At 39.0% G+C, this 54,483-nt stretch carries 59 protein-coding genes; 23 read left to right on the top strand and 36 right to left on the bottom strand.

The annotated features are described in order from the left end of the window. Positions 1-43: 43 nt before the first annotated feature. Positions 44-211 (bottom strand): hypothetical protein, encoded by a 168-nt coding sequence (locus tag LLF28_07875; protein ID MCE5195345.1) that lies wholly within the window; start codon positions 209-211, stop codon positions 44-46. A 262-nt stretch (positions 212-473) separates the two neighbouring features. Between LLF28_07875 and LLF28_07880 the strand changes: the two genes are divergently transcribed. From LLF28_07880 to LLF28_07890, 3 genes are all read left to right on the top strand, one after another. Further along, positions 474-824 carry a hypothetical protein gene (locus LLF28_07880; GenBank protein ID MCE5195346.1) on the top strand — a complete coding sequence of 117 codons (351 nt, stop codon included), beginning with the start codon at positions 474-476 and terminating at the stop codon, positions 822-824. 59 nt (positions 825-883) lie between these two features. Further along, a complete protein-coding gene (locus LLF28_07885; protein MCE5195347.1) occupies positions 884-1,237 on the top strand; it encodes a hypothetical protein in 354 nt (117 codons plus the stop codon). Between the two features lie 171 nt (positions 1,238-1,408). Next, positions 1,409-2,296 carry a deoxyribonuclease IV gene (locus tag LLF28_07890; GenBank protein MCE5195348.1) on the top strand — a complete coding sequence of 296 codons (888 nt, stop codon included), beginning with the start codon at positions 1,409-1,411 and terminating at the stop codon, positions 2,294-2,296. A 3-nt stretch (positions 2,297-2,299) separates the two neighbouring features. Here LLF28_07890 and LLF28_07895 read toward each other — a convergent pair whose 3' ends face one another. Beyond that, positions 2,300-2,635: a pyrimidine dimer DNA glycosylase/endonuclease V gene (locus LLF28_07895; protein MCE5195349.1), complete on the bottom strand. Its 336-nt coding sequence runs from the start codon at positions 2,633-2,635 to the stop codon at positions 2,300-2,302. Between the two features lie 85 nt (positions 2,636-2,720). On the opposite strand from LLF28_07895, the gene LLF28_07900 reads away from it, so the two are divergent. Continuing rightward, complete coding sequence (locus tag LLF28_07900) at positions 2,721-3,992, top strand: endonuclease Q family protein (protein MCE5195350.1); 1,272 nt, start codon at positions 2,721-2,723, stop codon at positions 3,990-3,992. 6 nt (positions 3,993-3,998) lie between these two features. On the opposite strand, the gene LLF28_07905 is transcribed toward LLF28_07900, so the two are convergent. From LLF28_07905 to LLF28_07925, 5 genes are all read right to left on the bottom strand, one after another. Beyond that, a complete protein-coding gene (locus LLF28_07905; protein MCE5195351.1) occupies positions 3,999-4,394 on the bottom strand; it encodes a hypothetical protein in 396 nt (131 codons plus the stop codon). Between the two features lie 72 nt (positions 4,395-4,466). Further along, complete coding sequence (gene dinB / locus LLF28_07910) at positions 4,467-5,687, bottom strand: DNA polymerase IV (GenBank protein ID MCE5195352.1); 1,221 nt, start codon at positions 5,685-5,687, stop codon at positions 4,467-4,469. A gap of 14 nt (positions 5,688-5,701) precedes the next feature. Beyond that, entirely contained in the window at positions 5,702-5,950 is a 249-nt protein-coding gene (locus LLF28_07915) for a hypothetical protein (GenBank protein MCE5195353.1), read from the bottom strand. Between the two features lie 28 nt (positions 5,951-5,978). Then, the gene (locus tag LLF28_07920) at positions 5,979-6,590 is read right to left on the bottom strand and encodes a hypothetical protein (protein ID MCE5195354.1); all 612 of its coding nucleotides are present in this window, start codon (positions 6,588-6,590) and stop codon (positions 5,979-5,981) included. Positions 6,591-6,635: 45 nt separating this feature from the next. Continuing rightward, positions 6,636-6,887 (bottom strand): hypothetical protein, encoded by a 252-nt coding sequence (locus tag LLF28_07925; protein MCE5195355.1) that lies wholly within the window; start codon positions 6,885-6,887, stop codon positions 6,636-6,638. 194 nt (positions 6,888-7,081) lie between these two features. Here LLF28_07925 and LLF28_07930 point away from each other — a divergent pair, with 194 nt between their 5' ends. The 4 genes from LLF28_07930 to LLF28_07945 are packed head-to-tail and all read left to right on the top strand — an operon-like array spanning position 7,082 to position 9,865. Continuing rightward, positions 7,082-7,948 carry a M28 family peptidase gene (locus LLF28_07930; GenBank protein ID MCE5195356.1) on the top strand — a complete coding sequence of 289 codons (867 nt, stop codon included), beginning with the start codon at positions 7,082-7,084 and terminating at the stop codon, positions 7,946-7,948. Further along, complete coding sequence (locus LLF28_07935) at positions 7,948-8,238, top strand: hypothetical protein (GenBank protein ID MCE5195357.1); 291 nt, start codon at positions 7,948-7,950, stop codon at positions 8,236-8,238. The genes LLF28_07930 and LLF28_07935 overlap by 1 nt, the downstream gene beginning before the upstream one ends. A 15-nt stretch (positions 8,239-8,253) precedes the next feature. Then, positions 8,254-9,492, top strand: coding sequence for a replication-associated recombination protein A (locus tag LLF28_07940; GenBank protein MCE5195358.1), 1,239 nt, complete (start codon positions 8,254-8,256; stop codon positions 9,490-9,492). A 37-nt stretch (positions 9,493-9,529) separates the two neighbouring features. Continuing rightward, positions 9,530-9,865, top strand: a complete 336-nt coding sequence (locus LLF28_07945) for a hypothetical protein (protein MCE5195359.1) — start codon at positions 9,530-9,532, stop codon at positions 9,863-9,865. A gap of 51 nt (positions 9,866-9,916) precedes the next feature. Here LLF28_07945 and LLF28_07950 read toward each other — a convergent pair whose 3' ends face one another. Further along, positions 9,917-10,258, bottom strand: a complete 342-nt coding sequence (locus LLF28_07950) for a histidine triad nucleotide-binding protein (GenBank protein MCE5195360.1) — start codon at positions 10,256-10,258, stop codon at positions 9,917-9,919. Between the two features lie 75 nt (positions 10,259-10,333). On the opposite strand from LLF28_07950, the gene LLF28_07955 reads away from it, so the two are divergent. Together LLF28_07955 and cysS are read left to right on the top strand one after the other, a co-directional pair. Beyond that, entirely contained in the window at positions 10,334-10,738 is a 405-nt protein-coding gene (locus LLF28_07955; GenBank protein ID MCE5195361.1) for a PaaI family thioesterase, read from the top strand. Positions 10,739-10,825: 87 nt separating this feature from the next. Beyond that, complete coding sequence (gene cysS, locus LLF28_07960; protein MCE5195362.1) at positions 10,826-12,280, top strand: cysteine--tRNA ligase; 1,455 nt, start codon at positions 10,826-10,828, stop codon at positions 12,278-12,280. Between the two features lie 90 nt (positions 12,281-12,370). Here cysS and LLF28_07965 read toward each other — a convergent pair whose 3' ends face one another. The 5 genes from LLF28_07965 to LLF28_07985 form a co-directional block, all read right to left on the bottom strand. Then, the gene (locus LLF28_07965) at positions 12,371-12,709 is read right to left on the bottom strand and encodes a hypothetical protein (GenBank protein ID MCE5195363.1); all 339 of its coding nucleotides are present in this window, start codon (positions 12,707-12,709) and stop codon (positions 12,371-12,373) included. After that, a complete protein-coding gene (locus tag LLF28_07970; GenBank protein ID MCE5195364.1) occupies positions 12,706-12,975 on the bottom strand; it encodes a hypothetical protein in 270 nt (89 codons plus the stop codon). The genes LLF28_07965 and LLF28_07970 overlap by 4 nt, the downstream gene beginning before the upstream one ends. A 196-nt stretch (positions 12,976-13,171) precedes the next feature. Next, entirely contained in the window at positions 13,172-13,828 is a 657-nt protein-coding gene (locus LLF28_07975; protein MCE5195365.1) for a PIN domain-containing protein, read from the bottom strand. 2 nt (positions 13,829-13,830) lie between these two features. Next, a complete protein-coding gene (locus LLF28_07980; GenBank protein MCE5195366.1) occupies positions 13,831-14,334 on the bottom strand; it encodes a hypothetical protein in 504 nt (167 codons plus the stop codon). After that, positions 14,318-14,608 (bottom strand): hypothetical protein, encoded by a 291-nt coding sequence (locus LLF28_07985; protein MCE5195367.1) that lies wholly within the window; start codon positions 14,606-14,608, stop codon positions 14,318-14,320. Before LLF28_07985 ends, LLF28_07980 begins: the two co-directional genes overlap by 17 nt. A gap of 517 nt (positions 14,609-15,125) precedes the next feature. Here LLF28_07985 and mnmA point away from each other — a divergent pair. From mnmA to clpB, 5 genes are all read left to right on the top strand, one after another. Further along, positions 15,126-16,196: a tRNA 2-thiouridine(34) synthase MnmA gene (mnmA, locus tag LLF28_07990; protein ID MCE5195368.1), complete on the top strand. Its 1,071-nt coding sequence runs from the start codon at positions 15,126-15,128 to the stop codon at positions 16,194-16,196. Between the two features lie 82 nt (positions 16,197-16,278). Next, positions 16,279-17,013 carry a hypothetical protein gene (locus LLF28_07995; protein MCE5195369.1) on the top strand — a complete coding sequence of 245 codons (735 nt, stop codon included), beginning with the start codon at positions 16,279-16,281 and terminating at the stop codon, positions 17,011-17,013. 224 nt (positions 17,014-17,237) lie between these two features. Next, positions 17,238-18,332: a molecular chaperone DnaJ gene (dnaJ, locus tag LLF28_08000; GenBank protein ID MCE5195370.1), complete on the top strand. Its 1,095-nt coding sequence runs from the start codon at positions 17,238-17,240 to the stop codon at positions 18,330-18,332. Further along, positions 18,329-18,700, top strand: a complete 372-nt coding sequence (locus LLF28_08005; GenBank protein ID MCE5195371.1) for a MerR family transcriptional regulator — start codon at positions 18,329-18,331, stop codon at positions 18,698-18,700. Before dnaJ ends, LLF28_08005 begins: the two co-directional genes overlap by 4 nt. Beyond that, entirely contained in the window at positions 18,697-21,354 is a 2,658-nt protein-coding gene (gene clpB / locus LLF28_08010; protein ID MCE5195372.1) for an ATP-dependent chaperone ClpB, read from the top strand. Before LLF28_08005 ends, clpB begins: the two co-directional genes overlap by 4 nt. 101 nt (positions 21,355-21,455) lie before the next feature. Here clpB and LLF28_08015 read toward each other — a convergent pair whose 3' ends face one another. From LLF28_08015 to LLF28_08025, 3 genes are all read right to left on the bottom strand, one after another. Further along, complete coding sequence (locus LLF28_08015; protein ID MCE5195373.1) at positions 21,456-22,169, bottom strand: hypothetical protein; 714 nt, start codon at positions 22,167-22,169, stop codon at positions 21,456-21,458. 96 nt (positions 22,170-22,265) lie between these two features. After that, positions 22,266-22,616 (bottom strand): hypothetical protein, encoded by a 351-nt coding sequence (locus tag LLF28_08020; GenBank protein ID MCE5195374.1) that lies wholly within the window; start codon positions 22,614-22,616, stop codon positions 22,266-22,268. A 27-nt stretch (positions 22,617-22,643) separates the two neighbouring features. Next, the gene (locus LLF28_08025) at positions 22,644-23,426 is read right to left on the bottom strand and encodes a hypothetical protein (GenBank protein ID MCE5195375.1); all 783 of its coding nucleotides are present in this window, start codon (positions 23,424-23,426) and stop codon (positions 22,644-22,646) included. An 87-nt stretch (positions 23,427-23,513) separates the two neighbouring features. Here LLF28_08025 and LLF28_08030 point away from each other — a divergent pair, with 87 nt between their 5' ends. Then, positions 23,514-24,704 carry an MFS transporter gene (locus LLF28_08030; GenBank protein ID MCE5195376.1) on the top strand — a complete coding sequence of 397 codons (1,191 nt, stop codon included), beginning with the start codon at positions 23,514-23,516 and terminating at the stop codon, positions 24,702-24,704. Here the strand turns inward: LLF28_08030 and LLF28_08035 are convergent. Then, complete coding sequence (locus LLF28_08035) at positions 24,685-26,352, bottom strand: proline--tRNA ligase (protein MCE5195377.1); 1,668 nt, start codon at positions 26,350-26,352, stop codon at positions 24,685-24,687. The two genes, LLF28_08030 and LLF28_08035, sit on opposite strands and share 20 nt — an antisense overlap. 170 nt (positions 26,353-26,522) lie before the next feature. On the opposite strand from LLF28_08035, the gene LLF28_08040 reads away from it, so the two are divergent. The 4 genes from LLF28_08040 (at position 26,523) to LLF28_08055 (ending at position 31,416) form a co-directional block, all read left to right on the top strand. Next, entirely contained in the window at positions 26,523-27,239 is a 717-nt protein-coding gene (locus LLF28_08040) for a tetratricopeptide repeat protein (protein MCE5195378.1), read from the top strand. Positions 27,240-27,246: 7 nt separating this feature from the next. Beyond that, a complete protein-coding gene (locus tag LLF28_08045; GenBank protein MCE5195379.1) occupies positions 27,247-28,230 on the top strand; it encodes an ABC transporter ATP-binding protein in 984 nt (327 codons plus the stop codon). A 4-nt stretch (positions 28,231-28,234) separates the two neighbouring features. After that, positions 28,235-29,188, top strand: coding sequence for an ATP-binding cassette domain-containing protein (locus LLF28_08050; protein ID MCE5195380.1), 954 nt, complete (start codon positions 28,235-28,237; stop codon positions 29,186-29,188). Between the two features lie 287 nt (positions 29,189-29,475). After that, positions 29,476-31,416 carry a DUF3365 domain-containing protein gene (locus tag LLF28_08055; GenBank protein ID MCE5195381.1) on the top strand — a complete coding sequence of 647 codons (1,941 nt, stop codon included), beginning with the start codon at positions 29,476-29,478 and terminating at the stop codon, positions 31,414-31,416. A gap of 132 nt (positions 31,417-31,548) precedes the next feature. On the opposite strand, the gene LLF28_08060 is transcribed toward LLF28_08055, so the two are convergent. Genes LLF28_08060 through LLF28_08075 form a run of 4 tightly spaced genes read right to left on the bottom strand, consistent with a single transcriptional unit; the run spans position 31,549 to position 35,983 of the window. Continuing rightward, positions 31,549-33,879, bottom strand: a complete 2,331-nt coding sequence (locus tag LLF28_08060) for a response regulator (GenBank protein ID MCE5195382.1) — start codon at positions 33,877-33,879, stop codon at positions 31,549-31,551. Between the two features lies 1 nt (position 33,880). Next, entirely contained in the window at positions 33,881-34,303 is a 423-nt protein-coding gene (locus LLF28_08065) for a chemotaxis protein CheW (GenBank protein MCE5195383.1), read from the bottom strand. Beyond that, positions 34,303-34,665, bottom strand: a complete 363-nt coding sequence (locus LLF28_08070; protein MCE5195384.1) for a response regulator — start codon at positions 34,663-34,665, stop codon at positions 34,303-34,305. The genes LLF28_08065 and LLF28_08070 overlap by 1 nt, the downstream gene beginning before the upstream one ends. Before the next feature lie 25 nt (positions 34,666-34,690). Next, a complete protein-coding gene (locus LLF28_08075; protein ID MCE5195385.1) occupies positions 34,691-35,983 on the bottom strand; it encodes a response regulator in 1,293 nt (430 codons plus the stop codon). Between the two features lie 371 nt (positions 35,984-36,354). Between LLF28_08075 and LLF28_08080 the strand changes: the two genes are divergently transcribed. Beyond that, entirely contained in the window at positions 36,355-36,660 is a 306-nt protein-coding gene (locus LLF28_08080) for an RNA-binding protein (GenBank protein ID MCE5195386.1), read from the top strand. 11 nt (positions 36,661-36,671) lie between these two features. Here LLF28_08080 and LLF28_08085 read toward each other — a convergent pair whose 3' ends face one another. Genes LLF28_08085 through LLF28_08150 form a run of 14 tightly spaced genes read right to left on the bottom strand, consistent with a single transcriptional unit; the run spans position 36,672 to position 51,731 of the window. Beyond that, a complete protein-coding gene (locus LLF28_08085; protein ID MCE5195387.1) occupies positions 36,672-37,517 on the bottom strand; it encodes an ARMT1-like domain-containing protein in 846 nt (281 codons plus the stop codon). Next, positions 37,514-38,011: a 5-(carboxyamino)imidazole ribonucleotide mutase gene (gene purE / locus LLF28_08090; GenBank protein MCE5195388.1), complete on the bottom strand. Its 498-nt coding sequence runs from the start codon at positions 38,009-38,011 to the stop codon at positions 37,514-37,516. The genes LLF28_08085 and purE overlap by 4 nt, the downstream gene beginning before the upstream one ends. Before the next feature lie 33 nt (positions 38,012-38,044). After that, positions 38,045-39,316, bottom strand: a complete 1,272-nt coding sequence (purD, locus tag LLF28_08095) for a phosphoribosylamine--glycine ligase (GenBank protein ID MCE5195389.1) — start codon at positions 39,314-39,316, stop codon at positions 38,045-38,047. A gap of 25 nt (positions 39,317-39,341) precedes the next feature. Further along, positions 39,342-39,941, bottom strand: coding sequence for a hypothetical protein (locus LLF28_08100; GenBank protein MCE5195390.1), 600 nt, complete (start codon positions 39,939-39,941; stop codon positions 39,342-39,344). Positions 39,942-39,978: 37 nt separating this feature from the next. Then, complete coding sequence (radC, locus tag LLF28_08105) at positions 39,979-40,665, bottom strand: DNA repair protein RadC (GenBank protein MCE5195391.1); 687 nt, start codon at positions 40,663-40,665, stop codon at positions 39,979-39,981. Between the two features lie 33 nt (positions 40,666-40,698). Next, positions 40,699-43,953: a PEGA domain-containing protein gene (locus tag LLF28_08110; protein ID MCE5195392.1), complete on the bottom strand. Its 3,255-nt coding sequence runs from the start codon at positions 43,951-43,953 to the stop codon at positions 40,699-40,701. After that, positions 43,953-45,668, bottom strand: a complete 1,716-nt coding sequence (locus tag LLF28_08115; GenBank protein ID MCE5195393.1) for a protein kinase — start codon at positions 45,666-45,668, stop codon at positions 43,953-43,955. The genes LLF28_08110 and LLF28_08115 overlap by 1 nt, the downstream gene beginning before the upstream one ends. 2 nt (positions 45,669-45,670) lie before the next feature. Next, positions 45,671-46,411, bottom strand: a complete 741-nt coding sequence (locus LLF28_08120) for a Stp1/IreP family PP2C-type Ser/Thr phosphatase (GenBank protein MCE5195394.1) — start codon at positions 46,409-46,411, stop codon at positions 45,671-45,673. Then, entirely contained in the window at positions 46,408-47,952 is a 1,545-nt protein-coding gene (locus tag LLF28_08125) for an FHA domain-containing protein (GenBank protein ID MCE5195395.1), read from the bottom strand. The genes LLF28_08120 and LLF28_08125 overlap by 4 nt, the downstream gene beginning before the upstream one ends. Positions 47,953-47,954: 2 nt before the next feature. Beyond that, entirely contained in the window at positions 47,955-49,166 is a 1,212-nt protein-coding gene (locus LLF28_08130; GenBank protein ID MCE5195396.1) for a bifunctional 3,4-dihydroxy-2-butanone-4-phosphate synthase/GTP cyclohydrolase II, read from the bottom strand. 4 nt (positions 49,167-49,170) lie between these two features. Beyond that, positions 49,171-49,815 carry a riboflavin synthase gene (locus LLF28_08135; GenBank protein MCE5195397.1) on the bottom strand — a complete coding sequence of 215 codons (645 nt, stop codon included), beginning with the start codon at positions 49,813-49,815 and terminating at the stop codon, positions 49,171-49,173. A gap of 1 nt (position 49,816) precedes the next feature. Further along, positions 49,817-50,167 carry a hypothetical protein gene (locus tag LLF28_08140; protein MCE5195398.1) on the bottom strand — a complete coding sequence of 117 codons (351 nt, stop codon included), beginning with the start codon at positions 50,165-50,167 and terminating at the stop codon, positions 49,817-49,819. Beyond that, positions 50,164-50,775 carry a signal peptidase I gene (lepB, locus tag LLF28_08145; protein MCE5195399.1) on the bottom strand — a complete coding sequence of 204 codons (612 nt, stop codon included), beginning with the start codon at positions 50,773-50,775 and terminating at the stop codon, positions 50,164-50,166. Before lepB ends, LLF28_08140 begins: the two co-directional genes overlap by 4 nt. A 14-nt stretch (positions 50,776-50,789) precedes the next feature. Next, a complete protein-coding gene (locus tag LLF28_08150) occupies positions 50,790-51,731 on the bottom strand; it encodes an ROK family protein (GenBank protein ID MCE5195400.1) in 942 nt (313 codons plus the stop codon). Positions 51,732-51,906: 175 nt separating this feature from the next. Between LLF28_08150 and rpsU the strand changes: the two genes are divergently transcribed. Beyond that, a complete protein-coding gene (gene rpsU, locus LLF28_08155; GenBank protein ID MCE5195401.1) occupies positions 51,907-52,107 on the top strand; it encodes a 30S ribosomal protein S21 in 201 nt (66 codons plus the stop codon). A gap of 17 nt (positions 52,108-52,124) precedes the next feature. Here rpsU and murA read toward each other — a convergent pair whose 3' ends face one another. Continuing rightward, positions 52,125-53,375, bottom strand: coding sequence for a UDP-N-acetylglucosamine 1-carboxyvinyltransferase (murA, locus tag LLF28_08160; GenBank protein MCE5195402.1), 1,251 nt, complete (start codon positions 53,373-53,375; stop codon positions 52,125-52,127). A gap of 102 nt (positions 53,376-53,477) precedes the next feature. On the opposite strand from murA, the gene LLF28_08165 reads away from it, so the two are divergent. Next, positions 53,478-54,314 carry a DsbC family protein gene (locus LLF28_08165; protein ID MCE5195403.1) on the top strand — a complete coding sequence of 279 codons (837 nt, stop codon included), beginning with the start codon at positions 53,478-53,480 and terminating at the stop codon, positions 54,312-54,314. Positions 54,315-54,483: the final 169 nt, after the last annotated feature.

Below are 54,483 nucleotides of genomic sequence, written 5' to 3' on the forward strand. Positions count from 1 at the left end.
TGCGGGTTCAAATCCCGCCTTCGGCACCATTAACTCATTGCCACTATTGGTTTTTACCCCTTTTCCCCTCGTTGTTCCTCGTTGTCCCACGAATATTAATGATGTCATATATTCTTTCTTCCGTTGGGTGGAAATATTTTAGCGTGCTTTGAAGGTCTGCATGACGCATAAGTTTCTTTGCTGTGAAAGTATCCGCCCCACTCTCTACTATCTGTGTGCAAAAACTGTGTCTGGAAGCTTCGTAGTATGCTGTGCGTGTCCCTTAAAGAATCAAAAATTTAAAATTAAAGCCAAAAAAATCGGGAGGTATTATAATTTGAATACTTATCATTTCGTGGCATGCAGTAAAAAGAAGGTTTTGCATGAACTAGAAATAGTAGAAAAAGGGGTTATTTATTATAATAAAAATAATAGTTGTTGTAATTACATTGATTGGCATGATATATCTGTAAAAAAAGGGGGGAAATAGTGGGATGGTTAAAAAAGATGAAAAGTTTACTAAAGGAATTGCCTTTGTAAGAGAAAAGATAAACCCAGATTTTGCTATAGGTCAACTTTTAACTTTTCTCTTGATAGGTGAGAACGAGGGAATTTTAACTCAAGACATAATTAAAGAGTTAAAACAACCTGCGGGAACAATAAGCAGAAACTTAAAGCATCTAGGGCAATATCTTGTCAGGGGTGGCGACCACTCTTTATTAGGTTATGGCTTGGTGACAACTAGACCTGATATGTTAGAGAGGCGTTGTTCTACTTGCCACCTTACTGATAAAGGTAGGCAGCTCTTTAATCAGTTGATAGAATTGACTAATAATGGTCGATAAAAAGGGGTATCTGTCTAAAGATTTATCTCTGTGCTGTAGAGGAAGCCGACCGAGCAATCATGCAAAAAGAAAAAAGAATCATAGACACCTTAGAACCAGTTATGAACAGACACAGATTGATAGTTGATGTCTCTGTAGTAAAGAACGATTTAAAACATCTGGACTCAGAGCCAATACAATATTCATTATTTCACCAGCTAACCAGACTCACAAAGGATCGTGGCTCAATCAAATATGATGATAGACTAGATGCTCTGTGTGGTGCGGTAGCGTATTGGCTGGATGCTATGGCAAGAGACGAAGCCCTTTCCGTTAAAAAATATAACGAGGATCAGTTAGACACACAACTACAAGCCTTTATAGAAGATAGTTTTGGTACAAGAAGAAGTGGTGAAAACTGGCTCGATAATTAATAAAAAAATAGGACAAACTCATAGGTTAATTAGCCTAAAGGTCTGTCCTATCTTTTATCTTTCGTTGTTCTCTCGTTGTTCTTTTCACTATAACTCCTTGATTTTAAAGGCACAACATAGGGTTCAAATCCCGCCTTCGGCACCATTCAAAACAAAACCACAAAAATAAAAATGGCTGATAATATTCAAAAAAAATCCCCTCAGAAGAAAAGAAACAGCCGAAGATTGGGGGTTCACACTTCAATAGCAGGCGGAATTCACATCAGCCTTGAGAGAGCATATGAATTAGGCTGCAATACAATGCAAATATTTTCGCACAACCCAAGAGGCTGGCTTGTCAGAGAAATACCAGATGAAGAAAAAATTCAGTTTAAAAAACTAAGGGTAGAGATGGACATCTCGCCTGTTTATATTCACACTTCATATCTGATAAACATGGCTTCAAATTCAGAAACCTTAAGAAAAAAATCCATAATGCTTCTGAAAGAGGAGATGCACAGAGCGGACATGATAGGAGCTGATTTTGTGATACTCCATACAGGAAGTGCATCGAATGATGACGAGAGGATTGCACGAAGCCGTGCAGTAGAGAGCTTGAAAGAGACGTTCAATGATGAAAAATGGGATGCAGGTCTTTTGCTGGAGAACACAGCTGGCGAGCGAGGGGACATTACATCGAAGATAAGCGAACTTGCAGAAATTATGGACAAGCTTGACGGACTTATATCAGGAGTGTGTATAGACACATGCCATGCCTTTACGGCTGGATATGACATCAGAAAAGACGAGGGAATAAAAAAAATCTCGGATGAGATAGAAAAATACATTGGCATTGATAAATTCAAGCTTATACATCTTAATGATTCAAAAGCAGAATATGGTTTTCACAGAGACAGACACGAACACATAGGTGCAGGGAAAATAGGGATGAACGGCCTGAAGAAATTCATCAATCATAAGCCATTCTCAAATATCCCAATAATACTTGAGACACCAAAAGAAAAAGATTCTGATGACAAGGAAAACATAGAGAAAGTTTTAGGAATGCTTAAGGACTAAAAATTATTTACTGAGCCTGCATCCGCATTTTTTATTTTTCAGTATTTCTATCTGCTGTTTTTTTGTATGCACAAACTTATCCTGTTTTGCCTTTCCACTTGCGAGTTTTTTGTCGAGATCACTTTGATGAATATATCCTCTTTTATACATCTCTTTTACAAGGAGATCGTGCCTTTTAAAAAGCGCCTTAAGCCTTCCTTTCCATCTCAGAGTTTCAGGGTGTCTGGAATATCCTTTTTTGTTTTTTGTAATGACTGTCCAAAGTGCATGAAGCTCCCTGTGCTCACCAAGAAGATGTTCTCTGCATAATCTCTGAGGCTGTATATCCCATATGCGCATAATGAATATAATAATTTAAACAAAAATAAAAATAATCTTAATTTTTCAGACTGTCTGCTGATAAAACAGTGTGTTATAATCTCTAATGAGTTTTATTGCAGACCTTCATATCCATTCAAAATACTCACGCGCAACCAGCAAAAACATGTCGCCAGAAAGCATTTGGCGGTGGGGACAGCTCAAAGGCATTTCTGTAATCGGAACAGGAGATTTTACACATCCGGGCTGGGTTAAAGAACTCGAGGAAAAATTGGAACCAGCCGGCAACGGCCTTTTCAGGTTGAAAAAAAAATTCATCACAAATGATGTACCCGAATCATGCAAATCAGACGTTTTCTTCATGCTAACCGCAGAAATAAGCTGTATCTACAGTAAAAACAATAAAACGAGGAAAGTTCATTCAATCCTGCTTGCGCCTGATTTGACTACAGTGATCAAGATAAACAATTCATTATCAAAAATAGGAAATCTCGCCGCAGACGGAAGACCAATTCTCGGGTTGGACGCGAAAAAACTGCTTAAGATAGTTCTGGACATATCGCCTGATATTATGCTGATTCCTGCGCATGCATGGACTCCGCATTTTGCAGTCTTTGGTTCTGTATCTGGCTTTGATTCTCTGGAAGAATGTTTTGAGGAACTTACCCCTAATATTCACGCCATAGAAACAGGGCTTTCATCAAATCCCTTAATGAACTGGAGGCTTTCAAATCTTGACAGAATAACAATGACTTCACACTCTGATGCGCATTCACCTGCAAAGATAGGCAGGGAGGCAAATATCCTTGATACTGAAATTTCTTATTCTTGTATTGTTGAGGCTATTAAAACAAAAAAAGGATTTACAGGCACGATAGAGTTTTTCCCTGAAGAAGGCAAATATCATTATGACGGACACAGGCTTTGCGGAGTAAGCCTCACGCCTAAAGAGACAATAAAGAATAATTTCATCTGCCCTTCATGCGGTAAGAAAGTTACAGTTGGAGTAATGCACAGGGTAGAAAAACTGGCTGACAGGGATGAAGGCTACAGGCCAAAAGGCGCGCCGTTTTTTAAATCCATAATTCCTCTGCCTGAGATAATCTCAGAAACCATAAAGGTCGGTGTAAGCAGCAAGGCAGTGGCTAATGCGTATTTCAATCTCCTTGATAAATTGGGAAACGAGTTTAAGATACTTATGGATTCAACTCTGGATGATATTGAACAAGCAGGAACGCCGCTCTTAAAAGAAGCCGTATCGCGCATGCGCTTGGGAGATGTTCATATCACTCCGGGATTTGACGGCGAATACGGCAAGATAAAGATATTTGAATCTGTTGAGAGAAAGACTATAAAAAACAGCCCAACGCTTTTTTAAAAAATTTTATTTCAATGACATAAGTACAAGGTCTGCGATTACAGCAATAAGCGATAGAGTAAATATAAGCATATAATTCCAATCTTCAGGAGAAGCCTTGATCGATCTCAAAAGATAAAGCACAACGTCTCTGTCTTCGTCTGTCAGACAGGCATTTGCCTTCACTTTTTCTATCAGGTTAAAATTTCGGATCGCATTTTTCCTCTTCTTTGTTATCTTGAATCTATAAAAGAAAAAAAGCATATATCCGAATATCCCTATATACCATATTGGTCTGATCAATGAAGGCTCTATATGCTGGGCTATGATCACAGCCCTGAACGCTATCGCAGACAACAGACCTAGTATAAAAAATAAATATGTTACATATCTGGGCACTACATGAGGTTTGTGCTTTTCCATTTTCGTCTGTCTCCTAAATACAATCAAACAAACTGCTTGTCTGAATTTTAACAGTAAAATACATGTTTAAGGCTATTTTTTAACGTTTATATTTCTTATTCCTGACGGCCGCCATGCCGGAGATATCACTCTAGAACGCTCAAGCTTTTTAAGGTATGATGCCCAAATTATTGTGCAGTCGCCGTATTTGTCATTTATTTTGTCCATTGCATTAAGCAGGGATTTTTCTCTTTTTTTGTTCTCGAAAAGCAGCATCTGGTTGTCATCTTTTCTGAGTTTTGAGAGGCAGACGCCTAGAAGCCTTACCTTGTCTTTTAAATCGATTTTGTCAAACAGCGAGACAGTGTTCGAAAATATCTCTCGCGTATTATTTGTGTAATCAGGAAGAGTCATCTGTTTTGAAAATGTATCAAAATCAGGATATCTGATTGTAAGGCTGATCTTTCTTCCTTCAAAGCCATATCTCCTTGCCCTTCTGCCCACCATCTCGCTGAGATTAAGGATATGGGATTTTATTACAGCTGCATCAGAAATATTCTGAGGGAGCGTTGTGCTGTGCCCGATTGATTTCGGATCTTCTTCTTTAGCAATGACCGTTCTTTCACATTCTCCCAGTCCCATTGACTTCAGAGCTTCGCCTATTATCCCGAATTTGTTTCTTAAAAGACTTGCAGGCGCCCTGCCAAGTTCTCCGCATGTTTTTATTTCAATCTGTTCGAGCCTTGCGGCGATCTTAGAACCTATCCCCCAGAGTTCTCGAACAGGCATATCCTCAAGAACTGACTTAAGATCCTCTGTCTTGATCCATCTCATGCCGTCAGGTTTTGCAATATCGCTGGCAAGTTTTGCGATAAGAATATTAGGAGCAATTCCCACAGTGCATGCGATCCCGAATCTTTTCTTTACTTCTTTTTTTATGGAATCTCCTATTGATTCAGGCCCGCCGAAAAGGTGATGTGTTGTTGTTACATCAAGAAAAGCCTCGTCTATGGAATAGATCTCGACATCAGGAGTGAATCTTAAATATATCTTTTCGAGTTCTTTGCATGTGTAGGAATATTTTTGATTGTCTCCGATGACAAATATGAGTTCGGGGCAAAGTTTTTTTGCTTCATAAATATTCATGCCTGTCTTTACTCCGAATTTTCTTGCCTCATAAGAACAAGTTGTAATAACTGTTCTTGCGCCTGAACCTATGACAGCAACGGGTTTCCCTCTTAATCTGGGATTTGCCTGTTGTTCGACAGATGCAAAAAACGCATCCATGTCTATGCAGAGAATTATTCTTGGCATAATAAGTTTTTTGATTATTGCAGCTTATTCTTCTTTGCCAATTTTTTTGCTAAAAAGATAAAGGCTATACCTAAAATACTGAATACTATTGCTGTAATCCCGAATATCTCGACGCCGGCAAAAAACAGACCAGGACCTTTTCTTGCACGCTCTATCAATCCCAATGCTGACACCATTGCCGAAAGCGCTGCGATCAGCAGGAATATTCCTCCGGCAAGTCTCGAAGAGATAACGAAGAAAATTCTGCACCATGTTATATTCATCTCAGTCTATATCCGATTAAGCTGTAGACTAAGCACAAGCATCACAGCCTTTTATCTTTTCTTTGGTATTAAAACCTGATTTACTGATATTTTTTAATTTGAGCCAGCCTTTTTTCCCCTCTTTGTTTTTAATCAGCACCCACCATATCATCTCAGGCGAATTTTTTAAAATCCCATTTGCTTCATTCTTTGAGATGTCATCAGACCAGAACTTCTCAATGTCTTTTATAACTTTGCCTTTATACCAGACATCATAATATCCCTCGCCTTTATAAGATAAGACATACATCTTTCCGCCTCTTTTAAAACCCTCGAATGATTTTGTAATAATAACCATTCCTGATTTCACAACATGCAGATTACCTCTGATGGCAGTAAATTTTTCATCTGGTTTAATCACAAATGAGACAACAAAACTATCTCCCTCTTTTTTGTATGCCTTAAGCGGAGATTCTGCAATCCATTCACCATATCTGCAGCATTCAAAAGGGCATGCATCTTTTACAATATATGGAACTTTAGGTTTTGTTTCTTTTGCAGAACCACTAGAAAAAAACAGAAAGACACCGAAAAATACAACAGCTATTAATAAAATAATTTTATTTTTATGAAAAATTCTTTCTTTTTTGCCAAGCTGCATATTAAAAATTCCCCCATATAACTTTAATTAAAGTTAACTATATTATCACACCTCCACCTGTTCTATTTTCCAGACAAGCGAGCAGGAATCAAACACAAGCTCATAAAGCGTTTCCCCGTCAGTTACAGAGAAGTGATAGAGTTTATCCTTGCCTTCCTTTGTCTCCCACATGTATGTAATATCAGTAATATCGATCTGCCTTCCGCCCCATTCAAATCTCAAAGGTCTTATCTTATCAGACATCCCGAATGAAGCAATTACGCTGATAGTCTCGCCTATTTCCATAGTTTCTTTCATTATATACAGCATTTGGATTTATGACACGTTTTTTTTGTAAGGGAATATAGAAGAGCTTTATTTGCTAAATGCATAGACCGGAAAGGCGCATGCTGATATAATTATGTAAAAGCAATAACGCTGCTGATATGATTATTTTAACTATAATTTTTTCTGCTGTTCTTCTTACTCCCATTGGGAATAAAGAGGTTGATATGAATACAATAAAGTCAAACCTTGTCGAGACAGTAAAGTTTCTCTCAGAAAAAATAGGCCAACGAAGCTATGCTGACATTGATAAGCTGAATGAGTCTGCTGATTATATCCAAGGAAAATTTAACTCTTACGGCTGCAAAACAAAAAGACACGAATTTGAATATTCAGGCAAAAAATATTACAACATCTCATGCGATATAGAAGGGAGAGACAGCAGTAAAAAGGATATTATTGTAATAGGCGCTCATTATGACACTGTTATAGGAACTCCGGGCGCTGATGACAATGCAAGCGGAGTTGCAGGATTACTGGAGATTGCAAGATTAGTTTCAGAGACCCCTATAAATCGTTCTGTGCAGTTCGTGGCTTTTTCACTTGAAGAGCCTTTAGCATCTTCTTTTGTTAGACATCTTGGAAGTCATCTCTATGCAAAAAAACTTAAACAAGAAGGCTTTAAGATATATGGCATGATCTCACTAGAAATGATAGGGTATTTTTCTAATAAAAAAAACAGCCAGCATTATCCATTGCCATTTTTAAAATTGTTTTATCCTGAAAAGGGAAATTTTATTTCATTTGTAGGAAATATCAAATCAAAAAATTTTACTAAAAAAATCGCAGACAATTTCAAAACCTCCTCTTCCCTTCCTGTTGAAACGCTTAACACTATGCCAATTGTACCAGGGGTGGATTTTTCAGATCACAAGAGTTTCTGGGATGTTGGCTACCATGCATTTATGATTACGGACACTGCATTTTACAGAAATAAAAATTATCACAAAAAGGGAGACACAGCTGAGACTCTTAATTATGATAGAATGGCTGAAATAGTAAAAGGACTTTATAAAGCTTTGGGGATGCTCTGATGGAAAATTTCTGCAAAGACTGCAAATACGGCTGTGAAACAAAACCTACAGGCATTAAGCCGCAGACAGGAACAGTATGGTGCAGCCACCGTGGGATGCAGATGGGGTTAAACAGACAGATGCCTTGTTTTGTTCCATTAAAGATAAAGAAAAACCATTGCTTTTCCTGCAAACATGCAAAGATAACAAAACCTTCTGGAGAATCTCCGTCTCTTGGGAATATATGGTGCGATAAAAAGCGCGAAGAAATAAACAAGCAAAGAATGATGGATTGTTTTGAGCAAATTTGATAAAGAGAAAATTTCATGAGCCTTTTTGACAAAAACACAGGAATTAATGACCCATTGGCATACAGAATGTGTCCGCGCACACTTGATGAATATGTCGGGCAAGAACATATCATCGGCAAAGACAAGTTATTGCGAAGGGCAGTGGAGGCTGACAGGATTACATCCATAATTCTTTATGGTCCGCCCGGGACCGGCAAGACCGCGCTTGCAAGAGTCATAGCAAATATGACCAATGCGAGATTCGAATGGCTGAATGCTGCAACTGTTGGGCTCGAGGATTTAAGAAAGGTCATAAAAAAAGCCAGGAATGAAAAAATGCAGGGAACGCGGACAATACTTTTTCTTGATGAGATACACAGGTTCAACAAACTCCAGCAGGATGCTTTGCTGCCTGATGTTGAAGAAGGCAATATTACATTGATCGCTGCAACTGTAGAAAACCCTTTTTTCTATGTTAATTCTGCCCTGCTTTCAAGAAGCCAGATATTTGAACTGAAACCTCTGACACTGGAAAATCTTCTGGCTGTGATAAAAAATGCGCTTGCGGACAAAGAAAGCGGGTTAGGCAAACTTAAAATATCTGCAGAAAAAGGCGCATTGGAACACATCGCAAAGATGTCGGACGGGGATGCACGAAAAGCGCTCTCTGCGCTTGAGATAGCAGTTTTAACAACATCTCCCAATGAAAAGGACGAAATAATGATCACAACGTCAATTGCAGAAGAATCAATCCAGAAAAAAGCAGTTGTCTATGACAAAAAAGGAGATCAGCATTATGACACAATCTCCGCATTCATAAAGAGCATGCGGGGATCTGATCCTGACGCTGCAGTGTATTATCTTGCAAAGATGTTATACGCAGGTGAAGATCCAAGGTTTATTGCAAGAAGAGTGGTTATATGCGCGGCAGAAGATGTTGGGTTAAAAGATCCAATGGCTCTTGTTCTTGCAACTTCTGCATTAAAGGCTATTGAGTTTGTTGGTATGCCTGAGGCGCGTATCCCTCTTGCAGAAGCTGTGATCTATATTGCAAATGCTCCGAAAGGAAATGCTGCATACACTGCAATAGAAGAAGCTCTCAAAGATGTTGCAAGTGAAGAAACTAGTCAGGTGCCGGATCATTTGAAAAGCACCAGTTATTCAGGAGCAAAAAAATTAGGGCATGGAGAAGGATACAAATATCCTCATGATTATCCAGACGGCATCGTTGAACAGGAATATCTAAAGAAAAAGAAAAAATATTACAAGCCTTAAAGGCTGTTAAACACGCTTTATAAAGAGAGGGCTGATTATGTCGAATGAAAAATTGATTCATGACTTGATTGTTGAACATCTTAAGGAAAAACTGAAAAAAGATTACAAAGAAATAAAATTTAATTCCTCCGGTAATCCTGATCTCTCTCTTTCCAATCATGGAATGCTGCTTGCAAATGTTGAGGTTGAGACAGACTCAAGCATAAATCTTCAAAAAACAGCTGACTGGAAGGAAATGATCCAATCAGGCACAAAACTTATTCTCATTGTCCCTAAAAATGTAAAATTTAAAGTCACAGAACTTCTTTGGCAGAACAACATGACTGAAAAAATAAGCGTCGGCACTTACGAAATAAGTATAAACATGCCGTAGGTATTAGTTTCGAAAAAAGGTATAGTATTTTCGCTCATTCTTGAAGGTCTGTCATCCCGGAGGCCAGGTCATGTGACGGCCGCCAAGCAGATGAAGATGAATATGAAACACTGTCTGTCCTGAATCTTTATTGCAATTCATCACAAGCCTGAATCCGCTGTCTGCAATGTCTTTGTCCCTTGCAATCTTGTTTGCAATCTGGAACATATGACCAATCAAGCCATTATCTGATTCTTTAATATCAAGAGGAGTGGAAATGTGTTTCTTCGGAATCACAAGCGTATGTACAGGCGCTTTAGGATTAACATCTTCAAAAGCAACCACCATATCGTCTTCATAGATTATTTTTGCGGGAAGCTTTTTGTCCACGATCTTGCAAAATATACAATCCATAATCCCTCCGTATTGTATTGTTCTGACAATTTTACATTATTAGATTAAAGTTTTTCACTGTGTTAGAATCTCTTTATGCAGAAGATGAAGATTGATGACGACCATGGTTGTTTTGTCTGCGGTGAAAATAATGATTACGGATTAAAGCTCTCTTTCAAAAATATCGACGGCAAAGTTGTCTCGGAATTTACTCCTTCAAAAACACATCAGGGATATAAAGACATAACGCACGGAGGAATAATAACAGCTGTTCTTGACGAGACGATGATTCAAGCGGCAATATCAAAAGACATAAAACCGGTGACTGCTGAGATAACTGTGCGGTTTAAAGCACCATTAGCAACAGGAGAGAAAGCGGTTGTTGAGGCAGAGATAAGAAGTAAGAAACCCAGGTTTATCGAAGCTTACGCAAAGCTCTACAGAAAATCTGACGGTTCAATCATTGCAGAGGCGTTTTCAAAACTGATCCCTTCGAAGTAAGATCACTAGCCAATTTCAAGTCCGGCAGAGTCTCTGATTTTTTTGTTGTATAATAATCGTAATGTATCTGAATAAATTGGAGAGATAATGAAGATTTACAACACGCTTACAGGTGAAAAAGAAGAGTTCATCCCTCTGACAAAAAACAAGGTGAACATGTATGTCTGCGGCGTAACTGTTTATGACAACTGCCATATTGGACATGCACGAAGCGCCATTGTCTTTGATGTCATACAGAGATATCTCAGGCATAAAGGTTTTGATGTTACATTCGTAAGGAATTTCACTGATATAGACGATAAAATAATAAACAGGGCAAAGAAAGAAAATATTCCATGGAATGAGATCTCAAAAAAATATACCGAGGAATTTTATAAAGACATGGATGCGCTTGGCATTGCACGAGCCGATGTCGAACCAAAGGCTACAGAACATATAAAAGAGATAATCGATATTGTCAACGGCCTGATTAATAAGGGTTTTGCTTATGAAAAAAAAGGAAGTGTTTATTTTGAAGTAGACAAGTTTTCAGGATACGGGAAGCTTTCAAAGAGAGACAAGGACGACATGATGGCAGGGGCAAGGGTTGAGATTGACGAGACAAAGAAAAACCCTATGGATTTTGCTTTATGGAAGGCTTCAAAAGAAGGAGAACCTTTCTGGGAAAGCCCGTGGGGCAAAGGAAGACCGGGCTGGCACATTGAATGCTCTGCAATGTCATTGAAACATCTTGGAGAAGGCTTTGATATTCACGGCGGAGGAGCCGACCTTATATTCCCTCATCATGAAAATGAGATCGCACAATCAGAGGCATTTACAGGAAAGCCGTTTGCAAAATACTGGGTGCATAACGGTTTTATAACTATTGATAAAGAAAAAATGTCAAAGTCACTTGGAAATTTTTTTACCATCAAGGAAGTGCTCGGCAAATACGATGCAGAGGTTGTGAGGTTTTTTCTCTTGTCAACGCATTACAGAAGCCCTATAGAATTCTCAGACAAGATATTAAAAGAAGCCGAAATTTCGATAGACAGATACTATACGACTCTTTTAAGGATAAAGGAGTTCCTTGGGAAACCATCCGCTGGAGACAGATCTTCTGCAGCGGCAAAATCGTTTGAGGATCTTGTGAATTCATTTGATGAAAAGTTCCATTCTGCAATGGATGATGACTTTAATACTGCGCTTGCGCTAGGGCATATGTTTGAGTTAATAAGAGAAGTAAATATATTTTTGGATAAAAAACCTCAGGACAAAAAATCATCTGAACTTATTAAAAAAGCAAAAAAAGCGTTGGCTGATGCGGGGAAGGTTCTCAATATATTCAGCAGGACACATGATGAATGGCGCAATGCCCTGATGAAATCAAAAGAGATTAATTTGTCTGAACAGGATGTGATTGATATGATTCAAAAGCGCAATGAGGCGAGACAAAAAAAAGACTGGCAGGCATCTGACATAATAAGAAAAGAGCTCGAAGAAAAAGGCATAATTCTTGAAGATATAAAAGACGGCACAAGCTGGAGAGTCAAGGTTGGGTGATGAAATGGGCGGATTTTTTCGGGATGCTGGGAGAAAAGAGAGGGGATTTGAGATGAAGGTGAAAAAGGCTAATGATTCAAAGAGCTCAGTTTAAAATAGATTAAGCTTTTTAAGGATTTCCAAACTTTCAATAACAAAATTTTCTATTCCTATTGGCTTTGCTTTAATATGGAGCAAGGGATTTTTAAATGGATGCTCATGATAAAAGCCGCCTTCTTTATCTATCCCGTATATCCTCTCACCAGCAACCACAAGAGCTATATTAAGTTTTTCTTTTCTCTCATTGGCGTAAATCTGCATGAAAATCTCACTGGAAAAACCAATCCGTGCAATTAAGGTGATGTCTGTATGGTCTATCTCTAATAGTTTTAATCCATATCTGTCAGTAATATCTTTTATGTCATGGATTATCTTCTCAATCTTTATCATTCGCTTATTTTTTGTATCTTCTTTATTTTGTCTTCAAGATATCTTATGCCTTCTACAGCGTGTTCCCAATTCATAGAATCCTGCTCTACATCCCATGAGTGGTTTTTTTCTGCCACAAGATTTTTTTTCTCAAACTCCTTGAAGCTCATGCCGTATTTCTTTCTGAATCTTTCGTCCGTGAGTTTAAATAAGGTAAGCCGTTTTTCATACTCACTAAGCACTGCCTCTTTTATCTCCTTTTCCGGAAGCAAGTCAGCAAGTTTCATTAAAATCACCTCCTGTTTGTTTTAAATAGTATAACAAAATTTTCACCTTTCCTCTCTGTTCTAAAAAAATCTCTGACAAGTTTATTTTCAGGATAAAAAAGGACGAGAGATTTTTGGGATGGAAGGGGAAGGAGAGCATGAAGAATTGCATTTAAAGTTTTAAATGTTATGTTTATGTTTGGATTATTCTACCTATTTAAGAATATGTCAATATCGTAAAACCGTCTATATCTTTATATGCCTCATCCAGCGAAATCAGGCAGGGCACATTCAAATAGTCAGCAATAGCAAGATGCATTGCATCATTAGATTCGAGCTTGGGAAAGGCATCCAGCAGGATTGCAGCGTATTCAACAATGCTCATGCTGATATTGGTTAAATGAGGGGAGGGCAACGGATAAAGAACCTTCACGCCTGCTTGTTTCAGGAATTCTTCAGCTTTAGCTATTCTGTGGGAAATCTTATTAAATGCATTTAGGAATTCAGTCGGGTAATTATTGATGAAATATTTATACTTGTTATGGATAGAATTGACGGAACTCGGCAAAGTGATCTTCTTTTGAACAATGAAATTATTAACAACTTGATACATACCATCAGACCCATACCAAAAGAAGTAGAAATGCATCAATTCACTGAACCCATAAACGGAAGTCACAAGCTCGCTATTGTTCTGTTTTATCAGATTGAAGAACTGGAAGCAGTCATTTTCTTTTGCTGTTATTTTTGTCTGGTTTGCTGCGTTATCATGATAAAAGAGCAGCGTTATGAGGAAATTAGCGTCACAGTAAAGGCGAAGAGGTTTTGTGAGTAAGGAAGGATAATCTTTGAATAAAATTACATTAGCCGGCATCCCTATTCATCTTCGTCAACGCTGCCCAGCATTTCATCCAGAGTGGCGTCAGCGATATCGGGCTTCTCCTCGGCACCGGCCCACAGTTTCATTTTCGGCACTTCCTTTACCAAATATTTCTCTTTGAAATATTTTTTCTTCTCTTCAACTCTTGCTTCAACTGCTATAAAGTCACTTATAATCTTTGCAAGGGTAGGGATGTATGGTAGATAGGGTTCAATAGCCTTGAATTTTCTCTCAAGCTCGGCTAACCGCAAGTTTAAATTGCTGTTTCTCTTTTCCAGGAAAGTTACATATGATGCCAGATCATCTTCAAATACTGCCGTACTGTTTGACGCCCGCTGAGGCGCATAATAATAAGAGATGATCTTATTGAGGTCCGGCAGATGATTGGCCCCCATATGTTCTCGCTCTTCATCCCTAAAGGAGTCATTGGTAAATGCCTGAGGGACAAACAAGGTATAAAAGTCCTTGCGACCTTTCCTTATATCAACTAAAGATGCCATTTACATACTCCTCAAATTCATTATAGCGCATCGAGAACTCATTCTCAAAGTTAATGTCGTATGGTATCTCGAAATGAAAGTTCGCAGAAGCTACCGCCTGCATTTTGTCCTGCAAATGCGGTCCGATATCTAATGTGCAATTATACGGGTTTTTCTTGATGAACGCCTTTATCCCAATACCCGATAGACCATCGCCGAACTTCGTCTTATATTTCTCAGTAAGAAACTCGTCTGTCGAGAACTTTCCAAACTCTGAATCGCATGTCAAGTCCATTGAAAAATTAAAACCTACCGCAACTAATTCAGGCCCCTTTACTTCCGAAATAAATTTCTTTGCCATTTTTGGTGCTGGACTATCAAGGACACTTCCGGCGTTATGGTTGATAACAATTCGACGATTATCGACGTCCACAATAAAATTACAGGTTCCAAAATCCATTAAGCCGAACGGTGGAATTTGTATTAAGTTCTGAGGATTAGGCAAGATATCTGCAAAAAGAGACTGGGACAGAAAACTCGTATGCAGCTTGTTTGCAACTATCGTGATATTGGCATTTTTTAGTGCTTTGCTTGTAATTTTCATAAGTGTTGATAAGTTAACAATTATACACCAACCGCCATATAAAAAGACAAGGCTAAAATTTGGCAATACTTCCTTTTTTATGCTCTCATCTTTTCACTAAATTCATCCTACACATTCTCCCTCAATCTTAATCCTTTAAATCCAAGAAATTCAATAGCACTGGGGCAAGAGATGCATCAGGAACTGGAAATTTAGGTTACAATACAACATGCCAAAGGTAATTGTCGGAATGAGCGGAGGGGTTGACTCCTCCATTGCAGCATACCTCCTTAAAAAACACGGGCTTGAGGTTGAAGGGTTGAGCTTCCAACTATGGGATCCGCAAGTAAGAGCTGACTTGAAATCATGCTGTTCATTGCAGTCTATAGAAGATGCAGCAAAAACAGCATCAGCAATCGGGGTACCTCATAGGTCGCTCGATGCAAGGTCTGATTTTATAGAAAAAGTCATAAAACCCTTTGCTGAGGGTTACACAAAAGGAATAACACCAAATCCATGCATACTATGCAATATGCATATAAAGTTTCCTATTCTGCTTAAAGAGGCTGAGGAGAGAGGAGCAGAATTCATAGCAACAGGCCACTATTCATGGATCGAGAGAGATGATGACGGAGAAGTTTTTTTAAAAAAAGGCACAGACACAAGAAAAGACCAATCATATTTCCTCTATGGACTAAAAAAACCAGAAATGCAAAGACTCATTCTGCCCCTTGGCAATTTCAAAAAAGAAGATACAAGGAAACTCGCAACAGACCTTAAACTGCCGGCAGCACAGAAAGCAGAGAGTCAGGAAATCTGTTTTATAGAAGAACGAAATTATTTTGAATTTATAAATAAAATTCATCCTCTTGCTAACAAACCCGGAGATATAATTCACATAAAAGGCAAAAAGGTCATGGGAAAACATAACGGCATATGTCATTACACAATAGGCCAGAGAAAAGGATTGGGAGTTTCTTCATTAGAACCATTATATGTAACAAAGATCGACGGCTTGAAAAACATCGTTTATGTCGGACCTCAGGAGGCAGCAGAGATCAGGGAATTCGAGGTTGATGATCTAAACTGGCTTATGCAAAAACCTTCAGGAATCTTTCATGCAACAGTTAAGATCCGATCTATGATGAAAGATGAACCGGCAACAATATCTCCTGTGAAAAAACAGGAAAAACTAAGAGTTAAATTTGATAGACTTCAGTGGGCGCCTGCACCTGGACAATCAGCAGTTTTCTACCATGAAGATAAAATAATCGGCGGCGGAATAATTCAGCCCTTCTAAAATTATCTATTATATTCTTTGAATCTGGAAATCAGATTATTTGGTGATATAATATTAATACTATTTGCTGGAGGTGTGAGTAATGAGAAAGAAAACGATTCAATACATTTCAATTCTTACAATAATCACTTTTTTGTCTGCTTGCAGCACAGCCTATAAGGCACAGCCTTTGTCATTCAAGGCTCCGAGCTCATATCCTAACGCACAAAAAATAGACGGCATAACTATTGCCGCAAAGGCATATGCAAACAAGGATGAGGCACAGGAGGCCTTTGGTTTTGATGTGCGCGGCGCAGGTATGCTTCCTGTACAGGTAATTTTCGACAATCAGAGTATACATCCTCTTGAGATTAATGCTTCGCAGACATTTCTTGAAGATATGGAAGGTAATCTCTGGCCAATCCTGAGTGCAAATATTGCCTACGAACGAGCAACAAAATATATCCAGACAAAGCAGGTCTTTAAAGAAGGCGCATACGGCGGATTTTTAGGCGCTGTTGCAGGAGCAATAGTTGGTGCAGCAATAGGAATAGTAGCAGGCACTAACATTGCTGAAATAGCGGGAAAAGGCGCAGCAGTCGGAGCAGCAGGAGGCGCAGTAATAGGCGGTGCACAAGGACTAGAGGACAGAAGTGCTAGACAGGCTGTTATCGATGACCTGAAACAAAAGTCTCTCCAGGCAAAACCTGTTGAACCAAAAGGTCTGGCCTTTGGATTTATATTCTTCCCAGGAGAAGCAAAATTAGCAAAGCAGCTCAGACTCCAGATCGTTGAAAAAGACACTAACATAACACACCCGCTTCTGCTGGCATTTTAGGAAAACTTTTTTACAATTGAACTTCGGATGCCCTTTTTAAAAGGGCATCCGAAGTATTCTTGATATTTACACTCTCTGAATTTAGCATGTTTGAATATCGCTTATTAAAATTAAAAAACTGTTTATTTCTAAGAAGTTAGTTATACTAAATGATGCGTTACGGCTAATAATACTTGACACTAATCGACTAAATTGCTATGCTATGAAGCATAGGAGATATAAAGATGGCCCCAGCAATAAAAGACTATTATGAGACACTTGGAGTAAACAAAAGCGCATCACAAGACGAGATAAAAAAAGCGTTCAGAAAACTTGCGCGCAAATACCATCCAGACTTAAACGCAGGCAACAAATCCTCTGAACAGAAGTTCAAAGAGCTTAACGAGGCTTACAGCGTTATTGGCGATGAAAAGAAAAGAGCTGAATATGACCAGTCCGGCAAATCTCCTTTTGAAGCCGGAGGTTCATGGTCTGAAGGTGCAAGACCTGATTACAGTGATATATTTGAACACGGAGGGTTTGGAGATATATTCTCTGATTTCACAGGCAGCGGAAGACAGCATGAAGTGTACCAGCGAAGAGGCGTTGATATGCTTGTGGGAATCGAACTCTCTCTTCAAGAGGCATTCACAGGCGTTACTCGTCCGATAACAGTAACAAGAGAAGTGCTATGCAAATCCTGCAATGGAACAGGAGCAGAGTCTTCAGAGGCATGCGATAAATGCAGAGGCACAGGAAGACTCCAGGCTTCAAAGGGATTTTTCAAGATGTCACAGGCATGTACTTCCTGCAGAGGAACAGGGAGGAAGTTAACTCGCACATGCAAAAGCTGCAACAGCCGAGGAGTAACTCTTCAGACAGAGACAATCAAGGCAAAAATACCTGCTGGTGTTGACACTGGTTCGGTTGTAAAACTCAAAGGCATGGGAGGAGTCGGAGAAGGCGGAGGAGCTTCGGGAGATATTCGAATAGAGATAACTGTTAAACATGATCCGTTATTCACAAGAAAAGAAAATGATTTGTACATTGATATTCCTGTCACATTCGGGGAAGCAGCATTAGGTGCAAAGATAGAGGTGCCGACAATTGACGGGATTGCTGTAATGACTATTCCTCAAGGCACACAGGGAGGCCAGAAATTCAAGCTCTCTGGCAAAGGATTCCCCTCTCCTAAAACAGGCTCAAAGGGCAGTCAATATGTAGTCGTTAAGATCGCTGTTCCAAAAGACATCAGCGATAAGGCAAAAGATTCGATAAAAGAGCTAGAGTCTTTGTATAGGGATAATCCAAGAAAAGCTATTTTTCGGAGAAAGCAATGACCAAGAAAAATAAAAACAGACCTCTGTATATGATAAGCGTTGTCTCGAAAATGCTTGGAGTACATCCTCAGACTCTCAGAACTTATGAAAGAGAAGGCTTTATATCGCCTCAACGAACAAAGCGGTTAAGACTTTATTCAGAAGACGATGTTGAAAAACTTAATTTTATAATCAGCCTTACTCGCGAGATGGGAGTAAACAAAGCTGGAGTGGACATAATTCTCAGGATGAGAAACAGGCTGGATGCAATGCATAAAGAAGCCGAAGAGATGATGCAGTTAATGGATGAAGGCTTAAAGCAGGATTTTGAGAAAAGAATGAGGAAAATATTTTTTGCGGATGTGTCTGATGAAGAGGAGGAAAAATGAGATTTGATAAATTCACTATAAAGAGTCAGGAAGCTGTTCAGAATGCACAGAGATTTGCAGAACAGAAAGGCAATCAGGAAATTCAGCCTGAGCATCTGCTCTCTGTATTGCTTGATGATCCGTCTGGAATAGCAGCGCAGATACTCAAGCGCATATCAGTTGACATTAGCGGTCTGCAGAAAGAACTAGGACAGGAGATTGATAAGCTTCCAAAAGTTCTTGGCGCAACTCCATCAGGACAGATATATATATCCCAGCGTTTTAAGAACGCAACAGAGAATGCCTTCAAGCAGGCAGAAACCATGACTGATGAATATGTGAGCATCGAACATCTTCTTCTTGCACTAATAACAATCGGTGGAAAATGTTCAGAACTTCTCAAAAAATACGGTGTAAATTCTGACAATGCAATGTCTGCAATGCGCGAGATACGAGGAGCACAGCGGGTGACTGACCAGAACCCTGAAGATAAGTATCAGGCAATAGCAAAATACAGCCGGGATCTAACAGAACTTGCAAGAAAAGGGAAACTCGATCCTGTTATAGGCAGGGATGAAGAGATACGAAGAATAATTCAGGTGCTTTCAAGAAGGACAAAAAATAATCCTGTTCTGATCGGCGAACCCGGGGTCGGCAAGACTGCAATGGCCGAGGGACTTGCACAGCGGATAGTTGCAGGAGATGTTCCAGAGACATTAAAAAACAAACGTGTTATTGCACTCGATATCGGCTCATTGATCGCAGGAGCAAAATTCAGAGGTGAGTTTGAAGACAGGCTCAAAGCGGTTTTAAAAGAGATTGAACAGGCAGAAGGAAAGATAATACTTTTCATAGATGAGCTTCATACTGTTGTAGGAGCAGGAGCTGCTGAAGGCTCAATTGATGCATCTAATATGCTGAAGCCTGCGCTTGCAAGAGGAGAACTCAGATGCGTTGGCGCAACAACGCTTGATGAATACAGAAAATACATAGAGAAAGACCCTGCCCTTGAAAGAAGATTCCAACCTATTTATATAAAAGAGCCGAGTGTTGAAGACACAATATCGATCCTTAGAGGACTGAAGGAAAAATATGAGATCCATCATGGCGTAAAGATAAAAGATTCAGCATTGATATCCGCTGCAATCTTATCAAACAGATATATCACAGACAGGTTTCTTCCTGATAAGGCGATAGATCTCATTGATGAATCTGCGTCAAAACTCAGGATGGAAATTGACAGCATGCCGGTTGAACTGGATGAGATAGAGCGCAAACTCCGTCAGCTCGAAATAGAAAAACAGGCTGTGATGAAAGAAGATTCAGATGATGCAAAAGCCAAACTAAAAAAGATTAAAAAAGAATCTGCTGAGCTTCAGTCTAAAAGAGATGAACTGAGAGCGCAATGGCTGAGTGAAAAAGAGATAATTGCAAAAATAAGAGATATTAAGGAACAGCTCGACAATACTAAAAACGAATCTGAACGCGCAGAGCGTGATGGAGACCTTGGCAAGGCATCAGAATTGAGATACGGGAAACTTCTTGAACTTCAGCGATCTCTAGACAAAGAGAACAAAAGACTTCTCAATGCCCAGTCAACAAGAAAAATGCTCAAAGAAGAAGTTGACGAAGAAGACATTGCAGAAGTCGTTGCTAAATGGACAGGGGTGCCAGTGTCGAGAATGCTCGAAGGGGAAGTACAGAAACTTCTAAAGATGGAGGAAAGGTTAAAGCTCAGGGTTGTTGGTCAGGATGAAGCAATAGAAGCAGTTTCGAATGCTGTAAGGCGTTCTCGTGCTGGCATTCAGGACCCGAACAGACCTATTGGTTCATTTATATTCTTAGGACCTACCGGAGTCGGAAAGACAGAACTTGCAAGGGCATTGGCTGAATTTCTGTTTGACGACGAGACCGCGATGGTAAGGATCGACATGTCAGAATATCAGGAGAGGCACACTGTTTCGAGACTCATCGGCGCGCCTCCGGGATATGTAGGTTATGAAGAAGGCGGACAGCTTACAGAGGCTGTAAGAAGAAGACCTTACGCAGTTATTTTATTTGATGAGGTTGAAAAAGCTCATCCTGAAGTCTTCAATCTTTTACTACAGGTTCTTGACGATGGAAGGCTGACAGACGGGCACGGAAGAACTGTTGATTTCAGAAATGCAGTTCTTATCATGACCTCAAACATAGGAAGCGTTCACATTCAGGAATTGTTGAATGAAAGAGCGAAAAAAACTGCGGCGCACTGGGATGCAAGCGAAGAAAAAAATACAAACGAACTCAAAGACAAAGTTATGTCAGACCTCAAGGCATTCTTCAGGCCTGAGTTCATAAACAGAGTCGATGAGATTATCATATTCAACCCATTGTCAAAAGATATGCTGAAGCAGATCGTCTCTATACAGATCGAACGCATGAAAAAATATATCATGGAGAAAAATATCGACATTAATCTTACTGATGCTGCAAAAGAACACTTTGCAGAAACAGGATTCGATGCAGTGTACGGCGCAAGACCGCTAAAGAGAATTTTACAAAAAGAAATACTGAACCCGCTGGCCCTTCAGATACTTGACAAGACATTTAAGGAAGGTGATTCAGTACAGGTGGATTTCTCCAAAGGCAAGATTGTATTTGAAAAAAACACTGCCAAAAAACCAGCAAAAGCATAAATAGCAAGAAGAAATGATTTCTTGCAAAAATATTTAGCAATAAAGCAAAGGGGCATGGTGGTTTTTATCGCGTCCCTATTTAGCAATATTATGATTGTCTCCTATAACCCCTTCTCAAGTATTTCTGCTGTCAGCTCTTCAGAAAATTTGTTTGTAAGTTTGTCCATTGCATTCATGAATGTTCTATGAAAACTTAAAACACCACCAAGTTTTTGAGACAGCATTGATTTTTCAAACTCATATTCTTTAATAATTTTTTCATTAAGCATATGCGTACTTTTTCCCTTTGCGTACAAGTTAAGGTGATTAAGTGGCGACTCCCAAACTATAAATTTGACAATCTTTATTTTGAGAATATCAGGAGCAGATGATTTTTTCATACACAAATCATCAAAACAAATTTGCGAGGCTGTAAAGCTTTTGCTTGCTGCCGATTCAAACATGCCCGAAAAGATATTTCCGAAAGGAATTAGTATTCTAGTATTGACTAGATTTAAACCTGATTCAGCAACTACTGGCAAAAGTACCGGGGGGATAGCAAAAAACTGAGGTTTGTAGTTCTGAGTGAATCCTATTTGTCGTGATTCTTCGATATCCCAAAATGGACCAGAAACATTATCCCAAACAGTTTCCTTAAATGACTTTCCCTCTACAGACTCCTCAAATTTAATAGTAATTTTCTGCACTTGAGTTACAGCCACTTTCTGATTGAAAGACGATATATCAAGATCTTTTCTTCTGGGTAACGAACAAGATGTAAGTAACATTATTGCAACAACTACAGACACACACAAGAGTAAGGATTTCATTTTCATGATTCGTCCTCTCTTACTATAATCACAACAATATAGTATAGCTTAACCTTTCTTTTAAAAAAAGGGGTTGATACAATTGCAGCTTTGAAAATATGCTCATTTTTTATTTTCTGATCTGTCTGAGTTTAACGACAGGTGTCTGGCCGCATAGAAAAATATGAGTGATATGAAGATTGCAATGAATGCGATTGTGAATGCGAGTGATTCTCCGCGCCACAAATCCGCAAACCAGCGCATTAATGAATCCGTTATCAAATTCAACTTTCCTCCATAGAGTTCTAAAGCATGCCTATATTTTTTGGAATTCGCAAATTCATCAATCAAAACATTGCCGGAATCATTCTCAGCAGCAAGATAAATAAGGGCAGCGCTTATCAGACCAACAAGCAAAATAACCACTGCGGTCAGATAAAGAATCATTCTTTTATTTTTGATTTTATTTTTCATATTAAAAGCTCATGTCATGACATTATATCATTTAATCTCAATCTCTCCTCTTTCAAGCAGTTCTCTGTAAATATGCGGTTTTGTGCTCGACGGCACTTCAGGAGCATAATAAAGCTCCTTCAGATCAGTCTTCTTTAATTTTTTTAGAAAATCCACAGCATATACAAGCGGGGTGTTTGGATTACGGATAAGCGCCCATTTTATCTCGTAGCTGCATGTCCATCTTTTGTGTCCTGCTATCAGGCGTATAACCTGAGGCGATATTCTCTCCATGTTTATAATCTTATAAAGCACTGCCTCTGTCATATACGGGCTGTCAAGACATATCGATGCAACATCTTTCAACCCCTCCTGAATAAGTTTCATAAGAACATTGCTGCTTGCCATTTTAGCAAGACTCTTTTTAATTCCGAGAGACATTGCAGGGATTCTCTCGTTTATTAATGCCTCGGTTTTTATTCTTAGGTTGATCGGCACAGTCTTATTTCTTGCAATCTCGGCTAGATCGAATATTCTCAACGATTTTATTAATGAAAGAGCGATTCTCTGCGGGGTTTTCGGGTTCTTACACAGGGCAAGAATTATTTTTGGATTTTCTTTCCATCTCAAGTCGTTCGCCAGCCTCTCAAGAATCTCAGAAGTTATATTTTTTCTGTTTGCAATAATCAGGACAATATCATCAGTGAGATTTTTATTCTGCAAAATGTTTGCTATTACTTTAGGCGAAGGATGGCATGCGAGTTTTTTTATTTCTTCTTCACCTGTTGTCAAGGCGCGCTTCATATCCCTTTGCATATCTTTTTCACGCATAATTTATTTTAACCAAATCAGTATGTGCTTTTTAAGATGAATATTGCTAAAATTTTAACAGCACAATAACAAGCGGATTAAAAAATAATGGCTGATAAAAAAATTGCCGGTTTAGAAAGAAATGTTTTTTTCGCAGGGCTTGTAAGTTTCTTTATGGACTTTAGTTCTGAAATGATTTATCCCCTTGTTCCGATATTTTTGAGCTCTGTGCTTGGGGTTAATAAATCTGTAATCGGCTTAATCGAAGGGATTGCTGAGAGCACTGCAAGTTTATTAAAGGTTTTTTCCGGCTGGTTTTCAGACAAGATTGGAAAAAGAAAGATTCTGCTTATTGCAGGCTATGGCATCTCAACTCTCAGCAGACCGATTGTTGCGCTTTCAACTCTGTGGAGCCATGTGCTGGCATTTCGTATTGTCGACAGATTCGGCAAAGGCATAAGAGGCGCTCCAAGAGATGCAATAATCGCAGAGTCCACTCTGCAAAAAAACCTCGGCAGATCATTTGGGTTCCATAGGGCAATGGATACCCTTGGCGCAGTCGCAGGCCCTGCAATAGCCTTTATCATACTTTTGCTTTTTTCAGGCAATTACCGCCTTGTTTTTTGGCTTTCGATGATACCGGGAATAATTGCAGTTTTGATAATCATCTTGTTTATCAAAGAGAAAAAAGCTGCACACACTGCCAGCAAAATCCCGAAATTCTCATTAAAAGATTTTGACTGGAGATATAGGGCATTTATTCTAGTAACAACCCTGTTTGCAATTGGCAACTCAAGCGATGTTTTTCTGATACTCAGGGCTTCAAACATCGGCGTAAAAGAAACGCATATCCCGATTCTTTATCTGACATTTAATCTTGTGTATGCATTGACCTCTCTTCCTGCAGGCATTTTATCAGACCGCATTGGCAGAAAAAGAGTCATGCTTGCGGGATTCATTCTTTTTGGATGTGTTTATTGGGGGTTCGCTGCAGCTTCAGAACAAAAACACATATGGGGATTATTTATTCTATATGGTGTTTTCATGGGTATGACAGAAGGAGTGCAAAGGGCGTATCTCGGAACTATTATCCCGGAGAAATTTATTGCAACAGGCTATGGGATATATAACACATTTGTGGGACTCGCAGTCTTTCCTGCAAGTGTTGTCGCCGGCTATCTGTGGGATAAATACGGTCCTCAGGCAACTTTTTACTATGGCTCAATTACTGCATTTTCATCAGCATTGCTTTTTCTGATAATATTTGGAAAAGACAAGTTCAGGCAGAAAAGAATTTAGCAACTTCTTCTGCTTTTATCTTCTTTGTCTCTTTTGTCTTTCTGTCTTTTATCTCAACCAGTCCTTCCTTGAGATTCTTCTCGCCGATGATGATATGAATAGGGATACCTATTAAATCAGCATCCTTGAACTTCACTCCCGGTCTTTCATCCCTGTCATCCATCAATACTTCGACTCCGCTTTTCATTAAATCTTTATAAAACTTCTCAGCAATTTCCATAGTCTTTTCGTCTTTTACATTCAATGGCAGTATCTGAACATCAAATGGAGCAATGCTCTTCGGCCAGATGATCCCGTCTTTGTCATTGTTCTGTTCTATTGCAGCAGCAGCAATTCGAGCAGGACCTATTCCATAGCTTCCCATAATAATAGGTTTTTCCTGGCCGCTCTCATCAAGATACACTGCCTTTAAAGGCACAGAGTATTTTGTGCCGAGCTTGAATATATTTCCTATCTCAATGCATTTTTCAATCCTGAGTTTTTTATTGCACTTTACACATGTATCGCCGTCTTTTGCCAGATGTATATCATGCCATTCTGCTTTAAAATCTTTTTCAGGTCTGATTCCTTTTGCATGATAGTGCTGTTTGTTTGCTCCGGTTATATAACATCCTTCCTTTAGCAATGAATCAGCGACTATTCGAACTTTTTGATTCAAAGGGCCGATAAATCCTGCCTCAACACCAAGGATTTCTTTTACCTCTGTTTTTTGCGCTGGTCTGTGTTGTCCTATAATCTTCATGAGTTTTTTCTCGTGTAATTCCTGATCACCTCTCACCAGTGCAAGCACCGGGCCATTGTCGCTTATTACAAGTATGCTTTTAATAAAATATTCAGGGCCTGTTTTTAAAAAGTTCGAAACTTCTATGATAGTGCGTTTCTCAGGCGTATATATCTCCTCGAATTTCCAGTCTTCGAATTTGATTTTGGGAGATATTGATACTGCGAGCTCGACATTTACAGAATATCCGCAATCACACAAGGCAACCTCATCCTCGCCGGCAGGGCTTGGCGCCATAAACTCATGCGCCCCTGCGCCGCCCATCATTCCGGGATCTGATTCAACCTGATAAAATTTAAGTCCGCAGCGTTTGAATATTTTGTGATATGCATCTGCATGAAGCTGATAACTTTTTTCGAGCCCTTTTTCATCAGCATCAAAGCTGTAGCTGTCTTTCATTAGGAATTCTCTTGTTCTCAGTATCCCGCTCTTTGGCCTTGCCTCGTCTCTTAGTTTGGTCTGTATCTGATACCACATCTGAGGCAGATCTCTGTATGAACGTATCTCTCCTGATGCAAGCCATGTCATGATCTCTTCATGTGTCATTCCAAGACACATCTCTCGTCCTGTTCTGTCCTTGAGTCTGAACATCTCATCCCCGATATCAGACCATCTTCCTGTCTGCTGCCATATCTCAGCAGGATGAAGAATAGGCATTGAAATTTCCTGTGCGCCTATTGCGTTCATTTCTTCTTTAAGAATTTTGTTTATTTTTTGCATAACCTTCCATCCAAGCGGTAAATATATATAAAGTCCTGCAGCAAGCTGACGGACATAGCCCGCTCTGAGCATAAGAATATGGCTGATTGATTCAGCATCAGCAGGAACTTCTCTAAGTGTTGGTATCAACATCGTGGAAAAATGCATTAATCCCTCCTAAAATAGGTCATCAACAAAAAACCAACAGCTGACGCCCAATTAATTATGTAATTATGAGTTAGAGTAATTCATAAGAATTCTTTAGTCAAGCGCTCTGTAATCCCAAATAAATACAGATTATTGACAAAGATTCCCTGAACAAATATACTTAATTTACTATGAGTCTTAATCCTACAGATATTCAGGAACTCCATCAACACGGCATTGAATTATTTGAGAGCGGCAACTACGCCGAGGCAGAAGGCATTTTAAGGGAAGTAATAAAGCTAAATTCCCAATATGCAGATGTTTGGAACAAACTAGGGATAATCCTGCACTTGAAAGGCAGCGTCAAAGAAGCTGCAGACTGTTTTAAAAAATCTCTTGTTATAAACCCTAAATACACCGAGGCTTCTCTTAATCTGGCAATAGCATACAATGATCTGGGTGAGTTCATAAAAGCACAGGAGGTTTTTTCAAAAGCAGCTCATATTGCGCATCCAACAGCAACTTCACTGGATCCTTTTGTAGCTGGGAAGCTTGCCAATGAGCATTTTAAGTTGGGCAATATTTACTATGATTTCAGTCTTATTGACGAGGCAATTGAAGAATACAACAAGGCGCTTAAATTGCATCCAAAACTTGCTGATGTACATACAAAACTGGGAGTTGCATACAGGGGAAAAGGTCTTAAAGAAGAAGCCACAAAACACTTCACAACAGCAAAAGAAATTAATCCTAATTATGGACAGGCATGGGTACAGCTTGGACTGACATATCACATGAATGGGCTTACTGATCGTGCAATCCAGGAATGGGAAAATGCGCTTAAGCGGATGCCTAACCTCAAAGAAGCACAGTCATATCTGCACATCCTTAAGAAAAAGGGAATCTAGAAATTAGATGACTCAAAAAGCAGCGACCCTGCTTGAAATAAAATCTCTCAATGTCTTATTCAGAACAACAAAATCTCCGGTGAATGTCATAACCAATACTTCTTTTGAGATTAAAGAGTCTGAGGTCTTCGGTCTGGTTGGCGAAAGCGGATGCGGAAAGAGTCTTACAGCGCTATCAATAATGGGTATTCTTCCTTCCAATGCATATACCGAAGGAACTATTGATTTCAGAGGACAAAATCTTTTCAGCCTTGATGCAGAATCAATGAGACAACTTCGAGGGAAAGAGATTGCAATGATATTTCAGGAACCAATGACATCGCTCAATCCTGTGCTCACGATCGGGTATCAGATTTCTGAGGTAATGACCACACATCTTGGACTTTCCAAAAAAGATTCTCTTGACAGGTCGTTGAATTTATTGAAATACGTAAAAATACCTTCTCCCGAAATAAGGCTCAAGGAGTATCCTCATCAGTTGTCAGGAGGGATGAGACAGAGAGTAATGATCGCAATGGCTATTGCATGCAATCCTGCTTTGCTCATAGCTGATGAGCCGACAACAGCGCTCGACGTCACAATACAGGCTCAGATACTTGCTCTACTAAATAGATTAAAAGATGAAAAAAAGATGTCAATACTCCTTATCACCCATGACCTTGGGATCATTGCAGAAAACGCAGAACGCGTTGCAATAATGTACGCAGGAAGAATTGTTGAGCTTGCAGACGTAAGAACACTATTCAGCAGGCCGCGGCATCCATATACACTAGGACTGCTTGATTCACTTCCAAAAGAAAAGGGGAAACCGCTTAACCCGATACCAGGGTCTGTTCCTCACTATGACAATATGCCTCCAGGCTGTAAATTTGCTGATAGATGCAGATTTGTTATACCTGAATGCAAGGTTAAAGAACCTGAGCTTAAATTATTTGAAAATTCAAATGAATCACACCTGGTAAGATGCATAAGAGCATCTGAGATCAATTGAGACCATGGAACTTTTAAAAGTTGAAGGACTAAAAAAATATTTTGAAGTTAAGAAAAAAATTGCTGGAAGCCATCTAATTTTAAAGGCAGTTGACGGCATTGATTTCTCCATACAGCCTGACAGGGTATTTGCACTGGTCGGCGAGAGCGGATGTGGAAAATCAACAGTCGCAAGGCTTGTGCTAAAACTTACTCCTCCGAGTGATGGGAAAATATTTTTTAATGAAAAAGACATCTCAGGACTGAATGGGAATTCTCTTAAGGCATTCAGAAGATCAGTGCAGATTGTATTTCAGGATCCGTTTGCTTCTCTCAATCCAAGAAGAACAGTTTTTGATACCTTATCAGAACCATTAAAAATACATCACCTGGTTCAAAAAAATGAGCTTAAAAATGCATCTGCAGATTTACTAAGGAATGTCGGGCTTAATCCTGATGTTCTCAGCCGTTACCCGCATGAGTTCAGCGGCGGGCAGAGACAGAGAATCTGCATTGCCAGAGCGCTTGCTGTAAATCCAAAGCTTATTGTTGCTGATGAACCATTGTCAGCACTTGATGTGTCCATTCAGGCACAGATGATCAATCTCCTGCAGGAATTAAGGGCCAAAACAAAAATCGCATTTCTATTCATCAGCCATGACCTTAAGATTGTTAATTATTTCAGTGATGATGTTGCAGTTATGTACCTCGGGAAGATTGTCGAACATGCAAAAACAGAAGATTTATTCAAAAAACCTTTGCACCCTTATACTGAGATTTTGCTTTCATCAGCGCCTGGCATTAACCCTGTCTTTGACAAAAAGACCCTGGTTGACGGAGAGGTGCCAAGTCCTATTAATATTCCTCCTGGTTGTCCATTTCATCCAAGATGTCCAAAAAAATTTGAACCATGTGACAATATTGTCCCTGAACTGCGCAATATTAACAGCAGATTAGTATCATGTCATCTTTGGAAATAGTGTATTAAATTTATCTTATGGCCTTATTCAAAGCTTTCTAAAAAATGTGCTGTTTTAGCTTAAAAAAACTTTACAACCACTTGACAATAAAGCATTTACTGGGTTAATCTTTAACCATAGGGAGGGAATCTGAACAATATAGATTTCGCCAATTTATGTTTTGCCAGCCATGTTTTAACCAAGACTGCACTTGTTTGTCTAAAATATCAAACTCAACCATTAAAAAATATAATTAACGAATCATTTAAATTTATAAAAAATAAAGAAGCATTTATACTGGAGGCGCAATGAAAAAACAGACTGTTCAGACAACCAAAACTACTCAAAGAAAAAATCTTCTGAAAAAATTCATGATAGTTTATGTCATATCATCCATATTCGTTTTGGCTATCTTTGGATACACTGGGTATACTCTTTATAAAATACAACTTCGAAATTCAGCTATAGCAGTTGCTGACGAAGTTGTTGCATTCAGAGCCTGGGTTGCAAACACCGGGGTTGTCTGGGTTAATAATCTGCACCCTGATTTTCAGGATTTTCTTGCAAAAGTTGAATTCACTTCAAAAAAAGACAAAAACACAAATGTCACTCAGGCATATTATTCAAAAAACCCTGCGCTTGCAACAAGGGAACTTGCAAAAATCTATTCAAAAATCACAAAAGGCACAACATTCAGGGTTACCAGTGATGAGTACAGAAACCCTCTTAATAAGCCTGATGGTTTTGAACTCGGTTCAATAGTTGAATTCAAAAAGAATAAAAAACTAGCTTATACAGAAGCTTTTGAAACTAAGGTATATCGTTATTCTCAGCCGCTTTTTGTAGCTAAATCATGTTTAAAATGCCATGGTAAGGTAGAAGACGCTCCAAAAGAGGTTATTGAAAAATACGGCGATCAAAAGGCATTTGGTTACAAGGAAGGCGACATCAGAGGAGTAATAGCAATCAGCGTTCCTCTGCTTGACATTCCGGCAATTATTAAATCATATCCTATTGTTATTGGCGGAGGCTTGGGTCTTATATTCATATTGGCTTTAAATGTTTTCTGGGTAAGAAGAATTATTGTAAGTCCTCTTAATAAGATCGAAAAAGTTATGGGTCATATTAAAGAAGGTAATTATCAGGAAAGAATTAATATACAGACAAATGACGAATTTACAGACATTGCCGAAGCATTCAATGATTCGATGGACAGGATAGTCCAGTTCATTCAAACTGACGAAGAAAGAAAGCGTATGCAGGAAAATATCGTTCACTTCCTAACGCTTCTTAGTACAGCTTCTGAAGGAGATCTAACACAGAAAGCTGAGGTTTCTCCTGACATATTCGGTTCAATAGGAGACGCATTTAATCTTATGATCGAGGGTCTTTCTGACCTTATCGTCAGGGTTAAAAATTCTGTTGAAGATATGAACAAGGAAAGACTTAGAATTCTCAGCATTCTAAAACAGATGGAGCAGGATGCTGAAAAGCAGATGGTTGAAGTTAAAAAGGCTGCAGGCGCTGTTGATGAAGCGTCTTTATCGTCAGCTGCTATTATAGATAAAACCAAAACTGCACAGAAAATATCTCAGGAAGCTATTGGATCAATTAACAGAGGCAACAAGACTGTGCTTGAGTCTATTGACGGTATACAGCTTATCAGAGTTACTATTCAGGCTATTAACAAACGTATGAAATACCTTTCGGAAAAGCTTATGGAGATTGGCACAATATCACAGCTCATTACTGAGATATCAAACAGAACGGACTTGCTTGCAATTAATGCTTCTATTGAAGCGTCACGCGCAGGTGAACAGGGCAAGGGGTTCGTTGTTATCGCTGAGGAAATCAGAAACCTCGCGGAAAGATCCTCAAAAGCTACAAAACAGATTGGTGACATAATCAACTCAATTCAGGTTGAATCTAATGAGGTTACAAAGCATCTTGAGCAAGAAACAAGCTATGTTGAATCAGAAACAAAGATGGCAACTGATACAGCAAACGTCTTCAAAGAGGTTGAAGATACAATAAAGAATATCGGAGGAATCATCTCCGAAATTGACACCTCTGCTGAAGGTCAGAGAATACTTACCGCTAGAGTTGTTACATCTATGGAAGAGGTTAACAGAGTTTCGCTTAGAGTTCTAAAGCTGGTGCGTGATTTCTCAGATATCGCAAGTTCGCTCTCAGATACATCTGTTAAACTCATGTCTTTCACCACAAAATTTAAACTTCCTGGTGCATAGAGTCAGACAGACTTAAAATAATATTAAAAATAAGGAGCGGCAAAACCGCTCCTTATTTTTTGTTCTGCAATAATCAATATTTTTAAACTAAACAAAGCTAATGTGCTGTATACGGGTAAGTGTATTGCAAATTTAGGCAGATACAGAAAGATATTTGCTAAGCATGCCTGTCAATGACTTTTCATCAAATGGCTTGACCAGAAAATCATTTGCTCCTGCCTGAATAGCCTTGTCTTTGTGTTTTTCAGCGCTTCTTGATGTAAGCACTATGATGGGGATTTTTTTCAGTTCTTCTATATTTCTAATCCTGTCTATTAGTTCGTATCCGTGCATTACAGGCATCTCAAGATCAGTAATAACCATGTCTATTGTTGAGCTCTCGAGTATATTGAGAGCCTCCAATCCATTAGTTGCACTGTGAACTTTGAATTTTCTTGCCTCAAGGAACATAGATATATATTTTCTTACGCTCAATGAATCATCCACAATCAGCACATGTTTGCCTTGGTATTCATCAGCAACCTTTTCGGGCATCATTACTGTCGGCTGTACTTCTTCCTCGAATATCCTTGTAGGGTTAAGTACTAATCTAACTCTTCCATCTCCCGATATCGTTGAGCCGGCATACAGAGGAAGCCCTGCAAGGAAACGGTTCATAGGTCTTATGATTGTTTCTTCCTGTCCAATTATCGAATCTACAATAAGACCTACTTTTCTGTTGGAAAGATTACATATAAGAGCAGGCTTATCAGAATTGTCAGCTTTTTCAACAAGACCTAAAATTTCAGAAAGATTCTTTGCAATAATATCCGAACCTCTGTAATTCATCATATGCGCTTCACCTTCATGGCTGAAGGTAACATCAATCTGCATTATTTCATCAATAAGACTTACCGGCATAACAAACTCCATCTTCCCTGAAGAAAAAACTATCACATTTGTGATTGCAAGGGAAGAAGGAACTTTTATCCTTACAGTGGTGCCCCAGCCTTCTTCAGTATCAACTTCAAGAATACCATTGATTGCTGCAACACGCCTTCGTACTATGTTCATACCAACACCTCTTCCAGATGTCATATCAGCTGTTTCTGATGTAGAAAAACCCTGAGTAAATATAACTGAAAGAATTTCTTCTCTTGTTGGTTTATCGGTAGATTTCAGCAGTCCTCTTTTAACAGCCTCATTAAATATCTTTTCTTTGTCGATCCCTCTGCCATTGTCATTAACTTCTATAATTACATTAGCGCCCTCTCGCCTTGCAGACATGAAAATAAGCCCTTCTTCTTTTTTGCCTTTCTGGACACGTTCTTCAGGGCTTTCGATTCCATGAGCTATGGAATTTCTTATGATATGCATTAAAGGGTCGAACAATCTTTCAAAAATTACCTTGTCAATTTTTGTATCTCCGCCTGAAAGCAGAAGTTCCACTTTTTTGTTATATTGTTTTGCCATATCCTTTACAGACTTGGAGAATCTTTGGAACAATCTGCCGATATTTATCATTCTCATATCAGAAACATCAGATCTGAGAGAATTAACCATGGTCTCAATGCTTGAAACATCATCATTGAATGAGTTGAAAAAAATCGTCATCTCCTTAAGGGCTTCTGTTATGTCATTTGTTATTTCCTGAAGTTTTCTTGAAAAAAGATTAAGCTCATCATATCTGTCAAACTCAAGCTCCCCAAACTCTGAAAGCAACGGATCTATATACTTTATATATCCAGGCATTGCATATGCGTATTTTTCCGAAAAATTAGTTATCTCTTCCAGAAGTCTTTTACCGGCAAAAAATATTTCATCAGATACTTTTTCTGTCTCTTTTGTTTTCTGAAACAAATAATTTTTCTTAACAGTTATTTCACCAATAATATTCAGCATTGTTTCAACTTTGCGCACATCCACCTTGATGAAATTGCCTGAAAAGAATTCAAAGTCTTCCTTTCTTCTTCCTATTGCTTCGCGTTTTTCTGGAACTGCAAGAATAGGAGTATCAGAAACATCAGCAGCTTCTTGCTGCAATGGCTCAACAGCTATAGGTTGAGATTGTGATAATTCAGAAGCAGCTCTTTCCTTTGCAAGAGCATCCTCTATCATATTTGATACATCATCTTCCAATTCAGGCTTCTCCGCCCTGCCGTCAGCAATATCATGTATAAGCGCCTTTAACACATCGAGTATCTGAGAAAGCAAATCCAAAATCCTCTTGTCAGGCCTTATATTTTCTTCTTTTAATTCCTCTAAGATATCTTCCATTTTGTGTGCTATGTTGCTGGTTGTATCAAGCTTAACCAGCGCAGCAGCGCCTTTTAGGGTATGCGCTGCCCTAAATAATTCCTCTATTACTACATTGCTGTCAGGATTTGATTCAAGCTCTGAGATGCCTCTGTCTAGTGTGCTTATGTGGTCATCTGCCTCTGCCAGGAAATATTCAAGAAGTTCTGAACGATCGAATTCAGGCATATTATGCTTCCTTTATTCTGAAAGTCCTGAAAAAATTTTTTACATCTATTACATCGTCAGCCGGGATATCAGCGCTGAATGTTACAAAATATGGCAGGCCGTTGGATACAAAGCCAATATTTTCATTTACAACTTCCCTTAATAACTCTAACTCAACCTCAACAATAACTAAACGCATATCTATTGATTTAGATTTCCCAGTTGAATAAACCTTTGAAAGGTCAACTGCAGGGATTACCTTGCCTCGAACCGGAACAACTCCGTAAATATAATCAGGAGCTGTCGGAACAGGAAAAACTGCGGATATATCCACAACTTCTCTCACCAGTTCAACTGGCAAAAGAAAATCTTTTTCGCCTACCTTAAATACACAATAGGTAGCTTGTGCGTGGGATTCTTGTTCCTGTTCTTGTTGTTTTTCCACTAACCCAGGTATTTTTTTACAGCAAGCAATAGGTCTTTTGGCTCACAGGGTTTTGTAAGATAATCATCTGCTCCTTGTTTCTGTCCCCAGAGCTTATCGCTTGCCTGGTCTTTTGACGTGAGCATTATAACAGGGATCTTTTGCAATTTCTCATCCTTTTTTATATCCCTGCATATCTGGAAGCCATTTTTCTTTGGCATTACAACATCAAGAATTATAAGGTCAAATGGTTCACTCCTTATCATACGATCGGCTTCCTCTCCATCCATAGCTACTACCACACTGTGATTTGTATTGGCCAACACAGACTTAACAAACTGAATGTCTGTCGGGCTGTCTTCGGCAATAAGAATTTTTGCCATTTAATCCTCCTTAATGGGTTAAACCCTACTTTTTCTTTAAAATCCCTACTTTAGTCAATGTATAAAAAATTCTCTTTGCTTCATGTTCGTCTATACTGCTTGCTCTAATTATATCATTAATCGTTCTCTTCCCGTCAACTAGTGAAAATACCTTTAATTCGTCTTTATCAAGATTAAGATCTTCCATACCTACATCAGTCATAAGTCTTATGAATACAATACTATTATCCTGAAACATTTTGGCTGCAAATTTGCGTTCATCAACACGTCTTGCCCCCTCAAGTATAAGCTGCGAAGCCTTAATCCTTATTTTTATGTCAGAAAAATGTTCTGGTATCGGCATTTTTTCAAAAAAGAAATTGCCTGACTCAAGTTCCATAGCAGAATATATAGCATCATATGTTTTTTCACTAAGTATGGACATTATCTGATCTTCTGTTACCATGCCTTCCTTGACAAATGCCCTGAGTATTGGTATCCCCGTATCTTTTGATAATTTATATGCCTTATTAAAATCTTCCTTGGATATATTTATTCTCTTTTCCAACACATCTCCGGAAAGAAAACTTACACCCTGTTTGCTGGTAGAAGCATAAAATATACTGCCCTTATCAAAAAATATTTCCGAACTTAGTGCAGATGAAAAAACAGAAAGTTTTCCTGTTGATTTTGTGGTGTCAACAAGCTGAAGTATATCAAAAAGGCTGAATTCAGCAAGATTTCCTGAAATTGTTATATCAGTTGTCTTGATAACGCCTGTCTGCTTAAGAATATCAGAAATACTTTTCTGAAGCATCGATGGAAATTCCTTGTAAAAATATCTTCTGAGAATCCTGTCAATATCTTCGCTGATATTAACTGAGAAACGTTTTTCTGTCTCACCTTCTTCCGGCTGTTCTGCTGCAATGTCTTGAGCGCTTTTCTGAGCTTCTGCCTCTGCCTTTTGCTGCGCATTAACTAAAGAGTTTACTTTTTCTACAAGCTGCTCAGGCTGAAACGGCTTGATAAAATAATCAACCACACCGAATTTCTCAGTAAATTTTTCTCCGACATCCTCCCCTTTTGCTGTAATCAGGATTATAGGAACATCTTTGAGGAATGGGTTGCACCTTGCCATCTTACAAAACTGGTAACCATTCATTCGCGGCATTATAAAATCAACCAGTATCACTGAAGGTAGAACCTCTTCTGCAAGCTTAATGCCGTCTTCTCCATTTTCTGCAGAATAGACTTTATATCCTTCTTCTGTAAGTACGAGTTCAGCAAGTTTTCTTACTGTGGGGCTGTCGTCTATGACAATGACTCTACCTTTTTCCATTCATCCTCCTAACAGGATGGTTTTTCTTAAAATACAGAAGCAGTATTTATGCTTGTTTGAAAAAAGAATTTTTCTTGTAATTTAATGTCATAGACATAACAACTTGCCTCTTATTAATGCACTATAAATTAATTCCTGACATCTAATATATCTACAACTTTATAAATAATTATAGCATATCATTTACATAAACTATACACTTGTAATTAGGTCTATCTTTTTTTTGACATTTAGCTTTTTGGGGTCTTGACAAACATATAAATTGCTGGCATATTTTAGTCATAGTTCAGAGATAGTATGTTGAAATATTAAATTATATATCGATATTCCCCAGGGCATATGTTCTGGGATTTTCTTTTTTTGGAGGAAGAATGGGTAAAAGGCTGTATGTGGGAAACATCTCTTATCAGGCATCAGAGGAAGATTTGAAAACGTTTTTTTCATCAGCAGGAGAGGTTGTTGCAACAAAGCTCATAAAGGACGGTGCAACCGGCAGATCAAGAGGATTTGGTTTTGTTGAGATGAACACAGATGAGGAAGCAAAAAAAGCCATTGAAACTCTGAACGGCAGCAGTTTTCTGGAAAGGGAAATTGTTGTTAACGAAGCCAAGCCTTTCAGCAAAAAAGAGCGTTCCTCTTCTTCAAGAGGAAGAGACAACACAAGGGAGAGAAGATAAACAGAAACCTTTCAGGACTTCTTCAGAAGCATAGAACTTTTAGATAATCCCAGTTCTCTAGAAACAACATCGCACTTGGACTGAAACAGGTAAAATATTTCTTTTTTCGTGCCTGTGAGGGTCTCAAAATTTCCCTGTCCTTTGCTGATCACAAACGGTGCGTTTTCAAAAATGTCCTGAAACTCTCTAGATGTCCACTCAAGAATTGTCCCTACGGCATCACAGCCGTTATCTATCACTTTGCAGACATCAACAAGTCCTGTTTCCTTTGCGTCTTCTATTGTAGAATCATTAATCACAGCTGAACCCTTTGCAACAGCAGTAACATTTTTGCCAAGAGAAAGAAGCGTCTCGATAAGAATCCTGTCAAAAACTATTTCGCCTGCATTATCAAGGAGATAAAGAATTTTTTCAGCCTCCATGATCTCATTCTTAAAGTCAAAATAGTCGTCAACAGTTATTGAGGAGTTTAATGCTATGTCCACTGTTCCTTCTATATCCACCGATGTGAATATGCCGAAGTCTATAACATTGCCTGCAATAGCAAGTCTTGCTGCGGTCCATAAAGGGTCAGGACTCAAATCAACCTGCTTTTTCAGGAAAGGATACAGCCTGAGCGCTATCTGGTTATATTCAGATTTTATATCTTTAAACGGATCTAAACCAATTAGATCACGTATCTTTCTGTGAAGAAAGGTTGTTGTATGAGCAGGGGTCTTTGAGGTATCAACTTCGGATATTTCCTCTATTACCCTCTTTAAAATTCTTTCTCTCTTTTGCTCATCCTTGGTGCCAAGTCTTGATGCAATGTTTGTCTGCTTTAAAAAACAAGGATAACAGTCCAGATGAATTTTCATTTTTTGGCGTTCAAATCCTCAGCCTTTTTCTCAATTTTTTCTTCCATCTTCTTTTTATATTTTTTCAGTTTTTCAGCAATATTTTTATCTTTTATCCCTATTATCTCAGCTGCAAGTATCCCTGCATTCTTTGCTCCAGCCTTTCCCACTGCCATTGCTGCAACAGGAACTCCGGGAGGCATCTGCACAATAGAGAATAATGAATCAAATCCCTGCAAAGGAGATGAGTCTATAGGTACGCCTATTACTGGGAGTATTGTATGCGCTGCGATTACTCCTGCAAGGTGAGCTGCCGCGCCTGCGCCTGCAATGATTACATTGACGCCGTTATCTTCAGCTTCTTTCGTGAGCATTACAACTCTTTTAGGAGAACGATGAGCAGAAGCCACAGTCATGCTAAATGCAATGCCAAATTCATCCAATACATTTGCTGTGTGCTCCATGACTGACATATCAGAATCGCTCCCCATCAATATCAATACCTGCGGCTTCATAAAATTACCTCCTTGCAGCTCTTCTGAATTTTATTATCTTTTAAGCGCCCTGTTGGCAATATCTTTTCTGTAATGCATTCCGTCAAAGTGAATCTTTTGAGCAGCCTCATAAGCTCTGTCTCTTGCATCTTTTATATCATTTCCAAGAGCTGTTATCCCAAGGACTCTTCCGCCAGATGTTGTAATTTTATTATTGTTAAATGACGTTCCTGCATGAAATACATATGTATTATCCATCTTTTTTACATCATCTAAGCCGTTAATTATCTTACCGTTTTCATAAGACCCCGGATATCCCTTTGATGCTGCAACAATACATACAGAGGCATCAGCGCTCCATTCAAGATCGATAAGTCCCAGCTTCTCATCAGCTATTGCAAGAGCTATATCAACTAGGTCAGTCTTTAGTCTCATTAGAACAGGCTGGGTCTCGGGATCTCCTAATCTGCAGTTGTACTCCAGAACTTTCGGCTGGTTATCCTTAATCATCAATCCTGCATAAAGAATCCCTTTGAATTTTATGCCTTCTGAACGAAGCCCCTTTATTGTAGGCCGCATTACCTTTTCCATTATTACTGTTTCAAGTTCTTTTGTTACAACAGGAGCAGGACTGTATGCTCCCATCCCGCCTGTATTAGGTCCTTTATCATCATCAAAAATTCTCTTGTGATCCTGTGAGCTAACCATCGGCAGAATAACATTGCCGTCAGTAAAAGCCATGAAAGATGCCTCTTCACCTTCCAGACATTCTTCAACTATTACGCGGTCCCCTGCATCTCCGAATGCTCGGTCTTTCATTATCAAACGAAGTCCATCTAATGCTTCATCAACTGTATTTGCGATAATAACGCCTTTACCGGCTGCTAACCCGTCAGCCTTAATTACTAAAGGCGCCCCTTTCATTCTTACGTAATCCTCTGCATGCAGATAGGATGAAAAGACCTTGTATTCAGCTGTCGGGATACCATAGCGTTTCATAATGTCTTTTGAAAAAACCTTGCTCGCCTCGAGCTGTGCTGCTTTTAAATTAGGTCCTATTATCTTTTTTCCTTCTTTTTCGAATACATCAACAATACCTTTAGAAAGCGGTGCCTCAGGACCTACTATTGTGAGATCAATTCCTTCATATTTTGCAAAACCAACAAGAGATTCAAAATTATTGTTATCAACATCAATACATTCTGCAAGCTCTGCTATTCCTGCATTACCCGGACAGCAGTATATTTTGTCAACTCGTCTGCTCTGGGAAAGCTTCCAAACAATTGCGTGTTCTCTTCCTCCGCTGCCAATAACAAGAATATTCATCGATTATTATCTGCCTCCCTATAAGTCATTGACCAGCTGTCTTTGTAAGATAATCTGCAATTGCATTGTCATATTTTGATGTTAGTCTGAATACCTTCATAGCAAGTTCTAGCCTCGTTTTATAACTGATGTCGCCTTTATTTTCCTTCATCTCTTTTAAAATTTTTTCATAATCACTGCTGTCAGTAACCACAGCAACATCCTTGAAATTCTTTGAAGCAGAACGAAGCATTGTCGGACCCCCGATATCTATATTTTCGATTGCTTCTGCAAATTTTACATCAGGTTTTGCTATTGTCCGTTCAAAAGGATAAAGATTCACAACAACCATATCTATAAGTTCTATGCCATATTCTTTTATATCTTCCATATCCTTTGGGTTGTCTCTTCTCGAAAGCAGCCCTCCATGAACCTTTGGATGAAGCGTTTTAAGCCTGCCATCAAGCATTTCAGGAAACCCTGTGTAGTCAGAAACATCTTTTACAGGCACTCCTGCATCACGCAGAGCCCTTGCAGTTCCTCCTGTTGAAAGTATCTCAATACCCAGAGAATGGAGACCTTTTACAAATTCCGGTAATTCTTTTTTGTCTGATACGCTGACAAGTGCTCTTTTGATCTTTGGCATCTAATCCCCCTAAACATTTTTTATCCAAAAATTATTTTTATTTTATATATCCGTCGCTCAAAAGACTTGCGTGTTTGTTTTCTCCTATTATTACATGATCTATAACTTTTATTCCCACTATCTCCCCTGTCTTTACAAGCCGCTCGGTAATAGCAATATCGTCCTTGCTCGGAGTTGGATCGCCGCTTGGATGATTGTGAACAAAGATTACCGATGCAGCAGACTCTGATATCGCATCCCTGAATGCTTCACGAGGATGTATCATCGAACTGGTGAGTGTGCCCTCTGAAATTCTGTGATTCTTGAATGCCCTGTTTTTTGCATCAAGCAGAGAACAAAAAAGAACCTCTTTCTTAAGATTAACCAGCATTGGGTGATAAAATGCAAAAACATCCTTGCTCGAAGAAAACACCGGGCATTTCTCTTCAGTTTCTCTAAGCATTCTTTTCCCAAGTTCCAGGGCTGCTTTTATCTGAGCAGCCTTTGCCGTGCCTATGCCCTTTAATGATGAGAAATCTTTTATTGAGGCATTATCGATTTTTTTAAGACTTTTAAATAAATCAAGCATCTCAATCGCAAGGTCAATCGCGCTTTTTTTACCGCTGCCTGTTCTAAGAATTATTGCAAGCAGCTGTGAATCAGATAAAGCAGATGCTCCATGTTTGAGCAGTCTTTCTCTTGGTCTCTCTTCCTCAGGCCAGTCTTTTATACTTTTGTAAGCCATGGAGCAAAGTGAAAATGTTAGATTCTTTATTCCTTACTGAAGAGCTGTCTCTATTTCTTCAGATGGTTCGCTCTCCATATTGTCTTTATCAACAGCCGTTATACTAAGCTTGACTGATTTTGGTTTGTCTTCAAGTTTTATATCAACAGCATTATTCTTAGAGTTTACTATAAGGGTATTTTTCAACCAGCCCTTTTTATAAATATTATATCCTATGATGTCGCTCTCTTTGTTCGCATCCCATTTTAGCTGTATCTTTCCTTCACGAAATTCTGCCTTAAGCCCAGTCGGAGGCTTTGGAAGAGATTTTGTGAAAGCGCTTACAATACTCGAAAGCTCGCCCTCAAGTCCGTCTGAATCAACTGCTCTTATCGCGTAAGAATATTTTGTGTTATCCTTCAAATCTGTCTCTACAAATGTATTTTTATCAGCCTTTACTTTTACAAATGGAGAGCCATCGACAGTATTTCCAGAAGCTCGGTATATCCAGTACTCCGTTAAATCTTTTTCTTCACTCTTGTTCCATTTAAGAACAACCTTTTTTGCAAGATTGCTTTCAGCAGAAAAATCTTTCGGGACATTCGGTCTCCTCTTTGTCTCTGCAGAAACAGATTTTGATAGAGCGCCTAAAATTTCAATGTCTTTTATTGAATAAAAACTGGCAACAATGTAATGATACTTCTTTCCGTCCATCAATCCTTTTGCATCAATGAATTGATTCTTGCTCGTCCTTGCTATCTCAGTGAAATCACCTGACTCCTTTTCGTTCTTGTATATCGCATATCCTGCGACATCCGGATCAGCATGTTTATCCCACTGTATCATTATGCTTTTTGCCATACCGCTGTATGCACGAATGCTGGAAGGCGGTGCAGGCCCCTCCTTTGTTTTTGCAGCAACTGTTTTCGAGAATTCTCCTAATGAACCAAATCTGCTTTTCCCTGTTATTCTGTAGTAATAGGTCTTCCCGTCCTTAAGTCCTTCTCTGTCAATAAAATCATTGTTGTCCCTTGAAATATTGCCAACTTCTATGAAGCTGCCGTCTGCTGATTCTGCCCGGTAAATTATATATTTTTCTATATCAGGATCCTGTTTTGCAATATCCCATACAAGATGCACCTCGCGTATTCTTATCCCATCAGCTTTTATATCTGTTGGAGGAAGGACGCCTTTTTTTGTTCTTGCCTGAAAAACATCTGACATTATTCCATCAGTATCCAAAATATTGTACGCAGTTATTTTGTAAAAAAATGTCTGGCCTTCTTTCATATCATCAGAGTCCTCAAATAAAGTATTATCCCTTCCTGAGATATCTGCTATCTTTTGATAGTTTCCGTCTTTTGAGGAAGATTTAAATATTCTGTATCCTTTTATTTCAGGCTCACGGTTCGGACTCCATTTCAAAACTATCTTTGTTGCATGGATGCCTTCTGTAGAAATTCCCGAGGGTGCAGATACTTTTTTTCTTATCCTGTCGTTCTTAGCAATCGGAATGACAAGGTCTTCTGCCATTGCATAGGAAGTGCTTGGAAGAAGTTCTGCAACTTTAATCGTTCCAAGAAATATTTCTTCTATCTGCAGAAGCTCGCCTGTCTTCGGGTCTCTGAGCTCTTTGTTTGCTCTGAAAACAATATATCTGTCTTCTTTCTTAACATTATCTACAGTTCCAAGGGAAATAGTGATCCTGTTTTTTTCAGCATCAACATCAAGCACAAAGCCCTCTGTATAAGGCTCAAGACTTATTATCTTGACCCTGTAAGGCGTTTCTTTGTTCCCTGATGTTTCGCAATTGTTCTGCAGGTCGCACGCAAATATGTAATATTCAAGCACTGCATCTTTTTTCAGATAAAGCTCAGGGATCATTGCCTCATATATTCCCTTTAGAGGGTTTATCATTTTTATATTCTGATAATTCATTTCTCCCTGTATCTTCAACATCAGCGAAGCGTCACCAACAGCCTGATTGTCAACAATCCTTGCCCTGATAAAGTTTTTGTTCTCTTTTATTGCTTTAATCGGAGGTTCAAATATTATCTCAGGCTTCTGTGTATCAGTTTCAAAAAGCATCTCGTTTATTTCAGATATCTTGTCTTTTGCAACGATAACTGTTATTTCTTTTTCTTTGTATCCTGCTTTTCTAAGTTTTAGAATATGCTGAATTGCAGGGATTGAAGTAATACTCATCGGGGTTATCCCAATATTTTTGTCATCCATGATAATCTCTGCGCCAGGAGGATCAGTCTTGACATTAAGCCCTCCTGTGTAAGAATTAAGACGAAATGCCTTTTCCGTTAAAGAACCTTTTATTTCAATTGTGTCTTTTTGATCCTCATAACCATCTTTTATAATCCTGATCTTATGAACACCCAGCGCAACATCTTCTATTATCAATGGTGTTTTGCCCTTTGATATATCATCCAAAAATACTTCAGCATTATCAGGTGTTGATACGATTTTGAGAATATAGTTTGCATTGCCGAGTTTTACATTAACATCTGCTATCTCCCTGCCGTTGACAAGGACTTTCCGTGTAATCTCTCCAAATCCAGGTTTGGAAATGACAATAGTATGTTCGCCGGAATTTATATCCTTTAGAGTTAAAGGAGTTACGCCCGCCATTTTGCCGTCAAGCATAACACTTGCAGAAGAAGGATCTGAGACAACAGATATAGAACCTGTGCTCTGGAAATCAGCAATAACATTTATGTTTTTGCCTGGAGCTAACTGGATTGTTTTAACATATTCGTTGCTTTGAGATACAACTTTTACAGTATATGTGCCGGGATGCAGACTGCGCATAACAAGAGGGGCATTCCCTTTTTTTGTATCATCCAGAAAAACCTCAGCATCAGGAGAATTTGATTTGACTGTGATTGTTCCAAGGTTCTGGGAGACCACCTCATTGTAAAGAGATATTACTTTTGGCGGATACTGCTCAGCGCTGAGCGTCCTGCTTGGAGCTGCCTTGAATGCATTCTTAAATGATTCTTTTGCAAGAGTTGATTTGCCCTTCCCCAGATAAGACATTCCAAGATAAAGATTACCGGTAAATATTGCATCATTTTTTGATTCGTCATTAGGCTTTTCTTTCAAAATATTTAAGGCTTTTTTGAATTCAAGTATTGCCTTATCAAAATCACCTTTCTCATATAGAGATGTTCCTTTCACAAGAACATCTGAGTATTCGTCAGCATATAATAACGATGAAGAAATAATGCAAAATAACAAACAAAACAATAATATAAATAAAAACGGTTTTTGCATTGCTTTTGGCCTGCTTGGTCTCATTAGTCGCCTCCCTTGTCAAGACTGAAGCTCAATTGTTCCGTTGCCCCTTCTTTTATCTCCAGAGTCTTGCTTGATTCAATGTATCCGTCTCTTGCAATCTTGATAATATGTTTCCCTGAAGAAACTTTTTCTATTGTCAAAGGCGTCTGTCCTTTCAGGTTCCCATCAAGATAAACATTGCCCCATGGCGTTGCATTTATAATAAGTTTACCAAAACCGCCAAACTTGTGCGCAATCTTTGTTATCTCGGCTTTGGAAACATTAACCTTTGTCTCCCATGGCGGGAAATTCGGATTCTCCAGCTTCAATTTGTAGTTTCCGGGCTTTAAATCAGCTATTGTCTTAGGTGTTGTACCATAAGGTTTCCCGTCTATATAAACATTTGCCCATGGACTTGCATTGATTGTCAGCCCGCTGGCAATATCTGTCTTGGCATTTTTTTCTTCTTTCTGAGTTGGAACAATCTTTTCTTTTTTGTTTTCAGTAATTGGTGTGTTGACAAGAGCATTGCCTTCAGCAGGTTTTGTCGTCTCAGAAGCAGATTGCAAAGGAGGCTGAGCAACTTCAGGAGAAGATGTTTTTTCGATGCCGCGATACCAAAATGCAAAACCACCAATAATTGAACCCAGCAAAAATACTGTAAAAACATAAGGCATTATGCTCTTTTTTTCCTTAACAGAACCCGGTCTTGCAGTCCCTCTTCTTGCATTCCTTCGTTCTGCTGAAAGCTTATCTGCTTCATCAAATGCAGCAATGCTTACGGTTTCTTCTGACATCTCTGTTTTACGCTCTGCTTCAATCTCGGATTTATAATTCTCATGCATGAATTGCTTAAGGCTTAGTGCAGGATCAGTATTCAGAATCTTGAAAAGCTCCTCCGCCATATCTTTTTCCATCTCTGCCCCGCTCTGGTATCTTTCATCTGGTTCTCTTGCCAGAACCTTCATCAGCTTTTCTTCAAGCTTTAAAGGAAGGTCTGTATTTATCTTTGAAGGCAACGGTTCAATCTTTGCTTGCCTGACCATTTCAAGTGTATTCAACTCTGAATCTCCCTTGAAAAGCCTCTCTCCTGTCAACATCTCATAGAACACTATACCCAGAGAGAAAATGTCAGAACGGTGGTCAATCTGTTTTCCCCAAGCCTGTTCAGGAGACATGTAAGAAAGCTTTCCTTTAAGCACTCCTGTTGTTGTCTTTGAGTGAGCGCCTGCTTTTGCAATTCCAAAATCAACAACCTTGACTTCTCCTTCATATGATATAAGAATGTTTTGAGGGCTTACATCCCTGTGAATTATGTTCAGGTTTCTGCCCATATTGTCATTCTGTGAATGCGCATAATTAAGCGCAGAGGCTACTTCTTTTGCAATGAAAACAGATAAAGGCACAGGGAATTTAATTCCTTTGTCTCTGCATTTTTTTAAGATAGCTCTAAGATCTTTCCCCCTTATGTATTCCATAGAGATAAAATAATTCTCTGCTATTTTTCCGAAATCATAAACCTGGGCAATATTTTTATTGCTAAGGCGCGCAACAAGTTTTGCCTCAGCAATGAACATATCTATAAACTCATCGTCAGAGGAAAGATGAGGGAGGATTCTTTTTATGGCAAGTACGCGCTCAAACCCTTCAATGCCAAGCTTCTTGGCCTTGAAAAGCTCTGCCATTCCGCCTGAGCCTACCTTATCCAGCAATAAATACTGACCGAATTTTTCCATAGCTAATTGCACCTTACAAGTATTGCAGTTATATTATCATCTCCGCCATTTCTGTTTGCACCAGATATGAGCGTATCGCACGCATAATCAAGTTCTCTGTTTTTAGTGATTATGTCCAGCATTTCATGGTCTTCAAGCTTTCCTGAAAGACCATCGCTGCAAAGAAGGAATGTATCGCCGCTTATTATGTCATTAACCGCACAATCACATTGGATCTCTGTTCCAACTCCTATCGCCCTTGTTATTACATGTCTCAATGAGTTTGTTTTTGCCTCTTCCTGCGTAATTGTCCCTCTTTTTATCTCTTCTGCAAGAAGAGAATGATCCTCTGTTATTTGTTCAATTTTACCATTCCTTATCCTGTAAACTCTGCTGTCTCCAATATAGCAGATATATGCTTTTGAACCTGAGATAAGCATTGTTACCATTGTTGTCCCCATGCCCTTTGATTCATTGTATATATATCTGTTAGCCAGCTTCATGCCTGAAGATAGAATATTGATCTCTCTATCAAGGGATTGGTTTATTCCGAATGGCCATGTTATCTCACTGTCAGCAAGTGCTTTTTTCACGAAATCCCGTGTTGTCTCTACTGCAAGAGAGCTAGCAACATCACCGCTGGCATGTCCGCCCATTCCATCAGCAACAATAAAAAGGTTATGTTCAGAATCAACAATAAAACTGTCTTCATTACGGCTTCTCTTTAATCCCTTGTCTGTTTTCCCATGTGCGATTATATTCATGTCAAAAGCACCTCATAGACACTAACCTCTTTTGTTTTTCCTTTCACCTTCTGTTTGCCTATGGATTTAGTATTAAAAATGCCTTTTATTTTTTCGTATGTTGTCTCGCCGATATATATCTTACCTGGTTTCGCAAGCTTTTCGAGCCTTGATGCAATATTTACCGTATCTCCGATTGCAGTATACTCTACTCTCTGAGTAGAGCCTATGTTGCCAATAACAGCTGTTCCTGTATTTATGCCTATTCTTATCTGCATCTTGTTCAGTTTTTGTATTTGTTCTTGTATTTCAATAGCTGCCCTTACTGCCATCTCTGTATAATTTTTATCATCGCACGGAGCGCCGAATACAGCCATAGCAGCATCACCAATAAATTTATCAATGCTGCCTTTATATTTAAAAACTGACTCGGTGACAATATCAAAATATTCATTCAAAAGACTTGCTGTTTCTGCAGGGCCAAGTTTCTCTGAGAGTTGGGTAAAGCCTCTAATATCAGTGAAAAGCACTGTTATTACTCTCTCAGTTACCTTACAGTCGCCTTTCCCTTTTATTATTTCTTCGACAATCTGAGGAGAATGATACCTCATCATGCTCTGTCTTGCCTCTGTTTCTTTTATTATTTTATTTCTAAGATCCGTCTGCTCTATGCCGATTGCAGCAAGATTGCCGATTGTAGTTAAAAGATCCAATTCTTCGTGGGTAAACTGTCTGCTTGCATTTCTTATATCTACATATATCGCACCGTTTACCTTCTCTGCTCCGAGTAATGGCACACACATAGCAGATCTTATCCCATAGAGGAAAATACTCTCTGATTCCTTGAATCTTGTATCTGTCTTTGCATCCGCAACCAAAAGCGAAACTGCATCATCCATGACCCTGTTTATTACAGTCTGGCTCAGCATAAGCTTATCCTGTTTTTTCGTAGTTCCTTTTGTGTCTTTGGCAAAAACAACTTTTATTAAATCTTCTCCATCTTTTTTCATAAGCACAAACATTCTTTCAGCGCGGATATTCCGGAGGATAGTATCAGCTGTAAGGTTTAAAATTGACTCTATTTCTGTTTCCTTGAGAATATCCTTGCTGATCTCATATAAAGCGCCTAGCATCTCAGTGCGCTTCCTTAGTATATCAACAGAAGAATCTCCCGGTTCTTTTGATGCAGCGCTCTGAATAATATCTTTGGCAGGTTTTATTGTTGTTTTAAAATCAGATGTGTCGTGTTCAGTAAAAAGTTCGTCTTTCTCGATCTCAAAGAGCAGGGTATTGCCCCCGATTGTAATCCGATCACCAGGCTTGATTATTGAGGATTCTATTTTATTGCCGTTTACAAATGTGCCGTTCTGGCTTTTAAGATCCTTTATTGCATATTCATTATTTTCTAAAAAAATCTCTGAATGGTATCTGGAAACTCTTTTATCCTCAAACGCAATATCATTATCAACCATTCTCCCAATTCTAAAAGGAAAAGCGTTGATTAAAAAAGATTTCTCTGCGTGTTCCCCATCATCAATTACAAGTATGTATTTTTCTGGCATATTTATACATTATCAAGAATATGTCCTAATTTCTTCTTTTTTGTCTTCAGATAAGTAATATTTTTTTCATGAGGTTTTATCTCTATAGGAACCCTTTCAACTACTTTTATACCATAGCCTTCCAGTCCTATTATTTTTTTTGGGTTATTAGTCATAAGTTTCATTTTTCTGACTCCAAGGTCAACCAATATCTGAGCGCCTATCCCATAATCTCTGAGATCAGGCTTGAATCCGAGTTTTATATTAGCCTCCACTGTATCCAGCCCTTTATCCTGAAGTTCATATGACTTTAATTTATTTACAAGGCCTATTCCTCTTCCTTCCTGTCTCATATATAGTATTACACCCTTGCCCTCTTTTTTTATGAGTTCCATAGCCTTGCTTAACTGTTCCCCGCAGTCGCATCTTCTTGAACCGAAAACATCGCCTGTAAGGCATTCTGAGTGGACTCTGACAAGAACTTCATCTTGCGGTCGTATTTCTCCCTTAACTAATGCTATATGAACATTATTGTCCAGATCATTTGCATAGGCGATTGCAGTGAAATCATTGTGCTCTGTAGGCAGCTTCGTTACCGCTGCCCTTCTCACAAAATGCTCTGTCTTCATCCTGTATTCTATAAGGTCTTTTACTGTCACTATTTTCATGTTGTGCTTCTTTGCAACTTCCATAAGATGCGGAACCCTTGCCATTGTGCCGTCATCATTCATGATCTCGCATATAACCCCTGAAGGGTAAAGTCCGGCAAGCCTGGCAAGGTCAACAGAGCCTTCAGTTTGTCCTGCCCTCTGCAGAACTCCGCCGGGTTTTGATCTTAGAGGAAACACATGTCCTGGTTTCGCAATATCTTCCGGTCTGGTTTTAGGGTTTATTGCTGTAAGTATTGTTACAGCCCTGTCAGAAGCTGAGATTCCGGTTGTAACTCCTTTTTTTGCTTCTATCGAAACTGTAAAGGCTGTTCCAAAAGATGAAGTATTGTCATCTGTCATCATCTGAAGTTTTAATTCTTCAACTCTTTCAGAAGTCAGTGAAAGACAGATAAGACCTCTGCCGTATTTAGCCATGAAATTTATAGCCTGAGGTGTGATTTTTTCCGCTGCCATGCAAAGATCGCCTTCATTCTCCCTGTCCTCATCATCAACAAGAATGACTATTTTGCCCTTAGCAACATCTTTAACAGCCTCATCAATCGTATTGAATTGATATTTTTCCATCGTATTACGCGGTGAATCCACCCTTAGTCAAGGCGCTCATAAGTCCTGCATCACTGTTGACATCTTTTTCAAGAAATTTAGCAACATATTTTCCAAGGATATCTGCCTCAACATTCAAAGTGTCGCCAACATTTTTAAAACCAAAGGTGGTAAGTTCTGCTGTATGTGGGATAATGACAACAGTCAATCCGTCTTTGAGTAGATCAACTACTGTAAGACTTACCCCGTCCAGAGCAATAGATCCCTTTTCAACAATAAATCTCATTACATTTTTGGGAACTGCTATTTCAAATTTTAGCATATCTCCAAAATTTGTTTTTGAGCGTATAGTTCCTGTTGCATCAATATGTCCTGTTACAAAATGACCGCCTATCTTTGAATTTGGGCTTAATGATGCCTCAAGATTAATCCGTTCTCTGCTTTTGAGAGTTCCCAGATTGGTGCTTCCGAGAGTCTCGTTTGAAATATCAAAAGAAAGTATATTCTTATTCTTACCGACAACTGTAAGGCATACTCCATTTACAGCAATGCTGTCGCCAATCCCAGTGTCTGATGCAGCTTTGTCTGCCTTTAAAGAAAGCGTTGAGCTTCCGCCCTTTTTTTGTACAGATACGACTTCGCCTAATTCGAGTATAAGCCCGGTAAACAAATCAAGCCTCTACATCTACTTTAAACTCATAAGTGTGTTGATATATTCCCAGAAGATCAACGGTTGATTTCCACTCGGTTTTCACATGAACACCCTTTATTGTTTTTTCAATCTCTATCTCTTTTTCTGTGACAGGTATATTATGTTCCTGTGCACTTTCAAAAATTTCGGCCTTTGTTTTTTCAAGGTTTCCAAGGCTTACCCTTGCTATTTCCGTTGCATTAGTTTTGAATGCTGAGTAGTTGTAAAATGGGATCAAAAGCTGAATTCCGGCATAGATCACAAATGCAATAATTCCTGCAGTTATCAGAAACTTTAGAAATCCTCCGCCTCTTTCATTAAGCATCATCATTTTACCAACCTCCCGATTCTTTCAAATCTTACCCAATTCTTATTACTGTCCCATGACCAATAAAGTATAAGCGCTTCACCCTTAATATCCTTGAGGTCAACATATCCCCAGTAGCGGCTGTCATAGCTCTGGTCGCGGTTATCTCCCATCATAAAAAATTTATCCTTGGGAACGATTAGAGGACCGAAGTTGTCTCTGGGCTCAATTCCAATAGGACGAAGATTAGCGTCCGTGTGCTGCGCATAGGGTTCATTCATAGGCTTGTCATTAATATAAATTTTTTTATTCCTTGACTCTATAACATCGCCTTCTGTTGCTATTATTCTTTTTATAAAATCTCTTGATGGATCTTCAGGATACTTAAAAACTACTACATCGCCTTTTTCCGGTTTTTTGAAATTCAGGACTCTATAATCAGTAAATGGAGCCTTTACTCCATAGATGAATTTATTTACGAGAATGTGGTCTCCGACAACAAGAGTCGGGATCATAGATCCTGAAGGGATTTTAAATGCCTGAACTACAAATGCCCTGATCACAAGCGCAAGAATGAGGGCTGTGATTATTGCCTCTGTATATTCCCAAAATATTTTTTTCTTTGTTTTCATTAATTAAACTCTCCTCAATCTTTGCCCTTAGTTACTGCTAATTCTGCAAAAACCATTCCTGCTGAACCTATAATTCCTGCATCATCGCCAAGCAAGGATGGAATTATCTTAACATTCTCGAACAATCCGGGTAATGTTTTTCTGGAGGCTTCTTTTATAGCCTCCTGAACATATATGTTCCATGCGCCTGTAAGTCCGCCAGCAAGTATTATCGCCTGAGGACTCAGTATGTTTATTATATTTGCAATTCCCACACCAAGGTATCTTCCTGTTTCTCTAAGAATTTCCTTAGCAAGATTATCTCCTTCAAGTGCGTAAGTGTAGATGTCCTCTCCTGTAACTTTATAAAAACTGCCTCCGCAGCATTCCTTCAAAAGGCTTTCTGTTCCCTTTTCAATTGCATATATCACTTTTGATTCCATTGCCTTTGCCGCTGCATACAACTCAAGGCATCCTGAATTTCCGCAAGGACATTTATCACCGTCTGCATTTATACTCATATGCCCAATCTCAGCGGCAATATCAGCAAGCCTATTGTTCTGGATTATTCCGCTTCCTATCCCTGTCCCAAGGGTTAGAAGGACAAAATTATCAAATTCTTTTCCTGCGCCAATCCATTTTTCACCGAGCGCCGCAGCATTTGCGTCGTTTTCAACATACACAGGAACCTCAAACTGCTTTTTTAGGATCTTTCTGAAATCTATGCCTTCGACTGAATGAAGATTCGGAGACAATGTAACAATGCGATCTTTCCTGTCAAGAAGTCCTGAAACACCAATGCCTATTCCTAAAACTTCTTTATTGATTAAAGGCTGTATAATCTTCTGGAGAGTTTCTAATATATCTCCCCCTGATGATTCTTTCGCTTTTTCAACTGCCTCTCCTTTAGCTGAAACCAGCGCAGCTCTTAGATTGGTGCCTCCGATATCAATTCCTATAGCGTATTTTTTTGACATAAGTTTTGGGATCCTTAGAATGAAGATTTTCTGATATTAACATAATAAGTTTCACACTGTAAACCAAACCGTCTGAATTCTTGACATAATATTTATTTTACTGTTAAATTAGTCCACCTTACAAGAGTGAGAACAGTTTTTTAAAATTTCAATATAGAGAGGGGGGGATTCATTAATGCCCTCTGTAAAGGTAAAAGAGAACGATTCTTTTGAAAATGCATTAAGGCGTTTTAAAAAACAGTGCGAAAGAGAAGGAATACTCTCAGAAATAAAAAAGAGGGAGCATTACGAAAAGCCCAGTGTAAAGAAGAAGAAAAAAGCTATTGCTGCTCGTAAAAAAGCTCTAAAGCGTACAAGAATAACCAAAGAGAGGTAAGAAGTCTTACCTCTCTTTTATTTTCCTATCCTGACATCAGCTCCAACAGCAACAAGTTTTTCAGCCATTTTTTCATAGCCCCTTTCAAGATGATAGAGCCTGTCAATAACTGTCTCGCCTTCTGCTCTGAGCGCTGCAACAACCAAAGAAGCGCTTGCCCTGAGATCTGTTGCCATGACATTTGCCCCTCTTAGTTTTCTTACGCCTTTAACAGCTGCAGTGCTTCCCCTGAAATTTATATCAGCGCCCATTCTCATAAGCTCTGCCACATGCATGAACCTATTTTCAAAAATCGATTCTGTCACAATGCTCGTGCCTTCTGCGACAGTCATTAATGCCATAAATTGAGCCTGCATATCTGTTGGAAATCCCGGATAAGGCGCTGTCTCTATATCCGTTGCCGCAAGTCTTGAACTGCCGTGCACTCTCACCCCATCTGATGTTTGTTCAAATTTAAGACCAACCGCTTCCAGTTTTATAATTAGGGCATGCAGATGCTCAAGCCGACAGCCTTTAATTGTTATATCTCCGCCGGTTATTCCTGTTGCGGTCATGAATGTGCCTGCCTCTATCCTGTCAGGAATTACTGTATGATTAAGCGGCCTAAGCTCGTCAACCCCTTCTATCTCTATGATGCCTTCACCTGCTCCTTTAATCTTTGCTCCCATTGAATTAAGCGCGTCTGCCAGATCAATAATTTCCGGCTCCCTGGCTGAATTCTCAAGAATTGTAATGCCTTGTGCAAGTGTTCCCGCCATCATGATATTTTCAGTCCCTGTTACTGTTGAGGTATCAAAGTATATTGAAGCGCCTTTCAGTTTTTTTGCTGTTGCGGTCACATAACCTGACTCGAGCTTTATCTTTGCCCCCATTTTTTCAAGAGCGAGCAGATGCAGATTTATTGGTCTTGCGCCTATCGCGCATCCTCCGGGCAGAGAGACTCTAGCACTGCCGAATCTTGCAAGGAGTGGACCAAGAACAAGCACAGACGCGCGCATCTCCTTGACAAGTTCATATGGAGCCTCTAAATGTTTAATCTTTTCTGTATTTAGAACTACACTATCTTCTTCATGCTGAAACTCCGCACCCATGTTAACAAGCAGCCTTCCCATTGTCTTTACATCCCGAAGCCATGGGATTCTGTTTATCCTGCTCTCACCTGAAGCAAGAAGAGCGCATGCAATCGAAGGAAGCGCAGCGTTCTTTGCCCCGCTTATCTCAACTTCTCCTTTTAATCTTTTTCCGCCTTGTATGACAAGTTTGTTCATGGGATTGTTCTATCATAGCATAAAAATATTGACCAGCTCATTTCTATAAATAACGCTTTATGATGTCAGGATTTTATTGTTTTTTTTTGATATAATCAAAATATGAATATACAAAAAAATAAGATTTTCATATGCCTGTTTTTATTATCAGCCGTTACTTTTTATCTGGCAGTTTTTTATTCAACTCCAGCGCTTAGTTCAGGCGGTTGTGAGAGCGACTGCAAAAAATGCCATACATTAAATAATGCAGAAGTTAAAAATATCCTTTCGAAGATAAAAGTTCCGGAGGCAAAAATACTGGATGTCCAGATTAGCCCTGTAAGAGGACTCTGGGAAGTCTCGATAGAAAACAAGGGACAGCGCGGGCTTTTTTATGTAGATTTTTCAAAAAAATACGTAGTAGCTGGACAAGTCCAAATTATTGAAGTAAATGACGGAGTTAATAAGACAAGCGAAAGGCTGAAAAAACTTAATAGAGATAAAAGAGTTGATACAGGCAAAATTCCCCTGAAAAACGCCTTAATTATCGGAGATAAAAAAGCGCCTAAAAAAATAATAGTATTCACTGACCCTGACTGCCCTGTGTGCGGAAGATTTCACAGCGAACTTAAGAAAGTTGTTGAGCAGAAAAAAGACATAGTTGTCTATCTTAAACTCTTTCCTCTGTCAATACACCCTGATGCATACTGGAAATCACAGAGCATACTCTGCAGTAAATCTTTGGAGCTTCTCGAGGCAAATTTTGCAAACAAGCCCATACCAAAACCATCATGCAAAACAGATGACGTGGATAAAAACATGAAACTGACTCAGGAGATCGGCATATCAGCTACACCGACATCGATATTGCCCGACGGTTCTGTTCAGGTGGGTTTTGTTGAAGCTGCTGAACTCATAAGAATCATTGACTCAATAAAAACAAAGGCAGGGAAAAAATGAAAAAAATTTTATTTTTTCTTCTATCTTCAGCAGTACTTTTAATCTGCACGTCAGCTTTTGCCAACTTTAAAATAATCCTTAAAAACGGCAGAGAATTTATTGTCGAAGATTATAAGGAAATAAACGGTAAAATAAAATTCTACCGAAGCGGCGGCGAAGTCGAACTGGA

It is taken from the genome of Nitrospiraceae bacterium (assembly GCA_021373015.1).
In the GTDB taxonomy this organism is placed as follows: Bacteria; Nitrospirota; Thermodesulfovibrionia; order Thermodesulfovibrionales; family UBA1546; genus JAJFTJ01.

Coding starts and splice junctions, on each gene's coding strand:
- lepB (MCE5195399.1), bottom strand. CDS start 50,775: ATGAAAACAAAGAAAAAAATATTTTGGGAATATACAGAGGCAATAATC.
- radC (MCE5195391.1), bottom strand. CDS start 40,665: ATGGCTTACAAAAGTATAAAAGACTGGCCTGAGGAAGAGAGACCAAGA.
- LLF28_08060 (MCE5195382.1), bottom strand. CDS start 33,879: ATGCCTGAATTCGATCGTTCAGAACTTCTTGAATATTTCCTGGCAGAG.
- LLF28_07930 (MCE5195356.1), top strand. CDS start 7,082: ATGAATACAATAAAGTCAAACCTTGTCGAGACAGTAAAGTTTCTCTCA.
- LLF28_07925 (MCE5195355.1), bottom strand. CDS start 6,887: ATGAAAGAAACTATGGAAATAGGCGAGACTATCAGCGTAATTGCTTCA.
- LLF28_08140 (MCE5195398.1), bottom strand. CDS start 50,167: ATGATGATGCTTAATGAAAGAGGCGGAGGATTTCTAAAGTTTCTGATA.
- LLF28_08030 (MCE5195376.1), top strand. CDS start 23,514: ATGGCTGATAAAAAAATTGCCGGTTTAGAAAGAAATGTTTTTTTCGCA.
- LLF28_07935 (MCE5195357.1), top strand. CDS start 7,948: ATGGAAAATTTCTGCAAAGACTGCAAATACGGCTGTGAAACAAAACCT.
- LLF28_07970 (MCE5195364.1), bottom strand. CDS start 12,975: ATGAAACTTGCTGACTTGCTTCCGGAAAAGGAGATAAAAGAGGCAGTG.
- LLF28_07895 (MCE5195349.1), bottom strand. CDS start 2,635: ATGCGCATATGGGATATACAGCCTCAGAGATTATGCAGAGAACATCTT.
- LLF28_08150 (MCE5195400.1), bottom strand. CDS start 51,731: ATGTCAAAAAAATACGCTATAGGAATTGATATCGGAGGCACCAATCTA.
- cysS (MCE5195362.1), top strand. CDS start 10,826: ATGAAGATTTACAACACGCTTACAGGTGAAAAAGAAGAGTTCATCCCT.
- purE (MCE5195388.1), bottom strand. CDS start 38,011: ATGAAGCCGCAGGTATTGATATTGATGGGGAGCGATTCTGATATGTCA.
- LLF28_08045 (MCE5195379.1), top strand. CDS start 27,247: ATGACTCAAAAAGCAGCGACCCTGCTTGAAATAAAATCTCTCAATGTC.
- mnmA (MCE5195368.1), top strand. CDS start 15,126: ATGCCAAAGGTAATTGTCGGAATGAGCGGAGGGGTTGACTCCTCCATT.
- LLF28_08070 (MCE5195384.1), bottom strand. CDS start 34,665: ATGGCAAAAATTCTTATTGCCGAAGACAGCCCGACAGACATTCAGTTT.
- LLF28_07965 (MCE5195363.1), bottom strand. CDS start 12,709: ATGATAAAGATTGAGAAGATAATCCATGACATAAAAGATATTACTGAC.
- LLF28_08125 (MCE5195395.1), bottom strand. CDS start 47,952: ATGCCAGAAAAATACATACTTGTAATTGATGATGGGGAACACGCAGAG.
- LLF28_07900 (MCE5195350.1), top strand. CDS start 2,721: ATGAGTTTTATTGCAGACCTTCATATCCATTCAAAATACTCACGCGCA.
- LLF28_07985 (MCE5195367.1), bottom strand. CDS start 14,608: ATGGACTTGACATGCGATTCAGAGTTTGGAAAGTTCTCGACAGACGAG.
- purD (MCE5195389.1), bottom strand. CDS start 39,316: ATGAATATTCTTGTTATTGGCAGCGGAGGAAGAGAACACGCAATTGTT.
- LLF28_08120 (MCE5195394.1), bottom strand. CDS start 46,411: ATGAATATAATCGCACATGGGAAAACAGACAAGGGATTAAAGAGAAGC.
- LLF28_08085 (MCE5195387.1), bottom strand. CDS start 37,517: ATGAAAATTCATCTGGACTGTTATCCTTGTTTTTTAAAGCAGACAAAC.
- LLF28_08115 (MCE5195393.1), bottom strand. CDS start 45,668: ATGGAAAAATTCGGTCAGTATTTATTGCTGGATAAGGTAGGCTCAGGC.
- LLF28_08050 (MCE5195380.1), top strand. CDS start 28,235: ATGGAACTTTTAAAAGTTGAAGGACTAAAAAAATATTTTGAAGTTAAG.
- dnaJ (MCE5195370.1), top strand. CDS start 17,238: ATGGCCCCAGCAATAAAAGACTATTATGAGACACTTGGAGTAAACAAA.
- LLF28_07940 (MCE5195358.1), top strand. CDS start 8,254: ATGAGCCTTTTTGACAAAAACACAGGAATTAATGACCCATTGGCATAC.
- LLF28_07890 (MCE5195348.1), top strand. CDS start 1,409: ATGGCTGATAATATTCAAAAAAAATCCCCTCAGAAGAAAAGAAACAGC.
- clpB (MCE5195372.1), top strand. CDS start 18,697: ATGAGATTTGATAAATTCACTATAAAGAGTCAGGAAGCTGTTCAGAAT.
- LLF28_08100 (MCE5195390.1), bottom strand. CDS start 39,941: ATGCCAAAGATCAAAAGAGCACTTGTCAGCGTATCAGACAAAAAAGAA.
- LLF28_08075 (MCE5195385.1), bottom strand. CDS start 35,983: ATGGAAAAAGGTAGAGTCATTGTCATAGACGACAGCCCCACAGTAAGA.
- LLF28_07950 (MCE5195360.1), bottom strand. CDS start 10,258: ATGGATTGTATATTTTGCAAGATCGTGGACAAAAAGCTTCCCGCAAAA.
- LLF28_07920 (MCE5195354.1), bottom strand. CDS start 6,590: ATGCAGCTTGGCAAAAAAGAAAGAATTTTTCATAAAAATAAAATTATT.
- LLF28_08020 (MCE5195374.1), bottom strand. CDS start 22,616: ATGAAAAATAAAATCAAAAATAAAAGAATGATTCTTTATCTGACCGCA.
- LLF28_08165 (MCE5195403.1), top strand. CDS start 53,478: ATGAATATACAAAAAAATAAGATTTTCATATGCCTGTTTTTATTATCA.
- LLF28_07955 (MCE5195361.1), top strand. CDS start 10,334: ATGCAGAAGATGAAGATTGATGACGACCATGGTTGTTTTGTCTGCGGT.
- LLF28_08035 (MCE5195377.1), bottom strand. CDS start 26,352: ATGCATTTTTCCACGATGTTGATACCAACACTTAGAGAAGTTCCTGCT.
- murA (MCE5195402.1), bottom strand. CDS start 53,375: ATGAACAAACTTGTCATACAAGGCGGAAAAAGATTAAAAGGAGAAGTT.
- LLF28_07980 (MCE5195366.1), bottom strand. CDS start 14,334: ATGGCATCTTTAGTTGATATAAGGAAAGGTCGCAAGGACTTTTATACC.
- LLF28_08080 (MCE5195386.1), top strand. CDS start 36,355: ATGGGTAAAAGGCTGTATGTGGGAAACATCTCTTATCAGGCATCAGAG.
- LLF28_07995 (MCE5195369.1), top strand. CDS start 16,279: ATGAGAAAGAAAACGATTCAATACATTTCAATTCTTACAATAATCACT.
- dinB (MCE5195352.1), bottom strand. CDS start 5,687: ATGCCAAGAATAATTCTCTGCATAGACATGGATGCGTTTTTTGCATCT.
- LLF28_08130 (MCE5195396.1), bottom strand. CDS start 49,166: ATGGAAAAATATCAATTCAATACGATTGATGAGGCTGTTAAAGATGTT.
- LLF28_07885 (MCE5195347.1), top strand. CDS start 884: ATGCAAAAAGAAAAAAGAATCATAGACACCTTAGAACCAGTTATGAAC.
- LLF28_08110 (MCE5195392.1), bottom strand. CDS start 43,953: ATGAGACCAAGCAGGCCAAAAGCAATGCAAAAACCGTTTTTATTTATA.
- LLF28_08025 (MCE5195375.1), bottom strand. CDS start 23,426: ATGCGTGAAAAAGATATGCAAAGGGATATGAAGCGCGCCTTGACAACA.
- LLF28_08015 (MCE5195373.1), bottom strand. CDS start 22,169: ATGAAAATGAAATCCTTACTCTTGTGTGTGTCTGTAGTTGTTGCAATA.
- rpsU (MCE5195401.1), top strand. CDS start 51,907: ATGCCCTCTGTAAAGGTAAAAGAGAACGATTCTTTTGAAAATGCATTA.
- LLF28_08005 (MCE5195371.1), top strand. CDS start 18,329: ATGACCAAGAAAAATAAAAACAGACCTCTGTATATGATAAGCGTTGTC.
- LLF28_08040 (MCE5195378.1), top strand. CDS start 26,523: ATGAGTCTTAATCCTACAGATATTCAGGAACTCCATCAACACGGCATT.
- LLF28_07905 (MCE5195351.1), bottom strand. CDS start 4,394: ATGGAAAAGCACAAACCTCATGTAGTGCCCAGATATGTAACATATTTA.
- LLF28_08055 (MCE5195381.1), top strand. CDS start 29,476: ATGAAAAAACAGACTGTTCAGACAACCAAAACTACTCAAAGAAAAAAT.
- LLF28_07945 (MCE5195359.1), top strand. CDS start 9,530: ATGTCGAATGAAAAATTGATTCATGACTTGATTGTTGAACATCTTAAG.
- LLF28_07915 (MCE5195353.1), bottom strand. CDS start 5,950: ATGAATATAACATGGTGCAGAATTTTCTTCGTTATCTCTTCGAGACTT.
- LLF28_07975 (MCE5195365.1), bottom strand. CDS start 13,828: ATGCCGGCTAATGTAATTTTATTCAAAGATTATCCTTCCTTACTCACA.
- LLF28_07880 (MCE5195346.1), top strand. CDS start 474: ATGGTTAAAAAAGATGAAAAGTTTACTAAAGGAATTGCCTTTGTAAGA.